Source organism: Cerasibacillus terrae (assembly GCF_008039555.1).
In the GTDB taxonomy this organism is placed as follows: Bacteria; Bacillota; Bacilli; order Bacillales; family Amphibacillaceae; genus Cerasibacillus; species Cerasibacillus terrae.
Genome location: NZ_VDUW01000015.1, coordinates 1 through 55,150 on the forward strand (window position 1 = coordinate 1; position 55,150 = coordinate 55,150).

The 55,150-nt window shown below is 34.6% G+C and carries 55 protein-coding genes, 1 rRNA gene, 3 riboswitches and 1 other annotated feature; of the genes, 33 read left to right on the plus strand and 23 right to left on the minus strand.

Features of this window, described 5'->3' with window-relative positions; translation table 11 throughout:
- Positions 1–111: 111 nt before the first annotated feature.
- The 3 genes from FHP05_RS14260 to FHP05_RS14270 all read right to left on the minus strand — a co-directional run bounded on the left by FHP05_RS14260 (position 112) and on the right by FHP05_RS14270 (position 2,697).
- Positions 112–408 (minus strand): hypothetical protein, encoded by a 297-nt coding sequence (locus FHP05_RS14260; protein ID WP_147670491.1) that lies wholly within the window; start codon positions 406–408, stop codon positions 112–114.
- An 88-nt stretch (positions 409–496) separates the two neighbouring features.
- On the minus strand, positions 497–1,156 hold the full coding sequence (locus FHP05_RS14265) for a hypothetical protein (RefSeq protein WP_147670493.1): 660 nt from the start codon (positions 1,154–1,156) through the stop codon (positions 497–499).
- Positions 1,157–1,179: 23 nt separating this feature from the next.
- On the minus strand, positions 1,180–2,697 hold the full coding sequence (locus FHP05_RS14270) for a glycine betaine uptake BCCT transporter (RefSeq protein WP_147670495.1): 1,518 nt from the start codon (positions 2,695–2,697) through the stop codon (positions 1,180–1,182).
- A gap of 330 nt (positions 2,698–3,027) precedes the next feature.
- Here FHP05_RS14270 and FHP05_RS14275 point away from each other — a divergent pair, with 330 nt between their 5' ends.
- The 7 genes from FHP05_RS14275 (at position 3,028) to FHP05_RS14305 (ending at position 10,399) form a co-directional block, all read left to right on the plus strand.
- On the plus strand, positions 3,028–3,843 hold the full coding sequence (locus tag FHP05_RS14275; RefSeq protein WP_147670497.1) for a sulfite exporter TauE/SafE family protein: 816 nt from the start codon (positions 3,028–3,030) through the stop codon (positions 3,841–3,843).
- 12 nt (positions 3,844–3,855) lie between these two features.
- Complete coding sequence (locus FHP05_RS14280; protein WP_147670499.1) at positions 3,856–5,253, plus strand: bifunctional metallophosphatase/5'-nucleotidase; 1,398 nt, start codon at positions 3,856–3,858, stop codon at positions 5,251–5,253.
- A gap of 56 nt (positions 5,254–5,309) precedes the next feature.
- Positions 5,310–5,612 carry a YunC family protein gene (locus FHP05_RS14285; protein ID WP_147670501.1) on the plus strand — a complete coding sequence of 101 codons (303 nt, stop codon included), beginning with the start codon at positions 5,310–5,312 and terminating at the stop codon, positions 5,610–5,612.
- A 54-nt stretch (positions 5,613–5,666) separates the two neighbouring features.
- Positions 5,667–6,446: a sporulation protein YunB gene (gene yunB, locus FHP05_RS14290; RefSeq protein WP_147670502.1), complete on the plus strand. Its 780-nt coding sequence runs from the start codon at positions 5,667–5,669 to the stop codon at positions 6,444–6,446.
- Positions 6,447–6,495: 49 nt separating this feature from the next.
- Positions 6,496–6,672, plus strand: a riboswitch (Lysine riboswitch).
- A gap of 130 nt (positions 6,673–6,802) precedes the next feature.
- Complete coding sequence (locus FHP05_RS14295; RefSeq protein WP_147670504.1) at positions 6,803–8,356, plus strand: Na+/H+ antiporter NhaC family protein; 1,554 nt, start codon at positions 6,803–6,805, stop codon at positions 8,354–8,356.
- A 397-nt stretch (positions 8,357–8,753) separates the two neighbouring features.
- Positions 8,754–10,283, plus strand: a complete 1,530-nt coding sequence (locus tag FHP05_RS14300) for a sodium-dependent transporter (protein WP_147670506.1) — start codon at positions 8,754–8,756, stop codon at positions 10,281–10,283.
- On the plus strand, positions 10,283–10,399 hold the full coding sequence (locus FHP05_RS14305) for a MetS family NSS transporter small subunit (RefSeq protein WP_147670508.1): 117 nt from the start codon (positions 10,283–10,285) through the stop codon (positions 10,397–10,399). Before FHP05_RS14300 ends, FHP05_RS14305 begins: the two co-directional genes overlap by 1 nt.
- Positions 10,400–10,441: 42 nt before the next feature.
- On the opposite strand, the gene FHP05_RS14310 is transcribed toward FHP05_RS14305, so the two are convergent.
- Together FHP05_RS14310 and FHP05_RS14315 are read right to left on the minus strand one after the other, a co-directional pair.
- Positions 10,442–11,425: a M23 family metallopeptidase gene (locus tag FHP05_RS14310; RefSeq protein WP_147670509.1), complete on the minus strand. Its 984-nt coding sequence runs from the start codon at positions 11,423–11,425 to the stop codon at positions 10,442–10,444.
- Positions 11,426–11,560: 135 nt separating this feature from the next.
- The gene (locus FHP05_RS14315; RefSeq protein ID WP_147670511.1) at positions 11,561–12,103 is read right to left on the minus strand and encodes a YhcN/YlaJ family sporulation lipoprotein; all 543 of its coding nucleotides are present in this window, start codon (positions 12,101–12,103) and stop codon (positions 11,561–11,563) included.
- Positions 12,104–12,307: 204 nt separating this feature from the next.
- On the opposite strand from FHP05_RS14315, the gene FHP05_RS14320 reads away from it, so the two are divergent.
- Positions 12,308–12,592: a YutD family protein gene (locus FHP05_RS14320; RefSeq protein ID WP_147670513.1), complete on the plus strand. Its 285-nt coding sequence runs from the start codon at positions 12,308–12,310 to the stop codon at positions 12,590–12,592.
- Positions 12,593–12,597: 5 nt separating this feature from the next.
- On the opposite strand, the gene FHP05_RS14325 is transcribed toward FHP05_RS14320, so the two are convergent.
- A complete protein-coding gene (locus FHP05_RS14325; protein WP_147670515.1) occupies positions 12,598–12,873 on the minus strand; it encodes a hypothetical protein in 276 nt (91 codons plus the stop codon).
- 153 nt (positions 12,874–13,026) lie between these two features.
- Here FHP05_RS14325 and FHP05_RS14330 point away from each other — a divergent pair, with 153 nt between their 5' ends.
- From FHP05_RS14330 to FHP05_RS14340, 3 genes are read left to right on the plus strand one after another with little or no spacing between them, the layout of a single operon-like run.
- On the plus strand, positions 13,027–13,467 hold the full coding sequence (locus FHP05_RS14330) for a DUF86 domain-containing protein (protein ID WP_147670516.1): 441 nt from the start codon (positions 13,027–13,029) through the stop codon (positions 13,465–13,467).
- Between the two features lie 12 nt (positions 13,468–13,479).
- Positions 13,480–14,121 (plus strand): helix-turn-helix transcriptional regulator, encoded by a 642-nt coding sequence (locus FHP05_RS14335; RefSeq protein ID WP_147670518.1) that lies wholly within the window; start codon positions 13,480–13,482, stop codon positions 14,119–14,121.
- Positions 14,122–14,168: 47 nt separating this feature from the next.
- Complete coding sequence (locus FHP05_RS14340) at positions 14,169–14,942, plus strand: TIGR01457 family HAD-type hydrolase (RefSeq protein WP_147670520.1); 774 nt, start codon at positions 14,169–14,171, stop codon at positions 14,940–14,942.
- Between the two features lie 167 nt (positions 14,943–15,109).
- On the opposite strand, the gene FHP05_RS14345 is transcribed toward FHP05_RS14340, so the two are convergent.
- On the minus strand, positions 15,110–15,610 hold the full coding sequence (locus FHP05_RS14345; RefSeq protein WP_147670522.1) for a phosphatidylglycerophosphatase A family protein: 501 nt from the start codon (positions 15,608–15,610) through the stop codon (positions 15,110–15,112).
- 82 nt (positions 15,611–15,692) lie between these two features.
- Between FHP05_RS14345 and FHP05_RS14350 the strand changes: the two genes are divergently transcribed.
- Positions 15,693–16,649 (plus strand): protein kinase family protein, encoded by a 957-nt coding sequence (locus tag FHP05_RS14350; protein WP_147670524.1) that lies wholly within the window; start codon positions 15,693–15,695, stop codon positions 16,647–16,649.
- Positions 16,650–16,668: 19 nt separating this feature from the next.
- Positions 16,669–17,634, plus strand: coding sequence for a 2-hydroxyacid dehydrogenase (locus FHP05_RS14355; RefSeq protein WP_147670526.1), 966 nt, complete (start codon positions 16,669–16,671; stop codon positions 17,632–17,634).
- A 200-nt stretch (positions 17,635–17,834) separates the two neighbouring features.
- Here FHP05_RS14355 and FHP05_RS14360 read toward each other — a convergent pair whose 3' ends face one another.
- A complete protein-coding gene (locus FHP05_RS14360; protein ID WP_230974014.1) occupies positions 17,835–18,065 on the minus strand; it encodes a NifU family protein in 231 nt (76 codons plus the stop codon).
- Positions 18,066–18,247: 182 nt separating this feature from the next.
- On the opposite strand from FHP05_RS14360, the gene FHP05_RS14365 reads away from it, so the two are divergent.
- On the plus strand, positions 18,248–18,580 hold the full coding sequence (locus tag FHP05_RS14365) for a YuzD family protein (protein WP_147670530.1): 333 nt from the start codon (positions 18,248–18,250) through the stop codon (positions 18,578–18,580).
- A 101-nt stretch (positions 18,581–18,681) separates the two neighbouring features.
- Complete coding sequence (locus tag FHP05_RS14370; protein ID WP_147670532.1) at positions 18,682–19,038, plus strand: HesB/IscA family protein; 357 nt, start codon at positions 18,682–18,684, stop codon at positions 19,036–19,038.
- 86 nt (positions 19,039–19,124) lie between these two features.
- Here the strand turns inward: FHP05_RS14370 and FHP05_RS14375 are convergent, their stop codons facing one another.
- Entirely contained in the window at positions 19,125–20,114 is a 990-nt protein-coding gene (locus FHP05_RS14375) for an NAD(P)/FAD-dependent oxidoreductase (protein WP_147670534.1), read from the minus strand.
- 411 nt (positions 20,115–20,525) lie between these two features.
- Here FHP05_RS14375 and FHP05_RS14380 point away from each other — a divergent pair, with 411 nt between their 5' ends.
- Entirely contained in the window at positions 20,526–20,837 is a 312-nt protein-coding gene (locus FHP05_RS14380) for a YuiB family protein (RefSeq protein ID WP_147670536.1), read from the plus strand.
- A 66-nt stretch (positions 20,838–20,903) separates the two neighbouring features.
- Positions 20,904–21,605 carry a 3D domain-containing protein gene (locus tag FHP05_RS14385; protein WP_147670545.1) on the plus strand — a complete coding sequence of 234 codons (702 nt, stop codon included), beginning with the start codon at positions 20,904–20,906 and terminating at the stop codon, positions 21,603–21,605.
- A 127-nt stretch (positions 21,606–21,732) separates the two neighbouring features.
- Here the strand turns inward: FHP05_RS14385 and deoD are convergent, their stop codons facing one another.
- A complete protein-coding gene (deoD, locus tag FHP05_RS14390; protein ID WP_147670547.1) occupies positions 21,733–22,440 on the minus strand; it encodes a purine-nucleoside phosphorylase in 708 nt (235 codons plus the stop codon).
- Between the two features lie 192 nt (positions 22,441–22,632).
- Between deoD and FHP05_RS14395 the strand changes: the two genes are divergently transcribed.
- Positions 22,633–22,896, plus strand: a complete 264-nt coding sequence (locus FHP05_RS14395) for a phosphocarrier protein HPr (RefSeq protein WP_147670549.1) — start codon at positions 22,633–22,635, stop codon at positions 22,894–22,896.
- Between the two features lie 126 nt (positions 22,897–23,022).
- Here FHP05_RS14395 and FHP05_RS14400 read toward each other — a convergent pair whose 3' ends face one another.
- The gene (locus tag FHP05_RS14400) at positions 23,023–23,412 is read right to left on the minus strand and encodes a kinase-associated lipoprotein B (RefSeq protein ID WP_147670550.1); all 390 of its coding nucleotides are present in this window, start codon (positions 23,410–23,412) and stop codon (positions 23,023–23,025) included.
- Positions 23,413–23,535: 123 nt separating this feature from the next.
- Here FHP05_RS14400 and FHP05_RS14405 point away from each other — a divergent pair, with 123 nt between their 5' ends.
- Together FHP05_RS14405 and FHP05_RS14410 are read left to right on the plus strand one after the other, a co-directional pair.
- The gene (locus FHP05_RS14405) at positions 23,536–23,730 is read left to right on the plus strand and encodes a hypothetical protein (protein WP_147670552.1); all 195 of its coding nucleotides are present in this window, start codon (positions 23,536–23,538) and stop codon (positions 23,728–23,730) included.
- 88 nt (positions 23,731–23,818) lie between these two features.
- Positions 23,819–24,406: a superoxide dismutase family protein gene (locus tag FHP05_RS14410; RefSeq protein ID WP_147670554.1), complete on the plus strand. Its 588-nt coding sequence runs from the start codon at positions 23,819–23,821 to the stop codon at positions 24,404–24,406.
- Between the two features lie 65 nt (positions 24,407–24,471).
- Here the strand turns inward: FHP05_RS14410 and FHP05_RS14415 are convergent, their stop codons facing one another.
- The 4 genes from FHP05_RS14415 to FHP05_RS14430 form a co-directional block, all read right to left on the minus strand.
- Positions 24,472–25,638, minus strand: coding sequence for a MalY/PatB family protein (locus FHP05_RS14415; protein ID WP_147670556.1), 1,167 nt, complete (start codon positions 25,636–25,638; stop codon positions 24,472–24,474).
- Between the two features lie 180 nt (positions 25,639–25,818).
- Positions 25,819–27,165 carry a glucose-6-phosphate isomerase gene (locus FHP05_RS14420; RefSeq protein ID WP_147670558.1) on the minus strand — a complete coding sequence of 449 codons (1,347 nt, stop codon included), beginning with the start codon at positions 27,163–27,165 and terminating at the stop codon, positions 25,819–25,821.
- Between the two features lie 249 nt (positions 27,166–27,414).
- On the minus strand, positions 27,415–27,801 hold the full coding sequence (yugI, locus tag FHP05_RS14425) for a S1 domain-containing post-transcriptional regulator GSP13 (RefSeq protein ID WP_147670560.1): 387 nt from the start codon (positions 27,799–27,801) through the stop codon (positions 27,415–27,417).
- Between the two features lie 157 nt (positions 27,802–27,958).
- Positions 27,959–28,507: a thioredoxin family protein gene (locus FHP05_RS14430; RefSeq protein WP_147670562.1), complete on the minus strand. Its 549-nt coding sequence runs from the start codon at positions 28,505–28,507 to the stop codon at positions 27,959–27,961.
- 194 nt (positions 28,508–28,701) lie between these two features.
- Between FHP05_RS14430 and FHP05_RS14435 the strand changes: the two genes are divergently transcribed.
- The 3 genes from FHP05_RS14435 to FHP05_RS14445 all read left to right on the plus strand — a co-directional run bounded on the left by FHP05_RS14435 (position 28,702) and on the right by FHP05_RS14445 (position 34,799).
- A complete protein-coding gene (locus FHP05_RS14435) occupies positions 28,702–29,751 on the plus strand; it encodes a M20/M25/M40 family metallo-hydrolase (RefSeq protein ID WP_147670564.1) in 1,050 nt (349 codons plus the stop codon).
- Between the two features lie 508 nt (positions 29,752–30,259).
- Positions 30,260–33,784 carry a S8 family peptidase gene (locus FHP05_RS14440; RefSeq protein WP_147670566.1) on the plus strand — a complete coding sequence of 1,175 codons (3,525 nt, stop codon included), beginning with the start codon at positions 30,260–30,262 and terminating at the stop codon, positions 33,782–33,784.
- A 116-nt stretch (positions 33,785–33,900) separates the two neighbouring features.
- Positions 33,901–34,049, plus strand: a riboswitch (FMN riboswitch).
- A 156-nt stretch (positions 34,050–34,205) separates the two neighbouring features.
- Positions 34,206–34,799, plus strand: coding sequence for an ECF transporter S component (locus FHP05_RS14445; RefSeq protein WP_147670568.1), 594 nt, complete (start codon positions 34,206–34,208; stop codon positions 34,797–34,799).
- 260 nt (positions 34,800–35,059) lie between these two features.
- On the opposite strand, the gene FHP05_RS14450 is transcribed toward FHP05_RS14445, so the two are convergent.
- Entirely contained in the window at positions 35,060–35,992 is a 933-nt protein-coding gene (locus FHP05_RS14450) for a 1,4-dihydroxy-2-naphthoate polyprenyltransferase (protein WP_147670570.1), read from the minus strand.
- Positions 35,993–36,198: 206 nt separating this feature from the next.
- Between FHP05_RS14450 and FHP05_RS14455 the strand changes: the two genes are divergently transcribed.
- The 7 genes from FHP05_RS14455 to ytkD all read left to right on the plus strand — a co-directional run bounded on the left by FHP05_RS14455 (position 36,199) and on the right by ytkD (position 43,485).
- Complete coding sequence (locus tag FHP05_RS14455; protein WP_147670572.1) at positions 36,199–37,587, plus strand: isochorismate synthase; 1,389 nt, start codon at positions 36,199–36,201, stop codon at positions 37,585–37,587.
- A complete protein-coding gene (gene menD / locus FHP05_RS14460; protein ID WP_147670574.1) occupies positions 37,587–39,338 on the plus strand; it encodes a 2-succinyl-5-enolpyruvyl-6-hydroxy-3-cyclohexene-1-carboxylic-acid synthase in 1,752 nt (583 codons plus the stop codon). Before FHP05_RS14455 ends, menD begins: the two co-directional genes overlap by 1 nt.
- 2 nt (positions 39,339–39,340) lie before the next feature.
- Positions 39,341–40,147 (plus strand): 2-succinyl-6-hydroxy-2,4-cyclohexadiene-1-carboxylate synthase, encoded by an 807-nt coding sequence (menH, locus tag FHP05_RS14465; protein ID WP_147670576.1) that lies wholly within the window; start codon positions 39,341–39,343, stop codon positions 40,145–40,147.
- A gap of 26 nt (positions 40,148–40,173) precedes the next feature.
- Positions 40,174–40,992, plus strand: coding sequence for a 1,4-dihydroxy-2-naphthoyl-CoA synthase (menB, locus tag FHP05_RS14470; protein WP_147670578.1), 819 nt, complete (start codon positions 40,174–40,176; stop codon positions 40,990–40,992).
- A 62-nt stretch (positions 40,993–41,054) separates the two neighbouring features.
- Entirely contained in the window at positions 41,055–42,503 is a 1,449-nt protein-coding gene (locus FHP05_RS14475; RefSeq protein ID WP_147670580.1) for an o-succinylbenzoate--CoA ligase, read from the plus strand.
- Positions 42,504–42,561: 58 nt separating this feature from the next.
- A complete protein-coding gene (locus tag FHP05_RS14480) occupies positions 42,562–42,882 on the plus strand; it encodes a hydrolase (RefSeq protein WP_147670582.1) in 321 nt (106 codons plus the stop codon).
- Positions 42,883–43,023: 141 nt separating this feature from the next.
- Positions 43,024–43,485 (plus strand): RNA deprotection pyrophosphohydrolase, encoded by a 462-nt coding sequence (ytkD, locus tag FHP05_RS14485; RefSeq protein ID WP_147670584.1) that lies wholly within the window; start codon positions 43,024–43,026, stop codon positions 43,483–43,485.
- 108 nt (positions 43,486–43,593) lie between these two features.
- Here ytkD and FHP05_RS14490 read toward each other — a convergent pair whose 3' ends face one another.
- The 4 genes from FHP05_RS14490 to pckA all read right to left on the minus strand — a co-directional run bounded on the left by FHP05_RS14490 (position 43,594) and on the right by pckA (position 47,996).
- The gene (locus tag FHP05_RS14490; RefSeq protein ID WP_147670585.1) at positions 43,594–44,403 is read right to left on the minus strand and encodes an ABC transporter permease; all 810 of its coding nucleotides are present in this window, start codon (positions 44,401–44,403) and stop codon (positions 43,594–43,596) included.
- A gap of 38 nt (positions 44,404–44,441) precedes the next feature.
- Positions 44,442–45,212 (minus strand): ABC transporter ATP-binding protein, encoded by a 771-nt coding sequence (locus FHP05_RS14495; RefSeq protein WP_147670587.1) that lies wholly within the window; start codon positions 45,210–45,212, stop codon positions 44,442–44,444.
- 12 nt (positions 45,213–45,224) lie between these two features.
- Positions 45,225–46,220 carry an ABC transporter substrate-binding protein gene (locus FHP05_RS14500; protein WP_147670589.1) on the minus strand — a complete coding sequence of 332 codons (996 nt, stop codon included), beginning with the start codon at positions 46,218–46,220 and terminating at the stop codon, positions 45,225–45,227.
- A gap of 189 nt (positions 46,221–46,409) precedes the next feature.
- Positions 46,410–47,996, minus strand: coding sequence for a phosphoenolpyruvate carboxykinase (ATP) (gene pckA / locus FHP05_RS14505; RefSeq protein WP_147670591.1), 1,587 nt, complete (start codon positions 47,994–47,996; stop codon positions 46,410–46,412).
- Between the two features lie 196 nt (positions 47,997–48,192).
- A riboswitch (SAM riboswitch) is annotated at positions 48,193–48,299 on the plus strand.
- Positions 48,300–48,412: 113 nt separating this feature from the next.
- Here pckA and metK point away from each other — a divergent pair.
- Complete coding sequence (gene metK, locus FHP05_RS14510) at positions 48,413–49,609, plus strand: methionine adenosyltransferase (protein WP_147670592.1); 1,197 nt, start codon at positions 48,413–48,415, stop codon at positions 49,607–49,609.
- A gap of 91 nt (positions 49,610–49,700) precedes the next feature.
- Here metK and FHP05_RS14515 read toward each other — a convergent pair whose 3' ends face one another.
- Both FHP05_RS14515 and FHP05_RS14520 read right to left on the minus strand, forming a co-directional pair.
- Entirely contained in the window at positions 49,701–50,213 is a 513-nt protein-coding gene (locus FHP05_RS14515; protein WP_147670594.1) for a gamma carbonic anhydrase, read from the minus strand.
- A 2-nt stretch (positions 50,214–50,215) separates the two neighbouring features.
- Positions 50,216–50,797: a class I SAM-dependent methyltransferase gene (locus FHP05_RS14520; RefSeq protein ID WP_147670596.1), complete on the minus strand. Its 582-nt coding sequence runs from the start codon at positions 50,795–50,797 to the stop codon at positions 50,216–50,218.
- 219 nt (positions 50,798–51,016) lie between these two features.
- Positions 51,017–51,231: a binding site (T-box leader), on the plus strand.
- A 43-nt stretch (positions 51,232–51,274) separates the two neighbouring features.
- Here FHP05_RS14520 and leuS point away from each other — a divergent pair.
- Positions 51,275–53,686, plus strand: coding sequence for a leucine--tRNA ligase (gene leuS, locus FHP05_RS14525; RefSeq protein WP_147670598.1), 2,412 nt, complete (start codon positions 51,275–51,277; stop codon positions 53,684–53,686).
- Positions 53,687–53,788: 102 nt separating this feature from the next.
- Here leuS and FHP05_RS14530 read toward each other — a convergent pair whose 3' ends face one another.
- Positions 53,789–54,544 (minus strand): hypothetical protein, encoded by a 756-nt coding sequence (locus tag FHP05_RS14530; RefSeq protein ID WP_147670600.1) that lies wholly within the window; start codon positions 54,542–54,544, stop codon positions 53,789–53,791.
- 487 nt (positions 54,545–55,031) lie between these two features.
- On the opposite strand from FHP05_RS14530, the gene FHP05_RS14535 reads away from it, so the two are divergent.
- Positions 55,032–55,150 (plus strand): 16S ribosomal RNA (locus FHP05_RS14535); the annotation flags it as partial.

Here is a 55,150-nt window from a genome sequence, read left to right on the forward strand (position 1 = left end):
TTAAACTGTAAATGGGTCATTATTAATTCCTCCTACTATGTTTATCGTCGTTGAAAACATTGTACCATAGGAATTAATTTGGCCCTTTTTTGTTTATCCCTTTTTACACAATTATATGGACTTAATCATATAATGCTCTGAATCCCGATATCTGCGCCTGAATCCCGATATAATGCCGCGAATCCCGATATCTGTGCCTGAATCCCGATATATTGCTCTGAATCCCGATATCTGCGCCTGAATCCCGATATAACGCTCCGAATCCCGATATCCGCGCCTGAATCCCGATATAATGCTCCGAAACCCGATATCCACGCTTGAATCCCGATATAATGCTCTGAATCCCGATATCTGCGCCTGAATCCCGATATAATGCTCCGAAACCCGATATATGGAGAGAACCGCCATTCTTTTTGCTGTGTAGAAGAATATATTCAGGCTATTAAATTCCGAAAAAAAGTCTTATCACAGATCTGTGATAAGACTTCGTTTTAGTTTAGTGATGTGGATGAAACACATGTGTCCATTTATCAGAATCAATGAGTTCATCTACAGACATTTCTATATTTCCACCAAGATAAATAGTATTTCCCTTTTTGGCAATAACCATGGCTTGCATTGCCGGGTTACTGTCATTTTTTTGGTATATATCGCCGACTTTTGGAATATGAACTTCAGGAGTAAAAGCTTCTAATTCTGCTTCATCTAAATTTGATTTCTCTGAATCAGGGATTTGTTCATCAATTATTGTAGCATTTTTAGTGAGGCCTGGTTCCATTACCCAGTACTCGCTATGTTTAATGCCATTTGATTTATTACTGACAATGCCCTTTTCTTCAATAATGGAAACCATTTCTATGGCATGTAAATAATGTCGATCAAGGGAGTCTGGTGTTGGTTTAATAACTAATATATAATCCCCGACTTTTGCTCGTACATCTTTGTTTAATGTATAGCGGGTATGATTACAAACAAAGCTATCCAGATGTTTTGGCTTATATAAATCAATTTCTTTTGCTGTTGCGAGTTCTTGTTCTAAATCTTCCATCCGAATAAGATGAACAGATTGTTTGAAAAAAGGTTTGACAGAATAAACTTTGTGTAATTTGTTTTGATAGTATACAAACTGTCCTTTTCTAACATTGATAAGCTTCATCGATTTACTCCTCCTTTATTTTATTAAAATACTTTCTTTTTTCGTGTAGTTTTGATTTCCTCATTTTTTAATCCTTTATGCAATGATATCATGATCAATATTAAGATAAACGTAAATGGAAATGCTGATACGATAGAGGCAGTTTGTAAAGCAGCCAATCCACCTGACCAAAGTAAAACTGCAGCTGCTGCGGCTTGTACCAATCCCCAAATAATTTTTACACGTAATGGAGGATTTAACATTCCGTTTGTCGTTTGCATTCCGATGACAAATGTTGCAGAATCCGCTGATGTAATGAAAAATGAACCAATTAATACAATAGAAATGATTGTAGCGATTGTACTTAATGGTAGATGTTCTAATGTTGCAAATAAGGCAATTTCGGTGTTCTCACCAAAATTCATTGCTTCCCAGATACCACCTTCGCCGAACATCTCAATATGTATTCCGGTTCCACCGAATATAGAAAACCAAAGTGCGCCGAATAATGTTGGAACAGCTAATACACCGAATACAAATTCTCGAATGGTTCTTCCTTTTGAAACACGTGCAATAAAGGTACCAACAAAAGGTGACCATGCAATCCACCATGCCCAGTAAAAGATCGTCCACCCTTGAATCCAATCACCATTTTCGTTATTAAATGGTGAGAGGCGAAAACTCATCCTTGGTAAATATTCAATATAATTACCTAAAGATGTTGTAAATAGGTTTAATAAAAACGTGGTTGGTCCCATAAACAAGAAGAAAACCATTAGTAAAATAGCTAAAATAATATTTATATTACTTAACCATTTAATACCTCTTCCAATCCCGGATATAACAGATATCATAAATAAAATAGTGACAGCTATAATGATAATAAGTTGTGTTAGAAATCCATTCGAAATATTTTCATTTAAGAAATGGAGACCACCATTGATTTGAATAGCTCCAAGACCTAAGGATGTGGCAACACCAAATACCGTTGCAAAAACAGCGATGGTATCAATGGTTCTACCGATTGGACCATTAATATGGTCTCCAAGTAATGGGTAAAAGATAGCACTAATAGTTCCCGGTGCATCTTTTCTGAATTTGAAAAAAGCCAAAGCTAAGGCAATTACTGCATAAATTCCCCATGGGTGCAGCCCCCAATGGAAAAAGGAGTATCGCAGTGCTGTTTCTGCTGCTTCTGGGCTATTTCCTTCACTAAAAGGTGGAATATTAAAATGCGAAATGGGTTCCGCAATACTCCAAAAAACAAGACCAATCCCCATTCCAGCACTAAATAGCATGGAGAACCAACTAAATGTACTATATTCTGGTTCATCATCGTCTTTTCCTAATTTAACATTTCCATATTTAGAAAATGCAAGGAAAATAGCAAATAATAGTAGCGCACTTGCAGTAATAAGGTAGAACCATCCAAATTTCACTTGAAGAAAGTTTTGGAGTGTTGATGATACTTTTTCAAGATTTTCCGGAGCAAATGCTCCCCAAAGTATAAATAAAATTGAAAGTGTAATGGATATGTAAAAAACAGGACTAATTTTTTTCATCATATCACCCTCCAGTCAAATATAATATAGAAGTTATCTCACGTTATAATAACATAGTATATGTCCACGACTATTGTATTATAGACATGTCCCTTCGATTTTTCAAGAATATAAAAGGGGTATAACGATTATTTAAAAAGAGTTATAATTCATATAAATATTTTTAGATGCTATCATTAGCATGTACTTAAATTATCCGTAAATACATTTTTATTAACAATGTGTTTTATTTAAGTAGGATAAATGAAAATGTACCTCCATTCTGATAGGAATCATATTCCAATCATGCTACTATAAGATTAGGAAATATTGAAAAAAAGGGGTATCTGTTTGATTTATTTTATTAGCTTATGTATCGGAATTTTAACTGCATTTACGGGGAGTTTAGTTGGTTTAGGTGGTGGGATGATTTTAATCCCGATTTTGCTCGTGCTAAATAAATTTGTTCCAGCCTTTTCATGGGCAACACCACAAACCGTTGTTGGAATTTCTCTAGTTGTAATTGTTTTTACAGCTCTTTCATCAACCATTTCTTATATAAAACAAGGCCAGGTTGATAAGAAATCAGGTTTTCAATTTTTGATTGGTAGTATTCCCGGTGGGATTGTAGGTTCGTGGCTTAATCAATATGTACCATCTGAACATTTCACACTATATTTTGGAGCCTTAATGATTTTTATGTCGCTTTTGCTTTTTATTAAACGTGAAGAAAAAGAAAAACCTGCTTTACAAAAAGGGTCATATCGCTCGATTACATTTAAAGGTCAAACATATGAGTATGCAGTAAATATATGGTTGGCAATTATAATCGCATTTATCGTTGGAATGCTATCTGGTTTATTTGGCATTGGTGGTGGAGCAGTCATGGTTCCGGCAATGATTTTAATATTTGGTTTCCCACCACAAGTTGCGACAGCGACATCAATGTTTATGATTTTCTTTGTTAGTTTATTTAGTGCAGGTACACATGCATTGTTAGGTCATTTAGAATGGCAATATGTACTAATATTTATTCCAGCGGCATGGATAGGTGGAAAATTAGGAGCATTTACAAATCAAAAATTAACTGGTGAAACAGTCTCACGTATTTTAAGATTTATTTTAATTATCGTTGGTGTGAGATTAATAATAGAAGGAATGGGTTAAGGATGGTGAAACATGGTAGAACATATTCATTTTTATTATACGAATGATTTTCATAGTTATTTTTCACAGTGGTCACGTGTAGCTAGTTTTATGAAGGGAAAGAAAATAAAGCATCGGCTTAAGGAAGAATCATGTTGGTTAATCGATATAGGTGATCATTTAGACCGAGTACATCCAATAACAGAAGCATCTATGGGAAAAGCGAATGTACAGGTGTTAAATGATGTTGGTTATGATATGGTAACATTTGGAAATAATGAGGGAATCACTTTATCTCATGATGATTTTTATCATTTATATGATGATGCCGATTTTGAAGTTGTCTGTGCTAATTTGCAAAATAGAGCAGGTGACAATCCAAATTGGTTAAATGATTATGTTCAAATCCAGTCGATTGGTGGAGTAAGAATTGGTGTTATCGGATTAACTGTGGCATTTAATGATTTTTATCATTTATTACATTGGCATGTTTCTTCACCTTATGAAGTTTTAGAAAAACACCTTGAAATATTAAGTGAAAAGGTTGATGTCATTGTTTTATTATCCCATTTGGGTATTAATTGGGATCGGAAAATTGCAAGTCGTTTTCCGAAAATAGATGTTATTATTGGTGGTCATACCCATCATTTATTTAAAGAAGGGGAATATGTTGGGAACACATTACTAACTGCTGCTGGGAAAAATTGCTTTTATGTTGGGGAAGTTCACTTCGAATGGGATCATAAACAACAGAAACTAGTGAAAAAGGAAGCAGTTGCAACAGATATTACAGAATACCCAAAAGATTTAATAACAGAACAGTCCTTATTTACATTACAAAAGCAATCTGAGGACATTTTAAATAAAGAAGTCGTATATTTAGATGAATCTATACTTGTCAGATGGTTTAAGCATACGAAAATCATGCAACAATTAACAGATTCTGCTTTAAATTGGACAAAAGCAGAGGGTGCTATGTTAAATGCTGGTTTACTGTTAGATGATTTTCCAGCTGGAGCGGTAACATATGCAGATGTTCATCGAATTTGTCCACATCCAATCAACTTATGTGTTGTATCCATTACTGGTAGGAATTTAATGAATGTCATACAAACAACATTAAAAAGGGAATTTACAGAGTTGAAATTAAAGGGATTTGGTTTTCGTGGGGAAATTTTAGGGAAAATGATTTTTTCGAATATTACATTTGAAAAAACAAGGAATACAGATGGTGGTTTTATCATCAGCGATGTATGGATTCATGGAAAGCCTTTAGAACAAAATAAAACATACCAAATTGCAACAGCAGATTCATTTACATTTGGACGTTTAATCCCTGAAATCGCCCAATCCGAAACAAAGGTCTATTATTTACCTGAGTTTTTAAGAGATGTTTTGTCTAAAACACTAATGGACAATTATGGTATATGAACTCTTTTCCCTCCTTTCACATATAGTGTGTATTATAGTGAAGGAGGATGTTTCGTATGATTATAGTGAACCCTCTAGAAGTAGAAGGTTTAATGTTTACGGCGGTTCGTGTGGAATTACCTAAAACCAACTTATTAATGATTGCTAACGAAGTCGGTTATATTATGTGTGCAGCATTAGATGTAGATGTTTTAAATACGAAATTGAAAAACAGGAATGTCATTGCAGGCAGGGCTAGTGGTGTTCGGACAATTGATGATTTGCTACATGCCCCATTAGAAAAAATTACAGATGCCTCCAAAAAGTATGGATGGGAAGTTGGAATGATTGGAAAAGATGCATTACTTAAAATTTCATAGTCAAAGTCTAAACTCTCTTAAACAAGCATAAACTTGTTCCAAGGGGGTTTTTTGATGCGACGTCGATTTCGATTTAAAAAAATAAGAACACCACCTCCCATTAGTCGGCTCATTCTTGTTTCATTTACACTTGTACTAATAAGTACTGTATTTAGTATTTGGTATATTAATGAAAAAATAAAACCAACATTAATGCAGATTGCAGAAAGAAAAACAGATGAATTTGCAACAAGGGCAATTAATTCTGCAGTTAAATTCGCTGAGAATTATACATTTGATCAAATTGCACAAACAATAACAGATGATAACGGAAATGTTACGGTTGTTGGTTGGGATTCTTCTGTTGTCAATAAAATTAATCGAGCTGCAACAGATCGAGTGGAAGAGTTTTTTCGTAGCATGAATCGAGGGGAGCCACCAAATTATGAAGACCCCCTTAGCGAACCTGAAGTATATGGAGATACAGTGGATGAACTCGTTGAAAAGGACCCGACTGTAGTGGAGATTCCAATTGGGCAGGCAACAGGTAATACGATTTTAGCTAATTTAGGACCAAAAATACCGGTTAATTTAGAATTAATTGGAAGTGTCCGTACAGATATCCAAGAAGAAAGAGAAGAGTTTGGTATCAATAATGTATTTATCACGCTTTATATTTTAGTAGAAGCAGATGTACAAATTATCGTGCCATTTACAACAGATGTGACAACTGTTAAAACGAAAATTATGATTGACAAACATTTAGTTATGGGGAAAGTTCCTGATTTTTATGGGACTGGACAACAAAATCCATCTATTGCTATTCCAAAAAGAGACTTGCAGAATGATGAATAATATGTTTATACTAGATATAATAAAAATTTAATCACTTACCTTAGCGGATCGGTGAGGTAGAGGCGCAAATAAAAAGAGTAGTCTATCGGAGGATGACAACGATGATGATAAATGAAAGGATTATTTGCCGAAGCAATACAAGTGTCAGTCTTGTAGAAGCTGGGGTGTCTTTGAAGAAGAGGCACACTGTCATGCATCACATTATGTATGGAGGACTACTGATCGAGATGGAGGATAACGAATATTCAGGATAATGAATAGTTATTTTCTATCATTGTCTTTTTGTTTTTATCCAACCTCCATACATAATAGCATACAAAATTTGTATGCTTATTATATAATGGGGGTTGTTTATATTGGAAGGGACTATTTTTTCCATCATACCAGCACTCGTCATGCTGGTCTTAGTTTTATTAACAAGAAAAATTCTTTTATCACTTGGAACAGGAATCATAATTGGTGCACTTTTTATTCATAATTTCCATGTCCTTCCTGCAATTCAGGAAATTTTTCACGTATTTATTATTATTTTTTATGCAGATGGAAGTATTCAAATAGGAAATATTTTGTTACTACTATTTTTAGTATTACTCGGTATTATGACTGCTTTTCTACAGGCTTCTGGAGGAAGTAGAGCTTTTGGTGAGTGGATGATGAAGCGGGTGAAGACACGAACAGGTGCACAGTTGATGACCGTCGTGTTAGGTTTTATTATCTTTATCGATGATTACTTTAATAGTTTAGCAGTTGGTCAAATTGCAAGACCATTAACAGATCGGCATAAAGTTTCCCGCGCGAAGCTTGCCTATTTAATTGACTCCACCTCATCACCTGTTACTGTACTTTCACCAATCTCAAGTTGGGGAGCTTATATTATCGGTATCTTAGCTGGTTTGTTTGCAACAAATCAAGTGACAGATATCAAACCCTTGGAAGCTTTTATTAAAATGATACCGTATAATTTATATGCAATTCTCGCATTAATACTGGTTTTTATTGTTATTTATATGAAGTTTTCGATTGGACCAATGTATAAACATGAACGAAAAGCATTAGAAAAAGATGAATTACTAAGTAGTCATCGAATGCCACCAGGAGATTTGTCAAAGACATTCACAGCGCATGCCGGTGGGAAATCGTATCAATTATTTATCCCAATTCTTGTCTTGCTTGTGATTACAATTATTAGTATGTATGCTACAGGATTACAAGCGAGTTCGAATAATGCATCTATTTTTGAAGTTTTTGCAAATACAGATGTAAATTTATCTCTATTTCTTGGTGGAATTTCTTCTGTTTTCGTTGCTCTAGTCTTTTATGTAAGATTACCTCGTCCTAGAGCAAGTTTAAGTAAAATTGTAAAAGAAGGCACACAAACAATGATTCCTGCTATTGTCATTTTACTTCTTGCATGGATGATTGGTTCGATTATAGGTACATTAGAAACAGGGGAATACTTAGCAAAACTAGTTATGCAAGCTAATATTAATCCTGCATTTTTACCATTTATCTTTTTCTTAATTGCAAGTATCATGTCTTTATCAACAGGAACCTCATGGGGAACGTTTGGAATTATGTTACCAATTGCTGTAGATGTACTTATCATTACAGATATTTCGTTACTTTTACCTACATTAGGTGCTGTTCTTGCAGGTGCAGTATTTGGCGACCATTGTACCCCAATATCAGATACAACGATATTATCTTCAACAGGTGCAGGTGTTCATCATATTGATCACGTCGTTACTCAATTACCATATGCATTTATTGCTGCAACTGCGGCTGGAACAGGATATTTATTTATTGGTCTTACAGGATGGACATTAATTGGTCTTCTTGTTTCGGTTGTTACCTTATTTCTAATTGTTTTCACACATCAATTATTATTTAAAAAGGAAGCTATATCTTAAAGATAAAAATTCTTTCGTACTTCTTGTGCGAAAGAATTTTTTTATCGCAGACTAACTGGCTGTAAGACCTCCACATCAAGAATTCGAGCTACTGACAGAATTATAAGTGGAGGATCAACAACCAGTAAAGACCCGATTCGTTCAACTAACAATCAGTGGGAGTTGAAGAAAACTCTCGCTGATTGAAGTTTCACTTTGTCATCATATACTATATGATATTAATTATTTTTTTGTTTAAAATAATTAATCATTGTCAAATATTCAAAACTATTTGACAATAGGAAGTACTAGCATTATAATAAAATAACATATTTAAGGAAAAGGTCTCAATATTTCCATGTAAGAGATATGATTTACACTAAATTATTTGAATATTACAACGAAGGGGGAGGTTCATATGGAAAATCGGTCACAATGGGGAACAAGGGCTGGCTTTATTTTGGCGGCAGTTGGTTCAGCAGTAGGGCTAGGAAATATTTGGCGTTTTCCTTCTGTCGCATATGAAAATGGAGGTGGTGCATTTTTCATTCCATATTTAATTGCACTTCTAACTGCAGGTATTCCTATTTTGATTATGGAGTTTACAATGGGACATAAATACCGTGGTTCAGCTCCACTTACATTTCGAAGGGTTAACAAAAAAGCTGAATTTATTGGTTGGTGGGGTGTCCTAGTTGCATTTGTTATATCTACTTATTATTCCGTAATTGTTGCTTGGGCTATGTCATATTCTGTTTTTTCATTCAAATTAAATTGGGGATCAGATACAGGTGCATTCTTCGGAGATTATACACAATCTGTAGTTGAACCAGGTCAGTTTGGAAGTTTTGTACCAGGTGTTCTTATTCCTTTAGTTATCGTTTGGATTATAATTCTAGGAATTTTGTTTAAAGGTGTTAAAAAAGGAATCGAAATTGCTAATCGTATTATGATTCCACTACTATTAGTTGTCTTTTTATTAATTGTTATCCGTGCAGTTACATTACCAGGTGCCTTAGATGGATTGGAAGCATTTTTTAAACCGGAATTTAGTAAGATTATGAAAGGGGAAGTCTGGGTAGCAGCATATGGACAAATATTCTTCAGTATGTCAATTGCGTTTGCAATTATGATTACGTACTCTAGTTACTTACCTAAAAAGTCAGATATTACAAATAATGCCTTTATAACTGGATTTGGTAATTCTAGTTTTGAATTATTAGCTGGTATTGGGGTATTCTCTGTATTAGGATTTATGGCGAGTCAGCAAGGTGTTTCTGTAGGTGAAGTTGTTGATGGAGGAGTAGGTTTAGCCTTTGTTGTATTCCCTGCAATTATCAATGAATTTCCGGCATTAAATGAATTGTTTGGGTTTTTATTTTTCTTCTCACTTGTGCTTGCAGGACTGACATCTCTCATGTCAATCTCGGAAACATATATTTCAGGATTAATCGATAAATTTAATATATCCCGTGGAAAAGCTGTTGCTTTTGGTGGTGGATTGGCTGCTGTTATTTCCATCATCTATTCTACACAAGGTGGCTTATTCTTCTTAGATGCTGCTGATTATTTTATTAATCACTTCGGTGTCGCGATGTTAGGATTAGTAGAAGTTGTATTGATTGCTTGGATTCTTCGTAAGGTTGGTGAATTAAAAGAGCATGCCAATGGAGTATCAGATATTAGGGTAGGTGCATGGTGGACCATTAGTTTAGGGGTTATTACACCAATCATTTTAGGGTATATGATGTTCGATCTGTTAAAACAAAACTTAACCAGAGCATTTGATACGCCAACAGGAAATTACGAGGGATACTCTGATTTGTTTATCCTATATGGTGGTTGGGCGGTTGCAGGTGCAGCATTAGTAATCGGGATTTTAATAAGTGTTATGAAATGGAAAAAAAGCACAAATACAAATGAAGAACAGATGAAGGAGGCTAAATAATGAGTGTAAGTTCAATTTTTGTTATGATTACTGGAACACTTATTATATGGGGAGGCTTAGCAGCAAGCATTATTCATGCTGTACGTAAGTCAAAAGAATCCAAACTTGGTTCATAAATAAAGATGGCTGTCTAAAAAATCTCTTTAGACAGCCTGTTATTATTTATCTTTCGCCATTCGTTCCCATTTTCTTAAATACGGATATGGATCAAACGACCATTCCTTTTCACCATTATCTTTATACATTCCGTAATGGAGGTGTGGCGGAAATTTACCGGATGTGCCAGGCGGTCCATAACCACTAGAACCTACACTACCGAGCACATCACCAGGTTTAACAATCATCCCAACCTTTACTTCGTCATCATACCCATTCAAGTGAGCATAATAATGATAAATATTATAAATATCTCGTACTCCAATTCGCCATCCACCATATAAATTCCAGCCGAGCATCTCTACCACTCCATATGTGGTGGACTTAACAGGTGTCCCATAATTTGCAAAGATATCTGTCCCCTCATGAATACGTAAGCCACCAAAGCCACGTGGGTCTCCAAATGTACTACGATAACTAAAATTATGTTGAAGAGATACTGGGAAATCACGATCTGTTAAATAAATATGTTTGAACTTTTTAAAAACTTTAGCCGTGTTTTTAATCGTATGCACGGTTAGTTCACGTTGATAATAATTCCACAATCCAATTTTAATATCATCTTCTGTTGGCCCAGATTCTAAAAGGATTTGTGCCATGGTGTACAAAATATCCTCAGGGTTTTCCGGGTCTGCTTTTCCGTCTCCATTTCCATCTTTCCCTTTTCCATCAAATAAGGTAATGATTTGTTCATCCTTGATAAGGGGATAATTTCCAATCCCATACCAAACTTCAGGCTGTATGCGTATAGAGACAAGTTGATCATCGGGTAAGTTTTTATGAATCTGTCTTTCATATTGATCAATTGCAGCAATATAGTACCATGGCAGTTGTGTAAGTGTCTCTGTTTTCTTATATAGGGACATCCGCTGTTCATACAAATCATCCATTTCTTTTTCTTTTGCATATCCTGTTTCGTTTGGTTGTACAAAGAAAAAAATGGTACATGAGAAAATGAGACAGAAAAGATATTTTTTTATAGACATGTATAGTTATGAACGCCCCTTTCTTAAATATTAATGGTATAGCTGTTTTTCGTCATTACTTGCTATCTGAGCATAGATTGGATAGGCTACTTTGCTCCCTGATAACAATAATTTTCTGTATAAAACAACTATGATTTAATCACCTTGTGGAGATTTTTCCATTTCTTTAATAATAGAATCAATGGTGTTTTGATAATCATTTGTGTCTGTTGTTTGATTGTGTAAACTGTGTAAATCGTCGATTAAATTATGATTATCTGACACATAAATATCAAAGTATCTTGGTAATAAAGACATTGCTGTTTTTCTCGCAAATTCTGCTGTTTCCTCATCACTATTTTCGTTATCTTCATCTTTCTCATAGGCGATTAAAACTTCATTTCCTGTCACAAGTGTAGCAACTTCTTGAAATGAATCATTCTTTAATAAAACCCTTGTAACCATATCAGCTAATGCATGGCGGTCTACAGTAATTTGTGCATTTTCATCTTCATTTACCTGTTCTTTCTTATAATTCACATAGCCTAATCGTTTATCAAAATCAGGGTCAACAGATTGGTTCGCTCCAGGATTCAATTGGTTATTTAAGTGCTCTCTTTCGCTTACTAAATCATTGTCCTCTGCACAGCCAGTAATAACAACAAGACAAATGAACAATGTAAGAAGTAACCCTCTCATGATGTATCTCCTCCATCATAAAAATTATTGTGACTTAGGTACAGGTGACATGAAAAGCCATCTTTACTAAGTCTTCTTTACGATTAGTTTGGGATATAATCATAAAATCATACCAAAAATAATTTGTTAGTAACCGTTCTTTAAAAAATATGATAAACTAAACGAAGAGTAAGACGGCGAAAGCAAAGTGGAAAGGAGAATTTAATGATTATATTGGATGGCTATGCCTATGAATTAATAAAAAATAAGCAGGATGGTTTTGTAGAGAGTGCTTTAAAAGATAGGTACTCTGATATTCTAAAGAAATATGATTATATTGTTGGAGACTGGGGATATGATCAACTGCGTTTAAAAGGTTTTTATGAGGATAAAAGCAAAAAAGCATCATATGATACAAAAATCAGTGCTTTAGATGATTATTTATATGAGTATTGTAATTTTGGTTGTGCTTATTTTGTGCTTAAAAAAGTAGGAAAAGCAGTAAAGTAGTTACTTTACTGCTTTTCATCTGTTTCTTCATTTCTGCTATTTAATGGATGTGCCCCATCTGCTTGTCTTGGTAAACCCTCATGTCTGTCCTTATCAGGATAAACAAAGGCACTTGAGCGATATTGCCCCTCTTCCCATGGTGTGGACTTTCCGGTGACAGCTTCTTCTTTATTAAAAGGGGAGCCATACGTACCTTCTGGAAATTCCTCTGGGATTAATTCGTTACGCATTTTGCGAACATTAGGAAAATCACTGTACTTCTCTTCATCCTCTTTTCCCATATTGATCACCTCCTTGATTTATAATGTACATAAACAACATATATATACTTGTCCATTATTGGCGTATCTAAAATACATTCCATAATTAATGTAACGAAAATCATTTAATGCTATGATAGAGAGGAGAGAATTACAGACAGGGAGGATATAGATATGTATTTTGTAGAACGTAGTAAGATTGAAAAAACATTAATATATATTGAAGAACATTTGGAGGAATTAGGGAAATATGCGTATGAATCCCGTGTCGAAGAACTTGCATTAGAAAGAATTGGTCATGTACTAATTGAAGCTATTATAGATACTGGAAATTTAATGATTGATGGATTTATTATGAGAGATCCGGGTAGTTATGAGGATATTATTGATATATTAGTTGATGAAAAGGTAATTCCAGAGCAGGAAATAAATGCATATAAAGAGGTTATTCAATTGCGAAAAATGCTTGTTCAAGACTATTTACAATTGGATATAGTTGATTTAAAGGATAAACTTTTAAAAAACAAGAAAGTACTTGATCAGTTCAGCACCCATATTCGTAGCTACTTAGAAAATGAATTAGGTGTGGCAAATGCATTTTCTAGAGAATCGTGAAGGTGATATCTATTGAAAAAGATAACTTCTGTTAAACAAAAATTGTTAAATATATTGAAGAAAGAACCTGAAGCAACAATGGATGACATAATGGTTCATTTCACTATTTCGGATATTGCTGTACGAAAACATATTCGGCAATTGGAAACAGAAGGATTTATACAGAAGAAGAAATGTAAACAAGACATTGGTAGACCTTTTTATACGTATCGACTCACAAGAAAAGGTCATGATTTATATCCAAATCAATATAAACAATTACCGACGGAACTACTCGATGATTTGCAAGAAATTGCTGGAAAAGAAACAGTAAACAAATTATTTGAAAAGCGGTTGGAAAGAGAAAAAGTTGTTTTTAAAGAAAAACTAAACCGTGAAGATTACGAAAAACAACTGAAAAAATTTGTTACTCTTCAAAATGAACGTGGATATATGATCGAACTTCAAAAGGCTGATGATGGAAATTATATTATGAAAAACTTTCATTGTCCTGTATACCATCTTGCCGAAAATTACCAACAAATTTGTTACTATGAAGAAAAGTTATATAAACAATTATTTCCAGAAAAAAAATTCCATGCATCTCGTCAAATAACAAAAGGTGATAATGTTTGTGAGTGGAAAATAACAGCACGAAAAAAAGATGAGGGATAGTTTACCCTCATTTTTTTCAGGCAAATTGTAGGAATGGGGGAATATAAATGAAAACATATGGAGGCTATATCATCGATTTAGATGGTACAATGTATAGAGGAAACCAAGTGATTGATGATGCACCACAATTTATTCAAGGGTTAGTTGAGAAAAATCGCTCCTACGTATTTTTAACGAATAATTCAACAAGAACACAAGAACAGGTTGCTTCTAAATTAAATGCAATGGGTATTCAAGCATCACCAGAACAAATTTGTACAACAAGTATGGCAACAGCTAAGTATATTAAAAAACAGAAAAAGGATGCACGTTGTTATGTAATTGGAGAAAGTGGATTATCTGCTGCTATTCAAGAGGAAGGATTACAACTAGTTCATAATGAGAACTGTGACTATGTGATTGTTGGCTTAGATAGAGAAATTACATATGAAAAGCTTGCAATTGGTTGTTTAGCAATTCAGCAAGGTGCAGTGTTTATTTCAACAAATAGTGATGTAGCTATACCAAGTGAAAATGGCTTACTCCCTGGAAATGGCTCTTTAACCTCTGTATTAACGGTTGCTACAGGAAAACAGCCCACTTTTATTGGAAAGCCAGAAAAAATCATTGTGGAAGAAGCATTGCGATTACTTGGAATAAAACCGGAAGATACCCTAATCGTTGGTGACAATTATGAAACAGATATAAAAGCAGGCATTGCTGCGAATATAGACACATTAATGGTATTTACAGGGGTTACTCCATATGAAAAGTATGAAAAACTGTCAAAAAAGCCGACATATCATGTGAAGAAACTTCAAGAATGGATGAAAAATATATAAGAAGAATCCTAATATAAACGCTCAAATCCCGATATCGCGCCAGAAATCCCGATATATACGCTCAAATCCCGATATCACATCAGAAATCCCGATATATATGCTAAAATCCAATAGTTAACAACAGATAGAGAAGCAGGCCAATATAATAAATGGTCTGCTTCTTATGATTAATTTTCTTCTTCCCATGAGTGTGCAAGACGACTTGAAGCTGCTGCTGCAATGGCACCAACGATATCATCTAAAAATGTATGACATTCCCCTGTTGAGCGATCATTTAAATGTTCGAGAATTCCCGGCTTCTGTTTATCAATATACCCATAATTCGTAAATCCAATGGAACCATAGACATTTACGATAGATAAAGCAATGATTTCATCGACTCCATATAGTCCTTCATCTGTATCAATTAATTTTTGTAATGGTTGTTCTAGCTTTTTTTGTTCTGCCAATTTATCTAATTGAATTCCAGTCAAGATTGCATTTTGTACTTCGCGTTTAGAGAGTACTCTATCTACATTTTCTAGGCAGAGTTCCATTGTTAAATCCTTATGATAGCTGGATTGCAAATAATAAACCAGTTCTGCAATATGATCTAAAGTAATTCCCCGTTCTTTTAATAGTTCTCTTGCTTTTAATTCTACTTCACTTTGTTTTTTTGGTTTGTTCATTTTATTTCACCTATCCTTTCAGATAAATATAATAATTTAATTCATGGTATCCACATACATTTACAAATAGGGGAGGGATTATATGGAAATCTTATTGCATGCAGAATATGGCATAAATGTTCATCATGTAGTCGAAATAGATGGTAAACAAGGTTATGATGATGGTGAACATATTTACTTTATTATTCCAGTTCAGGATAAAAAAGTAAAGGATGAACAAATAACACTCAGTGTTTTTTTATATAATCAAGGCTACTATCACTGTACATGTCCTATTTTAAATAAAAGTGGCCATTTATTTACAGAATATCAACAGACACCATATATGGTTATAAAGATAAATCAATTCCAAAGAGAAAATACGGTTGGAAGTGGCCAAGTGTTAGCCCAATTTCATCAAATTGGTGCCCAATATTCTTTTGAACCACAAGTTATCTCAAGTTATGGAAAATGGGGAAATCATTGGATTGATAAATTAACTGCTTTTGAAAGGAAATTATTAAATGATGCCCAGGAACATCCTAATCCATATAATCAACTAATTATGGATTGTTTACCGTATTTTATTGGAATTAGTGAGAATGCCATTCAATATTTTCAAGAAAGTCTTTATGAAAAGCGGTATGATTTTGTTGATCAAGGATCGATAACCTTTCACAGATATCATGATAATTTAAAACAACAAGTTGTTTGGTTATCGGATTTAATGTATGATCACCCGGTCCGTGATATTGCAGAATATATACGTGTAAAATTGTTAGAAGCACCGAATCTGGATTCTATTTTATTATTTTTACAGGACTATGAATCTGTAAGGCCTCTCTCTGTTTTTAGTTGGCGTTTATTGTATGCAAGATTACTTTATCCTATTCATTTCTACGACTTCTTCGCTAAAAAATTAGGTGTAACAAATTCAAACGAACGACATAAACAGTTAGAGAATTTATTAGAAAGCCAAGAAAAATATGAACGAAGATTAAAACAATTATTTCATATGAAAACTGAAGATTACAATATTCCTATGGTACACTGGTTATAAAGAGAGGTGGCTGTATCATATGAAAAAACCAATAATTTATATCACAAGGAAATTACCAGAGTCATTATTACAATCCTATAAAGAGTATTTCGAATTTCATATGTGGAAAGAGGAAGAAAGCTCTGTACCAAGAGAAATTTTATTAAAAGAGAGTAAAATGGCGGATGGTCTTCTTTGTATGGTATCTGATGCAATTGATGCGCATTATTTAACACAGAACTCCCAATTGAAAATTGTTGCAAATAATGCAGTTGGTTATGATAATATTGATTTACAAACAGCGAAGAAAAATGAAATCACAGTAACAAATACTCCTGATGTTCTAACTGAAACAACAGCAGATTTGACCTTTGCCTTATTAATGGCAACAAGTCGAAGGTTAATCGAAGCGAATCAAGTTATACGAGATAATCAATGGAAAAACTGGTCACCATATTTTTTAGCTGGGACAGATATATATAATAAAACAATTGGAATCGTTGGGATGGGGAGAATTGGTACGGCAGTTGCTAGAAGGGCAAAAGGATTTGGAATGCGCATTCTTTATCATAATCGGAGAAAAAATCCTGAAATAGAAAAAGAATTACAAGCTACATATGTTGATTTCCGCACATTATTAACTGAATCTGATTTTGTTGTTTCCCTTGTACCATTGACAAAAGAAACGAAACATCTATTTAATAAAAATGCATTTCATCAAATGAAGCAAGAAGCAATCTTTATTAATGTATCACGTGGGGCTGTTGTGCAAGAAGATGATTTATTTGAGGCACTTAACAAAGGAGTGATTCGTGCAGCTGGTTTAGACGTATTTGAAACAGAACCAATTACAGCTGATCATCCTTATGTTTCATTAGATAATGTTATTTGCTTACCACATATCGGCTCAGCGAGTGAAGAGACACGCACCAAAATGATTCAATTATGTTTGGACAACATATATCAATATTTTTATGGTGATGGACCTATAACACCTGTTTTTTGACAAAATAAAAAAGCAGACAAGGAAAAGATGTCTGCTCAAAAGCAATTTACCGGCAGGCTAACTGGCTGTATGACTTCCACTTCAAGAATTCAAGGAGACCAAGAAAGGATGCGGGAATCAACGGCCAGTAAAAGCCTGGTTCGTTTAGTACAATTAGTGAGGATGAAGAAAGCCTCCACTGATTGATGTTTCACTTTATATTAAAATACTTGTTCGATTTCAGTTACACCAGGCACTTCTGCCATTAAAGCACGTTCAATACCAGCTTTTAAGGTAATTGTAGAGCTTGGACAGTTACCACATGCACCCATTAATCGAAGTTGTACAATACCATTCTCATCTACATCAACTAGTTCAACATCTCCACCATCGCGGAGTAAGAATGGGCGTAGTTTATTTAATACTTCTTGTACTTGTTCCTGCATAACCATCTTCCCCTTTCTTATACCTTATTATAGAACGTATTACAAAAAATATCTATTCAAATATCTTATGGAAGTAATCATATTATGCGTAGTTACTTTTATTTTAACTTTTAATTGGGATTTTGTAAAATGAAAGTAACTGGACTGTTAAGAAATGGCTTATAAAGATTGGAAGGGGGCTTTTACTAATGAATACTGAATCTGTTAAAATAACAGTTTATGGAGCTAAGCAAGTTTGTGCAAGTTGTGTCGGTGCGCCTGGTTCAAAAGACACGTATGAATGGTTGCAAGCAGCAATTGGAAGGAAATATTTAGAGGATCAAATTTCTTATGAATACATTGATATTGAAACACCACCAGATGTAGAAAAACATCAACAATTTGTGGAAAAGATTATAGAGGAAGATCTCTTTTATCCGATTGTGATGGTAAATGATGAATTAGTAGCTGAAGGAATTCCGCGATTGAAAACGATTTATAACGCTTTAGATCAATATAATATCGCTTTAAAATCTTCTTAAGTGAAATTGGAATAGTTGTATTACAACCGGATTAACCGTATACTAAACTATACAAATTCTTATTAAAAGGATTTTATTTTAGTTACGAGGAGGATATGCTGATGGTCATTACACTAACAGATCAAGCGAGTAAGCAAATTAAAGAAATGATGAAAGAAGAAGAAACACCTGTACGTTTTCGTTTTGGAATAACAGGTGGTGGATGTAGTGGATTATCATATTCACTCGGCTTTGATGATAAAGTAAATAAAGAACTAGACCATGTTGATGAAATAAATGGCATTCCAGTCGTTATTTTCAAACAAGATATCCCAATTATTGAAGGGACAACAATTGATTATAAACAAAATATGATGGGTGGCGGATTTTCAATCGATAATCCAAATGCTATTGTTTCTTGTGGATGTGGCTCATCTTTTAGAGCAGATAAACGTGAAGGTACACCTGAATCCTGCTAATAGATGAATGAAAAAATTCAATCCTAAATTATAAAAGGCCATGTTGGTTATGAATTTATTCCATTTCCAACATGGTCTTTATTTTTTTAAAACATGCTTGTTGAGTGACGTGGCTGAACGCGTGCTTTTGGATTTATATATTGCATCGCGTTATTGATTGCTGTTGGCCCTTCACCGAATCCCGTAGCAATTAATTTTACTTTTCCAGGGAAAGTTGTAATGTCACCCGCTGCATAGATTCCTGGAATACTTGTTTCCATTTTTGTATTTACAACAATACTATTACGTTCAATTTCTAAATTCCAGTCTTTAATTGGACCTAGATTGGAAACAAATCCGTAATTACAAATCAAATCATCTAAGGGAACCGCTATCTCTCGGTCACCTTTCACTTCCTCCAAAACAAGTTCTTCAATTCTATCTGATGCAATGATATCTTTGGCAGCGAATGGAGTTAAAATATCAACAGAAGATTTTTTCAGTTGTTCTACACTGTGTTCATGCGCTCTAAACTGATCGCGCCGATGGACAAGTGTTACTTGTTTTGCAATTGGTTCAAGCATGAGTGCCCAATCAACAGCTGAATCTCCACCACCAAGAAGGACAACATTTTTATCTTTAAATTGGTTCATGTCTTTTACATAATAATGTAAATTGATTCCTTCAAATTGATCACATGATGCAATTTTTAAGCGTCGTGGTTGAAAAGCTCCATTTCCTGCTGTAATGATGATTGTTTTCGTGAAATGCTCTTCACCTGTATGTGAAGTAAGTTTAAAAGTATCATCTTCCAAACGTTCAACATTTTCTACAGCTTGTCCTAGGACAATTGTTGTTTCAAATAATTTCAGTTGTTCTTCCAATTGATCAACTAGATCCTGAGCGCGAATTTTAGGGAAAGCTGGAACATCATATATTTCCTTCTCAGGATATAGTGCTGATAGTTGGCCACCAGTATGTGGTAGACTTTCAATTATTTTTACACTTGCTTGGCGCATTCCACCATAAAAAGCTGTAAATAATCCAGCAGGGCCTGCCCCAATAATGGTTATATCATAAACTTTATGTACTGACAAAGTTCTTCCTCCTGTTCTTTCTACAAAAAAGATAGTATGAATGTGCCCTCATTGCTTTGCTTTAAAACATGTATTTTAAGATAAAATTGAAGCGACAAGCTTTAAATGAAATCATCTTTATTTCCACTACGTTGCGAATCCTCCACCCTTTTTAGGCGAAAGATAGGTGTCGTAACGCTTCGAAATAAGTGCAATTAAGGGTCAGCCTGGAGCCTTAAATCAAGTCTTCTTTATCGTATCATAAATGAAAAAAAGTTTGTACAATGAAGCATTGGAATAAAAGAATGTACAACCACGAACTTAGTCTGTTTCTATTGAGAAATAGAACATGCATTGTCTTTGCTTTTTTATTTATTTCGTATAGAATTAAATTTATGGTAGAGAAACTAGTTAATGAAGGGGAATAAGCTGTTGATACAATTGATTGTTTCGATTATACTTTATTTCGTGATTTTTTTTGGTATTGCTTTTATATTAAATATGTTATTACGCAGAACATGGCTAATGAGTATTCTCTATCCTTTTGTTATGGTAATAACGGTAGACGGGATTAGTGTTATCAAATATTTTACAGCACCAGGTGAATCATTTTCACAAACATATGATATATTAATTCACTTAACACCCGTTGATTGGATGATTTTTGTTTCAGGATTTATTGGTACCATCGTCTCAGGAATTGTAATTAAGTTTTTAAGAAAAAGTGGCTATCAAATGTTTTAAAAAATAGTTTTGATGCATAAAAAATTGCTTTATTGGACATGCTGACATCCAGAAAGGGTGTTTACATTGAAAATAGGCAATTTTTTTAAACGGTTTATTTTATGTATTCTTTTTATAGGTGCAATTTTAACAACATGGAGTAGTATATCGAACGTCTCATTGTATGATATGAAACCGTGGTTTGTCATGAAAGTGCATGGAGAGGGAAAGAAAGGATCTACTTTTCAATCTCCATCTCATTCAACAAGACAAATAGGATTAGAGAAAAAAGAGTTACACGTATTTCAAAAACAAACCAAATATATATCAAATGAAGAAATTGAAAGACCAAAAACATTGGAAGAAGAATTACAATTAGAACAATATCCGACAGCAACAGTGGTTGCCACAGGCTATACAGCAGGTTATGAATCAACAGGTAAAACACCGAATCATCCAGGGTATGGAATTACCTATTCCGGTGTAAAAGTAAAGCGAGATTTATATTCTACTATTGCTGCTGATTTATCCATATATCCAATAGGAACTATCCTATTTATTCCCGACTATGGTTATGGGGTGGTAGCTGATAAAGGTGGCGCTATTAAGGGAAATAAAATTGATTTATATTATAATACAGTAGAAGATGTATACAAAAATTGGGGTAAGAAGGAACTTGAAGTATACATTATCGAAGAAGGAACCGGTGAATTAACAGAAGAGCATTTACAAGTATTAAATGAAAATGAAGCACTTCAAGTATTTAGAGACCAAATTATTAAAAATTAAGGTTGTTTTCTAAAAAAATTCATTACTGGAGATTTATTTGAAAAATAACGATTCCCTATAAATGATAAACTATTCGAAAAAAATAAAAAAGAGAGCATATCACAAGTTGATATGTTCTCTTTCGCTTTTATTTAATAATTGCATCTAAAGCGATTTCCATCATTTCATTAAATGTCGTTTGACGTTCTTCGGCACTTGTTTCTTCGCCAGTTATAATATGATCGGAAACGGTTAAGACAGATAGAGCTTGTCGATTAAATTTCGCTGCTAATGTATATAATGCCGATGTTTCCATTTCAACAGCCAATACTTTATATCTCGCTAATAATTCATTTGTTTCACGAGCGTTTTCCCGATAAAAGGAATCACTTGTAAAGACATTTCCAACTTGTACATTCATTCCTTTTTGTACACCAACATCATAAGCGTTTTTTAATAAATGGAAATCTGCAAGAGGCGCATAATCAATGCCTTTGAAAATGAGTTGGTTTGCTTGTGAATCTGTTGTTGCTCCTTCTGCAAGGATAACATCACGAACGTTAATATCCTTTTGAATAGCACCACACGTTCCAACACGAACTAGCTTTTGTACATCATAACTTTGGATTAGTTCATTCACATAGATAGAAATGGATGGAACCCCCATTCCTGTTCCTTGAACAGATACACGTTCACCCTTATATGTTCCTGTATATCCATACATTCCACGAACTTCATTATAAATGCTAGCATCTTCTAAGAAATTTTCTGCAATATATTTTGCGCGAAGTGGATCCCCTGGTAGTAAAATTTTATCTGCAATTTCACCTTTTTTAGCACCTATATGTACACTCATTTATTTCTCCTCCTTAGGATTAATCTTGTATTTTAAACGTTACCATATCACACACTGAAAAACAAAATATATTCTCCTTCTAAAATATTTAAAATAAACAAGGGTTTAGTATATAATAAGGCTAGGCAAGTTATGCTATGAATAGTCTATTTTTATTTAAAATATAGAATGAACGGAAAGGGCGTCAATGAAATGAAAGAACAAATTTTTACAATTACTTCTGAAACAGGTGTACATGCACGACCAGCTACTTTATTAGTAAATAAAGCAGGTCAATATCAATCTGATCTTGAAATTGTTTACAATGAAAAAAAGGTGAATTTAAAATCAATTATGGGTGTTATGTCTCTAGGGATTCCGCAAGGCTCTAAGATTAAAGTAATTGCAGATGGAAAAGATGAAGAAGCTGCAATTCAAGGGATAGAAGATGTAATTAAAGAGCATTTAGGAGAGTAACGCTTTGTTTAAATAATAAAAAGTTAGTGAAATATGGAGTTTAAAATGCACCCCAAAATTAGGACTAAAAAATTCTAACTTTTGGGGTGTATTATAATCTAGCATCTCTTTATATTTGGCTTATGATTAATAATGTTTTTCATAATACGCTTTTTCTAGGTTTTCAATATTCTTTAGTGCTTTACGGTTAAAAGGAGTATCTTCTTCCTTTAATTTATTCCTTGCTTCTGTTACAGCCTTTTTTAAGGATAGCCCATACTCTGGAACAGGTTCATCAAAGGGATGTACAGCAGGTTTTTTAATATTTGCTTTTTCTCGAAATGCTAATGCTTTTCGTTCATGAAAAAACACATCCTCTACTTGGAACGGGTTATGAATATCTCCTTGTAATGGGTGCTTATATACAGCTAAAATCTCGATCAAAAAATGCTTGCCACGGTCTTCAAGTACTTTTCCAATATATGTACCAGAATTATAATGTGCACGAACGGTGTCACCAATATGAATATCTTTCATCCTTTTCTCCTCCTTTACTTCATTGTGCCAAAAAACGCGGTAATTATCGAATGAAAAGCAGCTCATGTTTGGTTTTACGGTGAATATTGGTTATAATAAATGAAGTAAGGAAGTGATGTACACATGATGGAATTTCTTTATTTTCCAAATGATAAGGCAGAATACATCCCTGCTATTATTATATTTGCAGTTTTTTTTATTGCAGCTGTTGTGACGACCGTCTTTTTTATAAAAAAATCTAAAAAAGAAGAAAAAACACTTCAAGAAAAATATGAACATGTTACATTTGATGATCAAAATCATACGAATCAAAAATGACTTCTGTTAAGGAGTCATTTTTTGTTTATATACAGATGTTTGGTAGATACTAAGAAAAAGAACAATACCTAAAAGGAGAAACAAAAAAATGAAATTCAAATGGTTTATATGGATGATTTTCCTCCTTCTTATCTTTGCATCTTGTGAACAAGGAACACCTTCATCGCTCGAGGTGAACATGTATAATGCATCAGGTGATATGGTTGGAAAAGCGACATTAACAGATGGTAAAAATGAGGTAACCATTAAACTGAAAGTAGAAGGTTTTTCCCCGGGGTTTCATGGAATTCACATTCATGAATATGCTAAATGCGATGCACCTGATTTTAAAACAGCAGGAAATCATTTTAATCCGGAGGGAAAAAAGCATGGTTTAATGCATCCAGAAGGAACACATATAGGAGATTTACCGAATGTAGAAGCTGATAGCTCAGGTATAATTGATACAGAAATTACGGTAAGTGATGCAACATTAAAAGAAGGGAAAAAATCACTTTTAACAGGAGAAGGAACGGCATTAATCATTACAGAGGATCAGGATGATGGAATGACACAGCCAAGTGGAGAATCTGGTAAGCGATTGGTCTGTGGAAAGATAACAAAACAAAAAGATGATGCATCAAATGAAGAACCGACAGATCCAACTGAAATCCAAAGTGAAACAGAAGAAGAATAAGTATCTGTATGGCTTTACAGCATCACCCGTCGTAAAATACGGGTGATGTGTCGCCAAACAGTCATTTAGGAAATTGCTTTTATTGCTGTAGTGATCCGTTCTACTCCTTCTTGTAACGTTTCTTTTGAGCATGCAATATTGATGCGCATAAATTGCTCCCCCACTTCACCATATCCTAAGCCACTATTTAAACCAACTTTTGCTTTTTTAATCATGAATTGCTGTAACTCTTCCCCAGACATTCCGAGTGAACTGCAATCAACCCATAATAAATATGTTCCCTCTGGACGAATAACTTTTAAGTCTGTTTCTTTTTCTAATGTGTCCATTACGTACTTTCTATTTTCATCTAATTGGAGTAGTAATTCTTCAAGCCATTCTTCTCCATGATTATACGCAGCTTGGAGTGCAAGATTCCCCATTGTATTAAGCATAGAAAATCCTTGTTTAGTAAAATATGCATCAAGTTTTTCTTTTAATGATGGATTTTCAGTGACACAATAGGAAACATTTAATCCAGCTAGATTAAATGTTTTTGTTGGTGACATACATGTAATCGTTTGCTGTGAAACTTCACTTGAAAGGGAAGCAATTGGGATATGTTGATATCCTGGATAGGTTAGATCTGCATGTATTTCATCAGAAATAATCAGTACATTATATTTTAAACAAAGCCTAGAAATTTCTGATAGCTCTTCTTTTTTCCATACACGTCCGACTGGATTATGTGGGGAACATAAGATCATTGCTTTTACATTCTGCTTTAGTTTATTTTCTAAATCAACAAAATCAATACTATAGGATTCATTTTTAAGTTTGAGTGGGTTTTTAACAACCTGTCGATCATGATTTTCAATCACATGATAAAAAGGTGTGTATACTGGTGTTTGAATTAATATTTTGTCTCCCTTGTTTGTAAATGCTTGCACAGCCATATGTAAACTTGTTACTACACCTGGACTAAAAGAAAGCCACTCTGTTTGAATTTGCCATTTGTGTCTTTGTTTAAGCCAATAAATAATGGCATCTGTTACGTGATTATCAATTATAGTATAGCCGAAAACACCATGTTGAATGCGTTCATTTAATGCATCTAAAACAGGTTGTGGTGCCGAAAAATCCATATCAGCAACCCACATTGGAATGAGGTCATCAGCTTCGAATATTTCTTGCATTGCGTCCCATTTGACAGATTGTGTGTTTTTTCGTTGTTGAATTGCCTTTAATAACATAGAATCCCCCTTCAAATCAATAATACCTTTATTATAACGTACATTTATATAATTTAATATATTCATTTTGCTCAAAAAAAGAAGCAAAGCATTTACGCTTTGCTTACAGGGGGAATACGAGAAAGTCTTACAATACATACTATTCCCCGATTTTTGGAGAAATAAACATCTATTCGTATTTTATAGTCTTTTTTCTAATGCATCTTTTTCTTGTTCAAATCCAGGTTTACCTAGTAGAGCGAACATATTCTTCTTATATGCTTCTACGCCAGGCTGATCAAAGGGATTGACACCAAGTAAATAGCCACTCATTGCGCAAGCTTTTTCAAAGAAATATACAAGATATCCAAAAGTATAGGCGTCAAGTCTTGGGATTTCTACAACTAAATTTGGAACCCCACCATCTGTGTGAGCAAGTATAGTCCCTTCATATGCTTTCGTATTAATTTCATGGATTGTTTTTCCGCTAAGATAGTTTAAACCATCTATATTTTGTTCATCTTCTTCTACCGTTATATCATGTTTTGGATGTTGAACATGTAGAACGGTTTCAAATAAATCACGTCTTCCTTCTTGGATATATTGTCCTAAGGAATGTAAGTCTGTTGTGAAGTTTGCAGATGTTGGAAAAATCCCACTTTGATCTTTTCCTTCACTTTCACCAAATAATTGTTTCCACCATTCAGAAAAATATTGTAAATGGGGCTCATAATTAACGAGCATTTCAATTGTTTTTCCCTTAGTATATAATATATTTCTTACGGCTGCATATTGATATGCTGGATTCTTTTGTAAGGAAGGCTCATCATATGCATTCATCGCTGCTTTAGCACCATCCATCATGTCGTCAATGGAAATACCACTAACTGCGATGGGTAATAGGCCAACAGCCGTAAGAACAGAATACCGTCCTCCAACATCATCTGGAATGATAAATGATTCATAACCTTCTTGATTTACAACTGTTTTTAAGGCGCCTTTTTCTTTGTCTGTTGTAGCATAGATTCGCTTTTTAGCTTCTTCTTTTCCGTACTTTTCTTCTAAGTAGTTTTTAAAAATACGAAAGGCAATTGCTGGTTCTGTTGTTGTTCCACTTTTTGAAATAATATTAATTGATACATTTTTATCTTTTATTACATCAAATAATTCTTCTATGTAAGTAGAACTTAAGTGATGGCCAACAAAGATAACTTGTGGCGCTTGACGTTCTTCTTTCGATAAAAAATTTTGAAATGAGTGATTTAGCATCTCAATTGCTGCACGAGCACCAAGATAAGAACCACCAATACCTATGACAAGTAGAATATCTGAATCACTCCGAATCTTATCTGCGCAAGATTTAATTCGAGAAAACTCTCTTTTATCGTAGTTTTTTGGTAGATCTATCCAACCAAGGTATTGATTTCCTTGGGCTATTTTATCATGTAACAATTGGTGAGCTGTTTTGACAAAAGGTTCTAAATAGTTTATTTCCTGAGGGTGGAAAAAAGGATTTGCTTTATCATATGAAAACGTAATATGTGTCATCATAATCCTCCTACAAATTCAATTATGCTGTAAATCATATTTAACTGTAACGAAACAGATAGAGAAAAGCAAGAATAGAGAGTATAGATTTATGTAAAAAAAACTTCCTTTTTCTACATGATTTTGCCATAGAAAAAAGAAGTTTATCGCCCGATTCGTTCTAGAGCCTTTAAGTCATACCCTTTTGGTACTAACAACAGTGGGAATGAAGAAAATAACCCTACTGATTGAAGTTTCATTTTATTGGATTTATTTCTTAAATGTTTGTTCTCTTTCTTTAGATTGGGAAATCCAATCTTGTAGCTTATCTTTTAATGTATTAAATCCTGCATCTGTATTATCTTGTTGAAATGATTTTGCTGGTTGTTCTTTTTTTGGTTGCTTCTTTGGTGGTTCTACTGTTGCACGAATGGAAAGTGAATATTTCCCTTTGTCTTCATCAATATTTAATATTTTCACAGTAACTTCATCGCCAACTGCTAAATGTTCATGAATATCTTTTACATACCCATGTGTGATTTCTGAGATGTGGACAAGTCCTTGTACTTCTTCTGTAAGTGAAACAAATGCACCATATGGTTGAAGTCCTGTAACTTTCCCTTGTAGAACTTGACCAACTTCAAGATGTTCGTTCATAATAACAGCTCCTAATTTTTATTCTTCACATTGCACATTTTTAAATTCTATCATAAAGAAATGCTCCTGGCAAAAATAGAGAAGACGATATAATGAAGAGAAGGATGTAATAATAGAAAAAACCCACCAATTCGTCTGGTAGGTGATTATATAAAGCTTAGCTCATTAAGGTGGTAATTATACTATTAAATACTGCATCCCAATGTGTTTTATCTTTTTGATAGGATGTTGTTAATGTATGAATTTTTTCGTGAAATAATTTATCATATTCTGGTGTATCTTTTGCTGGGAGACTGGCCATTGTTGTATCGACAAATTGTTGTACCTTTGGTGCTCTTGGTCCCCATTTTGCTACTTCATTTCCATGTTTATCTATAAAAATAAAAATCGGAATGGAACGTGATTTTCCATTTGTTAAATATTGATCCATTAGTTCCAAATTATCATCCCGTTTTAAAATTCGAACATCTATCATTGCCTTTTCAGCTATTCGTAATAAAATAGGGAGATTAAGCATGGCATCTCCACACCAGTCTTCTGTTAGTACGATAGCTCGCAACTCTTTTTGTTGAAGTTGGTCTAGTTCGGGTTGTTCTTGTAATTGAAATTCTTCATAAATTGCTAAAAGATTTTCTTGATATTTTTCCATGTTATTTACGTAATTCTTTGGTAAGATACCTTTATTAAACCAATGATTTAAATCCATTATACAATTCACCTCATTTAAATCGTATCATTAGTTTATATTTTATACTATTTATCATCGGTTAACTAGCTGTAAGACCCCACTGATTGAAGTTTCACTTTATGGAATTGTTTACAAGTAATCAGATGTTTTTGCTTTTATAAAGGGAAAGATTAACGATATGATGTTATTAGTGAAAGGAAAGGAGTAATAGAATGAATCAAAAATTTTTAATACAATTATTAAAAACTGCTTCCCCATCTGGAGAAGAGGTTGAAATTCAGAAAAAATGGATAACATATGTAAAGGAATTTGCAGATGAAATTAGAACAGATCCAATTGGAAATGCGATTGCAGTATTAAATCCAGATGCGGAGTTTAAAGTGTTATTAGCTGGTCACAGTGATGAAATTGCAATCATGATTAATCGAATGGATGATGATGGATTTTTATTTTTTGAAAAAGTTGGTGGACTAAATCCGAAGTCAGCTGTTGGGATGCGTGTAACTATTCTAGGAACGAAAAGAACTATTACTGGTGTGATTGGTGTAAATGCACAGCATCATGGTGGATTAAAAGGTGATTTTGATGTAGATGATCTATTTATAGATTGCGGGTTCCAATCCAAAGAAGAAGCAGAACAACATATTCAAATCGGGGATATGGGTGTTTATAAAACCGAACCAGAGATATTAATGGACCGTTATGTTGCTGGGCGTGGTTTAGATAATCGAACAGGTGCATTTATTGTTGCTGAGGTATTACGTCGATTAAAAGAGCGTGGCTGTAAAGTTGGTGTTTATGCTGCTTCAACAGTTAATGAAGAGACAAATATGGGTGGCGCGTATTTTGCTGCAGCGAGAGTAGAGCCTACGATGGCAATTGCATGTGATGTTACGTTTGCGACAGATTATCCAACAGTAAATAAAAAGAAACACGGTGATGTCAAATTAGAAGGTGGTCCTGTTCTAGCAAAAGGAGCTCCCATTCATTCAAAAATAAATCTATTATTAGAAAACACAGCGAAAGACTTAGAGATGGATTTACAATATGAACTTACACCACGAATGACTGGAACGGATGCAGATCGAATGCGACTTACTGGAAAAGGGGTTCCTGTAGCATTAGTATCTTTACCACTACGATATATGCACTCCCCTGTTGAAACGGTAAGTCTTCAAGATATGGAAGAGGAAATAGAACTATTGACAACAATGATTGCGAATTTAAATGGTACGGAAAATTTAAACGTTTTAGAGGTATAAATATAATAAAAAACATCTCTGTTGGTTTGTATACTAAGAGATGTTTCTTCTATTTAATCCTTAAGACCTATCTTCTCTACATTGAATAGGTCTTTTTTTCGTGGTTATCTTCGGGTATTTATACTAATATTTGGAACTCTATTTTTTAATATAAAATCACTAGTCTAAAAGATTCATTTTTTATGTAGCAAGTCTTTCTAGTTGCAATGATTTATTATAAGAAATGAATAGAACAATCCTTTCATTTATATATCTATCAATGGGTTTTGGATGTTTTATTGTTCAAACTATTTATGATTATAGTTAATATAGAACACTTTTTCTGTTACTTTTTACTTATTTTCATTGCCGAGTTATTTCTATTACAATAATCGACAGAATATTCAATAATAAACAGGTATAGTAAAGTTTACAACTAAGTTGATAGAATCCTAAAAATCATCGAGAAAGGAGATATTTATATATTGGTTTAGCACGAGAAATCAAAGATGAAAGAGGAGGAATTTATATGAAGAAAAATCGACAAAAACGGATGAGGTTATTTAGTATTATAGCATCTCTATTAATGATTTTATCTCTGTTTGCTCCAACTGTATCTGCACAATCTGTAGATAAAAATGGCAAAGAGGAAAGTAATACCAAAAGCAGTAGTAAAATCCATCATTCAGTCCATGACTCGAAGCAATTAGCTAAAGAAAAAGTAAGTAGTCAGTTAATGAATGAATTTAAAAAAGATGAATATGTTACATTTTTAGTTAAATTTACAGAAAAAGCAGAGGTAGAAAAAGCTGCGAAAAAAGCAAAGAAAAAAGCACAAAAAGCTAATATAAGTAGTAATCGTGCTAAATTTATGAAACAATCTGCTGTTATAACAGAGCTAAAAACAACAGCAACAGAATCACAACAACATGTGAAGGAATTTTTAGAAGCTGAGAAAAAGGAAGGAACAGTAAAAGACTATCATTCTTATTTTATTGTAAATGGAATGGCTGTGACAGCAAAGAAAGAAATTGCTGAGAAAATTGCAACCTTCACTGAAGTAGAAAAAATATTACCAAACGAAAAACGAGAACTTCATGCTGTAAAGAAGACAAAAGAAAAAACTCCAAAATCTAAGCTTCAAAATGTAGAATGGAATGTCGAACGTGTTAAAGCACCAGATACTTGGAGCATGGGAATTGATGGTACTGGAACAGTTGTAGCGAGCTTGGATACAGGTGCACAATGGGATCACCCAGCACTAAAAGAAAAATATCGAGGCTTTGATGCTGCAGCAGGTGAGGTAGATCATCAGTTTAGTTTTTATGATGCAACTGCGGCAGGTCAGAAAGAAGCTTATGATGATCAGGGACATGGTACACATGTAACTGGAACAATGGTAGGTAGTGAGCCAGATGGGAAAAACCAAATTGGTGTAGCTCCTGGAGCAGAATGGATTTCTGTTCGTGTCTTTGATTCCTCTGGTAGTACAACAGATGCTATTCTATTGGATGGAGCAGAATGGATTTTAGCACCAGGTGGTCGTGTAGATTTGGCCCCAGATGTTGTGAATAACTCCTGGGGCGGTGGACCTGGGTTGGATGAATGGTATAGAGATGCGGTTCGTGCCTGGAGAGCAAATGATATTTTCCCTGAGTTTTCAGCGGGAAATACGACTTTGTTTAATCCTGGTGGACCAGAATCCATTGCCGTTCCAGCAAACTATCCAGAATCATTTGCAACAGGTGCAACAGATATTGATGATATGATTGCAGAATTCTCTTTACGCGGACCTTCACCATACGGGGAAGTAAAACCAGATATATCAGCACCAGGTGTAAATATTCGTTCATCTGTACCTGGTAGTGGATATGAAGGTGGTTGGAATGGAACATCGATGTCAGGACCTGCTGTATCGGCAGTAGCTGCTTTATTACGTCAAGTGAATGCCAATATCTCTGTTGGTGATATGGAGGAAATTTTAATAAATACAGCAACACCAAGAACTGATTCAGAATACTCTGATGTACCAAATAATGGATATGGTCATGGTGTTGTCAATGCTTTTGAGGCTGTATCCTCTATTATGGACGGACTTGGAACAATTGAAGGAACCGTAATGGTAGAAGGAGAAGAGACAAAGGTACCGGAACAGTCGAATAAGGACAAAGAAAAGAAAAAGAAAAAGGCTAAAAAAGACGACAATAAAAAACGGAAAAATTCACTACCAACTTTTAAAAATAAAGAAAAAGGTGCTAAGCCAACTTTGCTACCACTCGGTGCTAAAGTAAGTGTGCTTGAAAGTGGTCGCACGGTAAATGCTGATCCGGATGATGGCACTTTTGCATTTACCCATGCAGCTGGTAAGTTCACTGTAATGGCAGATGCTTATGGATATCAATCAGAACAAGAGTCTGTTGAAGTGGTAGCAGATGAATCTACTAGTGTGAATTTTGTATTAGAAGAGTTGGCGAAATCCACATTAAGTGGCTCTGTTACAGATCAAGCAACAGGAAATCCGGTAAAAGACGCAACAATTTTACTTGTAGAGGATGCCAATATAGAGCCGATACAATCAAATGAAGATGGTACTTTCTCATTAACAGCATATAATGGCACGTACACATTAAAAATTGCTGCAACTGGATACCATACCCAAGAAGTAGAAGTATCCTTGAATAAGGATCAAAATTTAAATATTGAACTAGAACCATTCTATACCTATCCAGGTGGAGAAATTGGTTATGATGATGGAACTCCAGAAAATGCACGTGCTTTCTATGATGCAGGTAACAAATGGGCAGTGAAAATGTCATTACCTGAAGGGAAAGATACTGCCATTGTAACAGATGGGGTATTCCGATTCTGGGATACAGAGTGGCCATCGCCTGGTGGAACAGAATTTGCTGTTGAAGTTTGGGATGCTTCTGGTCAAGATGGACTTCCAGGTGAAAAACTAGCAGGTCCGATTGATGCGGAGGCATTACGTAATGGCGAATGGACAGTTGTCGATTTGTCTGAACATAATATTACCGTTGACGGCGATTTCTATATGGTTTATAAACAAACAAAGGACAATCCATATACTCCAGGATTAGCAACAGATGAGAGTAGTCCAAATGCGGAGCGAAGTTATCAATTTGCTGGTAGTTGGTCACAATCTCCAGCAGATGAAGGTAACTATATGATTCGTGCACGTGTATCCTATGAAATTGAGAACCCAGTTATTACAACACCAGAGGAATCCTTTATTACAAACGAAGCAGAACAAACGATTAAAGGAACTGCTTCTCCGACAACTACGATTCAATTATTAAATAATGGGGAAGAAGTAGACACTCAAGAAGTTGATGACAAAGGAAAATTCCAATTTGATGTTGAATTAACTGAAGGAGAAAATGAATTTAAAGCCGTTTCTTTGAAAAATGAAGGGAAAACAGGTGAATCAGAAGCAATTGTTGTAACACTGGATACGCAACAACCTGAGTTATCGATTGATAGTCCAAGAGACGGTGATAAAACAAACCGAGAAACGGTAACAGTAGAAGGTGTCGTTGCTGATGATTATCTTGATACGGTAGAAGTGAATGGACAGAAAGCAAATGTCAAAGATGGAAAGTACTCGAAACGTATTTTACTAGATAATGGTGAAAGTGTAATTGAAGTCGTGGCTACTGATTTAGCAGGAAATACAACAGAAAAATCAGTTACCATTGATGTGAATTTCAATGGTGTAGAATTAGAAGGATTGACACCAAATGAGGATGTCCATTTAGAGACTGGTGAAAGTGTGAAGGTTGAATTTACAAGTGAACCAGGATTAAAGACATCGTTTGCTATTCATATGCCATTAACCAATACAAAACATCAATTATCAAATACAACAGAATTACCTATAATGGAAGTATCTCCGGGTAAATATGTTGGATATTGGACAGTACCGAAAAAAGCCTATGCGGATGGTGCTGAGCTTGAGGTAACTGTAAAAGATGCCTATGGAAATGTAACAAAAGAAAAAGCAGCAGGAAAGTTATTTATCAATATTGAAGAATAAAGGTAAAAAAGGTACAGGACAAAAAGTCTTGTACCTTTTTTACAGGTATTGGGAGGATATTCTACTTGCGAAATCTACACATTTCAGTTATTATATAAATATAATTAAATATCGATTCGTATCTTCGGGGCAGGGTGTGATTCCCGACCGACGGTAATGGGTAATAAGAATTACTCAAAGTCCGTGACCTGTTAGGATATTCCTAACGGCTGATCTGGTGCAATTCCAGAACCGACAGTTAAAGTCTGGATGGGAGAAGATGACTAGCTACAACAGGTGCATTATGTACCTTGTTTTTCTGCGAATTTATTACCCTAAAGCCCCGGTTAGGCTTTAGGGTTTTTATATTTTATAACAAAAGCAGATAGGCTAATCCTTCATCACGAGATGTGAATCGATATAAGATGAAGGAGGAAGAAGAATGAAATCAAAAGCAAATATACAATCATCGAAATTATTAAAAATGATTATCTTATCAATTTTGGGAACCATCTCACTTTTATTACTTTTTCTTAATTTTCCACTACCAATTTTGCCAAGTTATTTAAAAATAGACTTTAGTGAGGTACCAGCTTTAATTGCAGCATTTATATTTTCACCAATTGCTGGTGTGATTGTAGAAGCAATAAAGAATATCTTATATCTTCTTGTCGGTGGTGGAGAACCAGTCGGAGTTAGTGCGAATTTTATAGCAGGTGTTTTATTTGTTGTTCCGGTTTCCGTGTTTTATCATAAATATAAACGAACAAAGAGCGTTATTTCAGGCCTTATCATTGGAACAATCGTTATGGCTGTTGCGATGAGTGTTTTAAATTATTTTGTTATCCTACCAGTTTACGCCATGTTTATGGGGATGGAAGAGATGCAGATAGCAAGTGTTAAAAAAGTGGCTGTCTTATATGGAATACTTCCTTTTAATCTATTAAAGGGAATCATTCTTGGACTTGTGTTTACACCATTATTCTTAAAGATGCGTCAATGGATTGAATCCAAACAGCACCAAATGATTTCATAAAACAGTTAACCTGTGATAAATAAAAAATCTGTCCATCCATTTGATGGGCAGATTTTTTTGTGGATTACCTGGCTGCAAGACCTCCACTTCAAGAATTCGAGATACTCAAGAATTATAAGTGGAGGATCAACAGCCAGTAAAGGCTCGATTCGTTCAACTTACATTTAGTGGGAGATGAAGAAAACCCCCACTTATTGAAGTTTTGCTTTCCGGAAGTGGCTGGTGAGCCAGTTATGTTGGTAAAACATATCTTTCACGCTCTATATTATTTTTTCCAATAGTAATGATAATCCAAGTAAGAACCCATAGATTGTATTTGTTTTTCCAGTAGCTACCATGGCAGGCATCATTTCAATAGGCTTTGTCTTTCCTTGGAATTTTTTAATAACTTCTATTGCTTTAAAAGTACTTAAAAAGGTAATGACAGACCAAATTGGAAGAATATCGTTAATGATATAGATAGCTGTTAGTGCATAGGCAATTAAAAACATTAGTCCTAAAAATTGAATGGCTTGTTTTCTACCTAGTAAGATAGCGAGGGTACGACGACCACTCTCCTTGTCATTATCTAAATCACGAATATTATTAGCTAAAAGAATTGCTCCGATAAAGATAGCAACTGGAATAGAAATAAAAATAATCTCTTTGGTAATGGTCAATGTTTGAATAAAATAGCTAATACCAATAATGACAGTTCCCATTAGTAATCCAGAAAATAATTCACCAAAGGGTGTATAGGCGATTGGTAACGGACCACCGGTATATAAATAACCAATAATCATACCGACAACACCGATAACTGCAACCCACCAACTAGAAGTAAAGGAAATATAAAAACCGAGTAAAATAGCAATTCCGAAAAACAAAATAGCTAAATTTAAAATAGTTTTTGGTGAAACGCCATCACGAACAATTGTTCCTCCAATACCAACTGAACCTTCATGGTCTAGTCCACGTACATAATCATAATACTCATTGAACATATTTGTAGCGGATTGAATCAAGATAGAAGCGACTAACATGGCTATAAACAGGCCGATATGGATGGGGCCTTCTAAAAGAGCAGCCATTGTCCCGATAAAAACTGGTACAAAAGAAGCGGTCAATGTATGCGGTCTAAGAAGACGCCACCAAACATGGAAGCCATCTTTTTCATTTAGTGCATTTTTTATGTTTTTATTTGTTGTTTGCATGCTTTTTCCTCCTGGGATAATGATATCCACATTAAGTTTATGTAAAGTAGGCTATCATGTCAATTAATCGAATAGTTTCTCTTGGTTAAAATAGATTTTAGATATTTATGTAAAATTGAAAAGCCATTCCTTGAGAATCAACAGCGAACAGCATAAAATAGAAGATGTATGTTTAAATGTTTAATTGTTTTTGGAGGATATAATAGATGACAGACACGCGAAACCTAAACTTAAAAGAAATCTTAACGAAGGCGAAAGAAGAAGGTAAGAAAGTAAATCGTCAATTAGTTAGTTATACAAGAAAGATAAATGATTTTAATCCGTTAGCAATTTTTGAAAATGGGAAAGAGCTTTCACAAAAAAAACGGATGTTTTGGAAACGATATGATGACCAATATATATTTGTTGGTATCGGTAATATAACCGAGATTGTTGTTGAAAATGAAGGAAAACAAGCTATTTATAACAAGTGGAGAAGAATAGTTAAAGAGGCGATAATCTATAACCCATATCAAGAAGCAGGAGTAGGATTGGTTGCCTTTGGAGGAATTGCTTTTGACCCTAAGAAAGCTCCGACACCATTATGGGCTAAATTTGCTGAAAATGAATTTCGGATTCCTCAATTTCTATTTATTAAAAAGAAGGATAGTTTTTACGTAACGATAAATATGTTGATAAACAAAGATGAAAATATAGAAGAATGTTTGAAAGAATATGAGAATATAGAGAAACAATTACTAGGGGAAAGAACGATACATCCTACAATGGGAAAAATTATAGATAAACAAGAGATAAATCCAGAGCAATGGAAACAGGCGATAGAGGATGCAAAAGTGAACATTCAACAAAAGCAAACTGAAAAAATTGTCCTGGCTCGTGAATTACGCCTGCATTTATCCCAATCGGTGGACATTACTAGTGTGCTACATACATTAATCGCAACACAACCAAATAGTTATGTATTTGCTTATGAACAGGGGACAGACTGTTTTGTTGGTGCAACACCAGAGCAGTTAATTAATGTAGAGGGAAATCAATTACAGTCGATGTGTGTTGCCGGAACAGCACCACGTGGAAGAACAGATGAAGAAGATGAAAGACTAAATAACGAATTATTTCATGATAAGAAAAATCGAGAAGAACATGACTATGTTGTGCAAATGATTCGACAATCAATTGAACCATTTTGTTACAAAATAGATATTCCAAATACACCGACCGTTTATCCATTAAAAAATTTACAACATTTATATACACCTGTTACAGCTATTTTAAAAAGTGGCCAACACTTATTCGATTTGATTGACACCTTACATCCTACACCTGCATTAGGAGGGACACCGAAAGATACAGCACTAGCATTTATACGGGAACATGAACACCTGGATCGAGGTTGGTATGGAGCACCAATTGGATGGATAGATTGTCATGACAATGGTGAGTTTGCTGTAGCGATTCGATCTGCACTTATTCAAGAGAAGGAAGCATCATTATTCGCTGGTTGTGGTATAGTCAAAGATTCCGATACGCAAACAGAGTATGAGGAAACAAAAATTAAGTTTTTACCAATGTTGTCTGTTTTAGGAGGATCATGATGGAACATACAGAAGTATTAACACGATATACAGCCAATTTTGTAGATGAATTGGCAAAAAGTGGTGTAACAGATGTCGTTATTTCACCTGGTTCAAGGTCTACTCCATTATCAATGACAATGGTACAACATCCACAAATAAAAGAATGGATACTAGTTGATGAACGTTCTGCTGCCTTCTTTGCTTTAGGATTGGCAAAGGAATCAGAAAAAACAGTTGCATTAGTATGTACATCCGGAACAGCAGCAGCGAATTACTTTCCGGCAATCGTAGAAGCCCATTATAGTCGTGTTCCACTATTGATTTTAACAGCGGACAGACCACATGAATTACGTGATATTGGTGCACCACAAGCAATTGATCAAATAAAAATGTTTGGTGGTTATGTAAAATGGTTTCATGAGATGGCTCTACCTGAAGCAAGTGATGCGATGTTTCATTATGTGAGAAGGAATGCCTCTCGAGCAGTACAAACAGCTAATCAAGGTGTATGTGGACCGGTTCATTTGAATTTCCCATTTCGTGAACCATTGGTACCCGATTTTAACTTAGAAAATATTTGGGGAGAAGAACTAGAAGAAAACCGTCCATTTACACCTTTTTATGATGGAATAAAACAACTCACATCTGAACAAATAGAGGAAATTAAAAACCTATTACAACATCATAAAAAGGGCTTATTTGTCGTAGGTCCACAAACAAATAAACAGCTTGCACAAGTAATTGTGACACTTGCTACCAAATGGCAAATACCTATTTTAGCTGACCCATTATCACAATTGCGAACGGGAGAACATAATAAAGGAAATATAGTTGAAACATATGATGCTTTTTTACGAGATAATGCGATTCGTAAATCTCTTACACCAGATTTTATCATCCGATTTGGTGCAATGCCAATATCAAAAGCTTTTTTGTTTTATATGAAGGAAAATGCGCATATCCCGCAATTTGTTGTTGAACCGTTTGTTGGAATTCGCGAACCGGTCGGTAACTCGACTAATATGGTGCACGTTGATCCTGTTTTATTTTGTAAACAAGTTGAAAAACATGTGCCACATCAATCGAGGTCTGAGTGGTTAGAAACATGGATAAAAATGAATGACATTGCCCGCTATCACCTGGTAAATGAGGAGGATATGAAACTTACGGAAGGAAATGCCACAAGAATTTTATTAGAACAAGTCCCAGAAGAATCCACTTTATTTATTGGAAATAGTATGGCAATACGAGATGTGGATACCTTTTTAATGGTAAGTGAAAAACGTTTTTCTCTTCTGGCTAACCGTGGAGCAAATGGAATTGACGGTGTTGTATCAAGTAGTGTTGGGGCGGGGGCTACAAGAAGAAGGGTTACATTATTAATTGGTGACTTATCCTTTTATCATGATATGAATGGCTTACTAGCAGCTAAGCAATATCATCTCGATGTAACGATTGTACTAATGAATAATAATGGTGGTGGGATTTTCTCCTATTTGCCACAAGCAGAAACAAAAAATAAAAAGCAATTTGAATTATTGTTCGGTACACCATTACATCTTGATTTTAAACATACAGCAGCACTATATGAAGCAAATTATTCTGTACCAAAGAGTATAGAGTCATTTAAAGCAGCATTACATCAAAGTTATCAGGAAAGAGGATTATCTATCATTGAGGTAAAATCAGACCGTACAGAAAATAAAGAATGGCACCGTAACAAATGGCAACAAATCCAATCTGAAATCTTACAGATGAGGTGCGAATAATAATGTATGTTACAATAGATGATGCAACTTATTGGTATGAAGTCTATGGGGATAGAGATAAGGAAACACTTGTGGTTTTACATGGCTTTACAAGTAGTACAAAAACATGGACAAGCTTTATATCCCAATGGAAATCAGATTACCAATTAGTTCTGATTGACTTACCGGGTCACGGGAAAACAATGACACCCCCAAGAACAATGGAAGCTTGTTGTCGTGATTTACATGAATTGTTAACCCTATTAAAAATACCATCTTATCACCTTTTAGGGTATTCGATGGGGGGAAGAACAGCTCTATCTTATGCGATGCTTTTTCCAAGTAAGGTGAAATCAATTATTTTAGAGAGTGCTTCACCTGGACTTATAACGGAAGAAGAGCGAATCAGTCGGATAAAACAGGATGAGCAATTGGCAACCCGAATTGAAAAAGAAGGTATCAAAGCATTTGTTTCCTTTTGGGAAAATATCCCACTATTTTCTACCCAAAAATTGTTACCGACTTCTGTTCAAAAGCAAATTCGTATGGAACGGCTATCTCAAAGCGAAGAAGGGCTTGCCCAATCGTTACGTTTCATGGGAACAGGAAGGCAGCCAAGCTGGTGGGAACAACTACACACCTGGACAAAACCAGTTTTATTATTGGTTGGTGAACAGGATGAAAAATTTATTCGAATAAATAAAAAAATGAAAAAACACTTCCCAAATGCATGTTTGACCGAAATAAAATATGCAGGACATACAATTCATGTGGAACAAGCTGAAAAATTTGGTAAAATAGTATTGGACCATCTTCACTCAATCCAATAGTACATATTTAAGGGAGGATATCTACCATGTCAGTAGAATGGAAAAAGGCAAGAGAATATGAAGAAATTATTTATGAAAAATATAATGGAATTGCAAAGGTAACGATTAACCGTCCAGAAAAAAGAAACGCATTTACACCACTTACAGTAAATGAGATGATTGATGCATTTGCAGATGCACGTGATGATTCTTCTGTAGGAGTAATTATTTTAACAGGACAAGGGGAAAAGGCATTTTGTTCAGGTGGAGACCAAACTGTCCGTGGGCACGGAGGATATGTTGGAAGTGACCAAGTACCACGTTTAAATGTACTTGACTTACAACGTTTAATCCGTACCATTCCTAAACCAGTCATTGCAATGGTATCTGGCTATGCAATTGGTGGTGGGCATGTTTTACATGTCGTATGTGATCTAACCATTGCAGCGGATAATGCAATCTTCGGTCAAACTGGACCAAAAGTAGGTAGCTTTGATGCAGGATATGGTGCAGGTTTACTAGCAGAGATGATTGGTCAAAAACGTGCTCGTGAAATTTGGTACCTATGCCGTCAATACAATGCAGAAGAAGCGTATGAAATGGGTATGGTCAATAAAGTTGTACCATATGAAGAACTAGAAAATGAAACCCTAAATTGGTGTGAAGAAATCCTTAAAAAATCACCAACAGCCCTACGTTTCTTAAAAGCTTCCTTTAATGCGGCAACAGATGGTCTAGCAGGATTACAACAAATGGGTGGAGATGCAACCCTTCTTTATTACACAACAGATGAAGCAAAAGAAGGAAGAGATGCATTTAAAGAAAAACGTGACCCAGACTTCAATCAGTTTCCACGTTTTCCATAATACAATGTAAAAAACCTTTGCTCTTGGGCAAAGGTTTTTTACACTAGAAGGGTGAATTATATATGTCAGAAGTAATTCCACATTGGTTAACCAAACAATCGTCTTTATCCCCAGATATTCCTGCAATCGAATTAGAGAATGGAGAAGTAATTACTTTTTTTGATTTGAAGCAACAAAGCCAATCCTTTGCAAAAAAGCTGGCAAATAAGGGTGTGAAAAAAGGAGATCATATCGGTATTTTATCAACCAATGATGTAAATATGATTATTTTAATCCATGCCCTAAGCTATTTAGGTGCAGTAGGAGTCCTTTTAAACATTCGCTTAACAGCGAGTGAACTACAGTTCCAAATGGATGATGCAGAGGTTTCTTTGCTTCTATATCATGAACAATTAAAGGAAAAGGGACTATCATTACAGATAAAAGAAAGATACAGTTTTAAGGAACTAACTGCTATAGAGGAGAAAGAAATCCCACTAAAACAGGAAATAAAGTTAGATGACCCATTTACGATTATTTACACCTCAGGAACAACCGGTTTTCCGAAAGGTGTTATTCATACATATGGGAACCATTGGTGGAGTGCAATTGGTTCCGCATTAAACTTAGGGTTATCAAAACAAGATAAATGGCTAGCGGTTTTACCGTTTTTCCATGTTGGTGGGTTGTCCATTTTTTTAAAAAGCGTAATCTATGGAATGCCTGTCTATCTTGTTGATAAGTTTGAACCGAATCAGGTGAACATGGCCATTCAACATAAGGGAGTAACCATTGTTTCTGTTGTTACCGTTATGCTGAAGCGATTAATTGAATCATTAGGAACTGAAAAATATCCAAAAGCTTTTAGGGGAATGCTTCTTGGGGGCGGTCCTGCTCCTGAAAGTCTTTTAGAAAAAGCGAAGCAAAAAGAAATCCCTGTCTTCCAATCCTATGGTATGACAGAGACATCCTCTCAAATCGTTACATTAAGTCCATATGATGCACTAAGAAAAATTGGTTCATCTGGTAAACCATTGGTCCCGGCTCAATTAAAAATATCACAACCGCAAGCAGATGGAGTTGGAGAAATCCATGTTAAAGGACCTATGGTTACAAAAGCATATTACCGAAATGAAGAGGCTAATACAAAAGCTTTTGATGATGGTTGGCTGCGAACAGGGGATTTAGGATTTATAGATGAAGAAGGTTTTTTATACGTAGTAGATAGGCGAAATGATTTAATCATATCTGGTGGAGAAAATATTTACCCAACAGAGATTGAAAACGTCCTTAGTGAATTACCTGAAATAAATGAAGTAGCGATTGTAGGAAAACCAGACTCCAATTGGGGAGAAGTTCCTGTTGCTTTTATTGTTAAAAGAGAGAATTACTTATCAGAAGATAGAGTGATTGAGTTTGCTAAACAAAGATTGGCAAAATACAAAGTGCCAAAACAAGTATATTTCATAAATGAGCTCCCTAGAAATGCTTCTAAAAAAATAGTTCGTTCAAAATTAAAACAAGAATTTTAAACCTGCGTATGTATGCTTCACATATAATTGTGACAAATTATGTGTAGGAGGTGTACGTATGACAAAACAAAAGTATTATGTCGATTTAGCATCACATGAAATTTCTGAAGAGAATTATCAAGGAACTGCCAACTTTTGTATTTATGCAGATGATGAAGAAATAGAACAGTTACGATCGATTCTAAATACCATGGATGAGGAGAATTTCACCACATTCTGGCGAGCTCATGTCCCTTTTGTAGAATACCATAACGATACGGCAAATTATAATTATGACCAAAATTTAATGGGAGCATTTCAAATGATGCATGATCTTGGTGATGATGAAACAAAAGAACATATTCAAACAATGGGTATCCTAAATAATCGTCCGTTGTAAGGGACAGAAAGGAATAAGAGAAATTGTCTTATTCCTTATTTTTTTGAATAAATATTTAAAGGTAATACTTTGTAAAAAATACCTTTATAAAATAGAATAGAAAGAAGTGATTATTATATTATCGAAAAGGTAGTTGAAATCATGTATATTTTTACGGATTATTATAGAAACAAAGTACAACTTTCATTTGAAAATCATCCATTTTCAAGATTACCAAAACATGTATGGGTTATTTGTAAATATAATCATCAATGGTTACTTACAGAACATAAAGAAAGAGGTCTTGAATTTCCTGGAGGTAAAGTAGAAGAAGGAGAAACGGCCGAACAAGCGGCTGTACGGGAGGTAAAAGAAGAAACAGGGGGCATTGTAGGATTCCTTGAATATATTGGGCAATATTATGTAAATGGCAAAAATGGAGATGTCATCAAAAATGTATATTTTGCAAATATAGAAAAATTAATAAAGCAAGATACTTATTTTGAAACAAATGGCCCAGTTCTATTGAACGAGATTCCAACAAATGTGAAACAATTAGGCCATTACAGTTTCATCATGAAAGATGATGTGCTGACATATTGTATGGAAAAAATAAATGAATAAAATAAGTGCTACACATTTACTGTGGGCACTTATTTTATATGGTTCTCGGTGTTTTATTCAAAAAGTAAAGTGATGCTCCTATTCCGATAAGATAACCCTGAAAGTGACTTACGCCTTATTTTTAATTAACATTGATTCAATTTTTTCTACAAATTTATACATGATGGCAGCAAAAATGGCAATCAATAAGAGACTCGCCATGACTAATGTGAAATCAAATACTTGAAAACCATAAACAATTAGAAAGCCTAACCCTTCTCTTGATGCAAGAAACTCACCCACAATTACACCTACCCAAGAAAGTCCAACGTTGACTTTTAGTGTTGATATCATGACAGGTAATGTAGCTGGAAAAATCGCCTCTTTGAAACTAACCCATTTTGTAGCACCAAAGCTTTGTAATACTTTCATATAGTTTTCATCAACTTCCGTAAATGCAGTATAAACGACAATGGTTGTAATAATTACTGATATAATGGCTCCCATAGCAATGATTGATAAGTATCCTGGGCCAAATGCAACGATAATAATCGGACCAAGGGCTACTTTTGGCATCGCATTTAATATGACAAGGTACGGATCTAGAATCTTGGACATACGAGGGGAGAGCCAAAGCATTGTTGCAATGAAAATACCTAAGATTGTACCTATAATGAAACCTAGTACAGTTTCAAATAGAGTGATTTTTGCATGTGTTAACATGGAGCCATCCCTAATTTTATCAACTAATAAGGAGTATATATGTGATGGAGAACTAAATAATAGTGGGTCAATCCAGTGTAATCTGCTTGCTATTTCCCATATACTAAAAAAGCCAATGAAAATAATGATTTGCCATAGAAATATATACTTACGCTCGCGTGATAGTTGTTTTCTATGCCTTTTAAACAATACAGCATCTGTTTGTGACTTTTTCATTTCATCTCACCCCCATAATGATTGAAGGTTTCCACTGATCATTCTGTTGCATCTTTATTTAGTTCTTTCCATATATTGTCAAATATAGCTTGATATTTCGGGTGTCTTCTAACAAAGAACGGAGTTTCATGACGTAATTCAATTGGAACCTCCACTATCTTAGAAATCAAACCAGGATTTGCATCCATTATGATAATTCGATCACTCATAGAAATTGCTTCTCCGATGTCATGTGTAACAAGAATGGCAGTTTTATGATAATTTTTTAATAATTGAGATACAAGATTTTCTAATTTCAATTTTGTCTGGTAATCAAGAGCAGAAAAAGGCTCATCTAGTAAGAGAATTTGTGGGTCTGTCATTAATGTTCGAACAAGTGCAACTCGCTGCCGCATTCCACCTGAAAGAGAAGAGGGGTATTCATTTTCTAATTTTGGTAAACCAACTTCTTCTAATATATTTAATGCTTTATTTAAGGTTTGTTTTGTATTCTTACCTTGCACTTTTGGACCGAGTAAGACATTGTCTATAATCGTCTTCCAAGGAAATAAATAATCTTGTTGGAGCATATAGCCAATTCTTAAATCAGTTTCAGTGATTGGTTGGTCTTCAAACAAGACTTTTCCTTCTGTTTGCTTTATAATACCAGCAATAATGGAAAGAATAGTTGATTTTCCACAACCACTGGGACCTAAAATGGAAACGAATTCTCCCTTGGCAATGGAAAATGATACATCAGCTAATGCTCTTGTATAGGAATCTTTTGTGAAATATAGATGGGAGACCTTTTTTAGTGATAAAAAACTCATCTCAGATACCTCCTACTCATCCATTACTTCTTCTGCGATTTCTGTATTCACTAAATCTTTATAAGGGGCCTCTTTTGGTAATTCACCAGCAGCATCCATAATATCTTTCAATGTTTCCCAAGCTTCTTTTTCAAGGATTGGTGTAGTTGCAAAGGAGTTTTGGCTTTTATATCGATCAATGGAGGATATAAGGATATCTAATTCAACATCCTCGAAATAGTCTTGAATTAATTCAGCAATTTCGTCTGATGAATGATTTTCTACCCATTGTTGTGCTTTGTAAATTGCTCTTGTGAATTTTTTTGCGGTTTCTGTATTTTCATTTAAGTAGCTTTGTTTAGCCATGAATACGGTATAAGGAACCTTTCCAGATTCTTCTCCAAAAGAAGCAATGACATGACCTTTACCTTCCTTTTCAAACACACTTGCAGTCGGTTCGAATAATTGAACATACTCTGAATCACCAGACACAAAGGCACTTGGAATATTTCCGAAATCAACATTTTGTAATAATGTTAAATCATTATGCGGGTCTATTTGATGCTGTTTTAACACATATTCTCCGACCATTTGCGGCATACCACCTTTACGCTGTCCTAAGAAAGATTCCCCCTTAACATCTTCCCATTTAAAATCAGACTTTGGTGATTTAGCAACTAGAAAAGTACCGTCGGTTTGTGTTAATTGTGCAAAATTTACTGCGTAGTCTTTCGGATTTTGGCCGTAAACATAAATAGACGTCTCGGAGCCAACCAGAGCAATATCAGCCCCACCGGACAACAAGGATGTCATTGTTTTATCGCCACCCCAAGTGGTTTGTAATTCAACATTTAATCCTTCATCTTTAAAAAAGTCTTTTTCCAAAGCAATATATTGCGGGGCATAGAAAAGGGATCTAGTAACTTCTGCTAAACGAACGGTTTGTTCTTCTTCCGTATTTTGACAAGCAGCTAAAAGAAAAATTAATAAAAAAGGGAGGAAACACAATAAATTTTTTATTTTTTTCATTTCTTTTAATCCTTTCTTATAAAATGACATGTGTTAAAACAGCCTATGCTTTTTATATAAATATGTGAATGCCTAGATGAAAAATAAAAAAAAGACTTCCTTTTAAAAGGAAGTCGATTGTTAATAAAAAGTTAATATATGTTGTTGCAGTACATTTTGGTTTCAGAGTATTATATTTAACCCTTATTTTTATTTAGCACGATACAGTGGGCCTGCATTTGTAATTTCATCACTTACATGTGAAAACTTTTTAAAGTTTTCATGGAATTTAACAGCTAATTCTTTTGCTGTTTTATCATAAGCATCTTTATTTTCCCAAGTGTTACGTGGAATGAGTACATCGTCAGGAACATCTGTAATATGTGTTGGGATTTCTAGACCGAATATTCCATCTTTAACAGTAGTCACATCATTTAACTCACCGCGTATTGCAGCTCTTACCATTGCTCTAGTATATGGAAGATTCATTCGTTCTCCAACACCATATTTTCCACCGGTCCATCCTGTATTTACAAGAAATACTTTTGCGTCATGCTTATCAATTTTTTCTCCGAGCATCTCTGCATATTGTGCAGGTGCTAATGGTAAGAATGGTTCACCAAAGCAAGCAGAGAATGTTGCTTGTGGTTCTGTAATGCCACGCTCTGTTCCAGCTAATTTACTTGTGTATCCACTTAGGAAATGATACATCGCTTGTTCTTTAGTTAGTCGGCTGATTGGAGGTAATACTCCAGACGCGTCCGCAGTTAGGAAAACGATTGTTTTTGGATGTCCTGCCATACTTGGCTCTTTAATATTCTCAATATGCTCAATTGGGTAGGCAACCCTTGTATTTTCTGTTAATGATGTATCATCAAAATCTGGTATACGTGAATCTTCGTCAAGGATTACGTTTTCTAAGACAGCACCGAAACGTATAGCATTGTATATTTCTGGTTCTTTTTCTTGTGATAAGTTAATGCATTTTGCATAGCATCCACCCTCAATATTGAAAACACCGTTTGGACTCCATCCGTGTTCATCATCACCGATTAGTTTACGATCACTGTCAGCAGAAAGTGTTGTTTTTCCTGTTCCAGATAATCCGAAGAATAATGCAACATCATCATTTTCACCAACATTTGCAGAACAATGCATGGATAGTACATCTTTTTGTGGTAATAGGAAGTTCATTGTGGAGAAAATAGATTTTTTAATTTCTCCAGCATATTCAGTACCACCAATAAGTACAATGCGGTGTTTAAAAGAGATAAGAACAAAAGCCTCTGAATTTATTCCATCTACCTTTGGATCAGCTTTATAGGATGGTGCAGAAATAACTGTAAATTCTGGTTCGTGTGTTTCTAATTCTTCCTCAGTAGGTCGAATAAACATTTGTTTTGCAAATAAATTTTGCCAAGCATATTCATTGTACACTTTAATTGGTAATTGATATGATTTATCTGCACCAGCATCACCGTTTAAGGAAAATATTTCATCTTTTTTCTCCAAGTAGTTAACTACTTTTTCTAGTAAGCTTAAAAAATATTTTTCTTCAATTGGTTTATTTATTTTTCCCCATTCAACTAAATTCTCGGATACTTCGTCTTTAACGATGAATCTATCTTTAGGGGAGCGTCCAGTATATTTTCCTGTTGTTGATTTGATCGCTCCCATAGAACTCAAAACTCCTTCTTTACGGGATAAAGCTCTTTCAACAAGCTGGGGGGTGGAGAGGTTATCCTGTAAATTTGGAAGTTCTGAAAGTTTACTAACTGATTGCTTTACAATGCTCACGTTAAATTACCTACCTTTTTGTTAATTTTATATGTTATTCTATAAATAGATAAGCTTGATTTTCATAATCTGCTATTAGTATAACACATTCAATTAAATAATCCATACTAATTAATAAAAGTTTATGTAAAAATTTCTAGAATGTTAAAAAGTTGACATAAAGGGTACCTTTCGCTAGTATAAACACGAACGGATACTCTTATTCAGAGTCGGTGGAGGGACAGGCCCTGTGAAACCCAGCAACCATCATAGAGTGAAAAGGTGCTAACCTGAGCAAGGATTATTTACCTTGAACAATAAGAGAGAAAGGCATATTTCATCCTTTCCTCATATATATAGGGAAAGGATTTTCTTATTTTTATACAAATATAAGCAAGAATTAGAGTTCCGTACCATATATAAAGGAGTTTATCCTCATGAATAAAAATCGGCGTTTATTTACTTCAGAATCAGTAACAGAAGGTCACCCTGATAAAATGAGTGATCAAATTTCAGATGCTATTTTGGATGAAATTTTAAAACGGGACCCTTATGCCAGAGTTGCTTGTGAAACAGTAGTAACGACGGGTATGGTGTTTGTGGCAGGTGAAATTACTACAAATACATATGTAGATATTCCTGCAATAGTTAGAAAAACAATTAAAGAAATTGGTTATACTCGTGCAAAATATGGATTTGATGCAGAAACATGTGCTGTTTTAACGGCAATTGATGAACAGTCCCCAGATATTGCAAGTGGAGTAGACAAGGCTTTAGAAACTCGGTTAGGGCAGGCTTCAGATGATGAAATCAAGGCAATTGGTGCTGGTGACCAAGGGTTAATGTTCGGATATGCATGTAATGAAACAGAGCAATTGATACCACTGCCAATTTCTTTAGCACATCAATTGGCAAAACGGTTATCAGATGTTCGTAAGCAACAAATCGTTGGTTATTTACGTCCTGATGGTAAAACACAAGTTACAATTGAATACGATGAAAATAATCAACCATTAAGAGTAGACACAATTGTTATTTCAACACAGCATCATGTAGATATTTCTCTAGACCAGATTGAACAAGACATGCATGAATATGTGATTCGTCCAATTGTACCTGAACATTTATTAGATGATAAAACGAAATATTATATCAATCCAACAGGCCGTTTCGTTATAGGTGGCCCTCAAGGTGATGCTGGTTTAACTGGAAGAAAAATTATTGTAGATACGTATGGTGGTTATGCTCGCCACGGCGGTGGGGCCTTTAGTGGTAAAGATGCAACAAAGGTTGACCGTTCCGCTTCATATGCTGCTAGATATGTTGCGAAAAATATTGTTGCTGCAGAGCTTGCTTCAACATGTGAAGTCCAAATTGCTTATGCTATTGGAGTAAGTGAACCAGTGTCTATCACTGTTCATACATTTGGAACAGGGAAGGTAAGTGAAGCACAGCTTGAACAAGCAATTCGGGAAGTATTCGACTTGCGTCCAGCCGGTATTATTAAAATGCTAGATCTACAGAGACCTATTTTTAAAGATACTGCTGCCTATGGGCATTTTGGAAGAACAGATATTTTATTCCCGTGGGAGAAAACAGATAAAACAGAGGAATTAAAACAATTAGTTTTATAATAAAAAAACAGGCGATAAAGGTTTATCATCGCCTGTTTTTATCTCTGTCCAGAACTTTTTATATCATTGTTTGAACAATTTTTTTAAAAAATTAACCAATATTATTTTTATAGTATTTTCCTTTTTCTATATAGGATTGTATAATTCGTTCCATTTCTTCATAATCTTTTTCTGTTAGTTTACGCACAACTTTAGCAGGCCTTCCGAATGCAAGCGTGTGTGGCGGTATTTTCTTTCCAGGTGGGACAAGACTACCCGCACCTAAATATGCATTTTCTCCAATTTCTGCCCCATCTAGAATAATCGAGCCCATTCCTATAAGAGCATTTTTACGAATGATTCCAGAATGAAGGGTTACTTGATGACCAATTGTTACATCATCTTCTACAATGACTGGTAAATTTGGGCTTTGATGAATGACAGTTGCATCTTGGACACTGACTCGCTTTCCAATTTTCGTTGGGGCAACATCCCCACGGATGACCGCTTGAAACCATACACTAGATTGTTCGTCGATTTCGACATTCCCAATAATGTCGGCACTTTTTGCAACATAAACGGTTTCATGGATATTTGGATTCATATTTTTATATGGATAAAGCATTTTTATTTCCTCCTTTGATTCCTTTTCTGGATGGCTATGATAAATGGTGGATTATTTTTTTGGTTAATAAATCCGTACTCTAGTACTTGATAATAAGATTGATTTAAATTGGTTACATAATCCAACACAAGGTCTTTTTCCCTTTTTCCACCAATATGCCCATGATACACAACAAGCACAATGATACCATCCTTTTTTATATAATCTAACAGTATATCGATGGCTCGAATGGTCGTATTTCCTTTTGTTATAATCGTTTTATCACTGTGTGGCAAATAACCAAGATTAAAAATAGCTCCTCCCAGTTTGCCTTTTATTGTTTCTGGCAAATACTTCTCCATATTGGCATGACTATCGAGGATGAGTGTTACATTTACTTGCTTATTTTCTTCTAAAAGTTGTTTTGTTTGTGTAATTGCTTGCTCTTGAATATCAAAAGCATAAACTTGTCCAGTTTTTCCGACTAATTTACTTAGAAATAATGTATCATTGCCATTCCCGCAAGTGGCATCAACAACCGTTTCTCCTTCTTTAATACAATCTTTTAATAATTGATGGGAAAAGTCTAAAATTTTCATAACCATATCTATGATACTCCTTACATAAAAAATAACAAAAACTACTTAATAAAAACAATGATAGCTTTACTATAACATGAAAATGAATCTTTTTTCTTAAATGTAGTATAGTGTGTTTGTGGAGCTATCTATCGCAGGTCAATTGTCTATAAACAATCTTTTCTTCTAAATATATAGGAATGCTTGACAATCGTAAGAAATTTCATTAAAATACGTTTTAATAGTAGAAAAGCGTCGAAAAGGAATAGTAATAATTTATTTAAGGTAAAGAGAGGCAATGGTTGGTGAAAATTGTCCCTTAAATTTTTATGAACTCACCTTGAAGCTGCAAAAGTGAAATTTTATTAGCTTTTGTCGTTTGCCACGTTACGGCAATGAGTGAATAATTTTTTTTGTTAATTCGGGTGGTACCGCGGGAATAATGGCTTCTCGTCCCTTTTATGGGATGGGGAGCTTTTTATATATAAAAAGGAGGGATTTTTCATGGGATATAACCATCGAAAAATTGAAAAGAAATGGCAAACATATTGGATAGAAAACAAAACATTTAAAACGGATATCACAACAGATAAAAAGAAAATGTACGCACTAGATATGTTCCCATATCCATCAGCAGCAGGTCTACATGTTGGGCATCCAGTGAGTTACACTGCCACAGATATCACGTCACGAATGAAACGGATGCAGGGCTATGAAGTGCTTCATCCAATGGGATGGGATGCTTTTGGATTACCAGCTGAGCAGTATGCAATTGATACGGGAAATAGCCCGGCTGAATTTACGAAGAAAAACGTAGCGACCTTTAGAAACCAACTACAAAATTTAGGGTTTTCCTATGATTGGGACCGAGAAATTAGCACCATCGATCCAGAGTATTATAAATGGACCCAATGGATTTTTACTAAAATGTATGAAAAAGGATTGGCATATATAGATGAAGTAAATGTAAACTGGTGTCCAGCTTTAGGAACGGTATTAGCAAATGAAGAGGTAATTGACGGCAAAAGTGAACGTGGTGGACACCCAGTCATTCGTAAACCGATGAAGCAATGGATTCTAAAAATAACTGCATATGCAGACCGATTGCTAGAAGACCTAGAAGAATTAGACTGGCCAGAGAACTTAAAGGAAATGCAAAGAAATTGGATTGGTCGCTCTGAAGGTGCTGAAGTGACCTTTGCTATTGATGGATTTGATGAATCCTTTGATGTATTTACAACACGTCCTGATACATTATTTGGAGCCACATACACTGTTTTAGCACCTGAACATCCATTTGTTAAAAAAATTACAACAGGCGATCAAAAAGCTGCTGTTGATGCATATTTGAAAAAAGTTGAGGCGAAATCAGATTTAGAAAGAACTGATTTAGCAAAGGAAAAAACGGGTGTGTTCACAGGTGCATATGCAATCAATCCAGTAAATGGGAAGAGAATTCCAATTTGGGTTGCCGATTATGTTCTAATGTCTTATGGTAGTGGAGCAATTATGGCTGTTCCAGCACATGATGAACGAGATTATGAATTTGCTACCACATTTGAATTACCAATTATCGAGGTTGTAAAAGGTGGAAATATTTCTGAAGAAGCATATGTGGGCGATGGAGAACTAATTAATTCTGATTTCTTAAATGGTTTAGATAAAGAAACAGCCATTACAAAGATGATTGCATGGTTGGAAGAAAATAAGAAAGGTCAGAAAAAAACTTCGTATCGTCTACGTGATTGGTTATTCTCCAGACAGCGCTATTGGGGAGAACCAATTCCAATCATCCACTGGGAAGATGGAACAATGACAGCAGTTCCTGAAGAAGAATTACCACTACAACTACCTAAGATGACAGAGATTAAACCATCTGGAACAGGTGAATCACCATTAGCAAATAGTGACTGGATTCATGTGGTAGATCCTGAAACAGGAATGAAAGGACGTAGAGAAACTAATACGATGCCGCAATGGGCAGGAAGTAGTTGGTATTTCCTACGTTTCATTGACCCGCATAATAAAGAAGAATTAGCGGATAAAGAACTATTAAAGAAATGGTTGCCAGTTGACTTATATATTGGTGGAGCAGAACATGCGGTTCTTCATCTGTTATATGCACGTTTTTGGCATAAGTTTTTATATGACCTTGGTGTTGTTCCTACAAAAGAACCATTTATGAAATTGTATAATCAAGGGATGATTCTTGGTGAAGGTCATGTGAAAATGAGTAAATCACTTGGAAACGTCATTAATCCAGATGATATTGTGGAGTCCCATGGTGCAGACACACTTCGTCTATATGAGATGTTCATGGGACCACTAGATGCAGATGTATCCTGGTCTGAAACAGGTTTAGATGGTGCAAAACGTTTTTTAGATAGAATTTGGCGTTTATTTGTTGATGAGAATGGCAAACTTTCAGATAAAATTGTTGAAGAGCAGACAGAAGCTCTCGAAAAAACATACCATCAAACCGTTAAGAAAGTAACAGAGGATTATGCTAATTTACATTTTAATACTGCAATATCACAAATGATGGTTTTCATTAATGAAGGATATAAGCAGGAGAGAATCTCTAAAGATTATGTGGAAGGGTTTATTAAACTAATTGCACCAATTACTCCACATATTGCTGAGGAAATTTGGGAGAAATTGGGTCATTCCGATACAATTTCTTATGAAACCTGGCCAACATATGATGAATCAAAATTAGTTGATAATGAGGTTGAAGTTGTTCTACAGGTTATGGGGAAAGTTCGCGCAAAAATAAGTGTTGCCAAAGATATTTCAAAAGAAGAATTAGAACGAATTGCCCTAAAAAATGAAACAATTCAATCATGGATTGAGGGAAAAACAATACGTAAAGTGATTGTTATCCCAGGAAAACTCGTAAATATTGTGGCAAATTAATTTAAAAAGAATAGATTGATCCATCAATAAAAGTACATCACTCTTATGAGAGATGTACTTTTGTGTTAGAAAAACCGATAGTTTCCTATATAATATAGGGATTTAATTTCCTGCCCATTTTGTTTGTAATATAATCCACTTTTCATCTTCGAAATACCATAATGTTTCAATCGTTCCTAATGAATCATCTTTATTTGTTCCATAAATCTCTTGACTACTTTTTAAACCATATCCTTGCGAATCACTTATTTGCATTGATTCATATTTTGTTAAGGGCTGAATCTTAATGACTGTATTTTTCTTTTTAAGTTCTCCATTTTTTTTATAAATTCCGGAATCGATATATTTTTCTGCGTTATTTTTAATATCAATGGTACGTGGGTCTTCTAAAGGAGTAAGATGAATGTTTATTTTAAAGTCATTTTTAAAATTTCCTGTTATATGTTGTTTAGGAAGCCCCATATTCTGGATGTTGCCATGTTTTATATAATGGATTTGTGTATGGTTTATGTTTTTTTTCTTTTTACTTTGATAAATAATATCTTTAATTCCATCATGGTTTATGTCTAAAAATTGTAAGTATGGTTTAAAGCCTCCACCATAGTTTATTCTCCATTCGTGATTCTTCGATTTGATTTCTATAAATAGATCTTTATAGTAATCCGAGTCATTTGTAAATGGAATGCCGAATAATTGAATTTTTTCTTTCATTCCGTCACCAGTGATATCTTTATTATAGGTATTGATTTTTTGTGGTGCTGGTTCTTTTATCATATTTTCAGCAAATGTTACGTAATTACAAGCTAAAATAAAGAAAAAGGAAATTGAGAGAATGATGATGTATTGTATTATTTTCATAGAAAACCTCTTTCAATCATTGATGTCATTATTTTTCTTCATTATTTTATAAATATACATGTATTGCTGTCCGTAATGACATAGTAATGTCGAGATTCTACAAAAAACAAGTTATTCCGAGATTATTTGACATGTCACCTTAGTACATGCTATAATATTTTTACTTTCCTTGGAGAAAGTGATGTATATTCTAAGTTTCAAAAAAACCTCAAAAAATATTGACTCTAAGGTGGTAAACATGTTACTATAGTAAAGTCGCTTTTAATAAGAGGTTAACAAGAGACACGAAATATTTAAAAAAGTATATTGACATTCGTTTTTGGAAATGTTATAATATAAAAGTTGCTTCAAAAGCAACGAGTTAAAAAATTGCTCTTTGAAAACTGAACAGAACGACCAGTATGTCAAGAAAAACGTACCTCGTTTTTCATTTAAATTGCTAAGATAAACTTATCTAATAAGTACTTACTTATTAGAACTCATAACTTTTTTGGAGAGTTTGATCTTGGCTCAGGACGAACGCTGGCGGCGTGCCTAATACATGCAAGTCGAGCGCGGGAAGCAGACTGATTCCTTCGGGATGATGTTTGTGAAACGAGCGGCGGA

Coding starts and splice junctions, on each gene's coding strand:
- FHP05_RS14365 (WP_147670530.1), top strand. CDS start 18,248: ATGAATACTGAATCTGTTAAAATAACAGTTTATGGAGCTAAGCAAGTT.
- FHP05_RS14395 (WP_147670549.1), top strand. CDS start 22,633: ATGAAAGAACAAATTTTTACAATTACTTCTGAAACAGGTGTACATGCA.
- FHP05_RS14480 (WP_147670582.1), top strand. CDS start 42,562: ATGACAAAACAAAAGTATTATGTCGATTTAGCATCACATGAAATTTCT.
- FHP05_RS14345 (WP_147670522.1), bottom strand. CDS start 15,610: ATGAACAAACCAAAAAAACAAAGTGAAGTAGAATTAAAAGCAAGAGAA.
- FHP05_RS14355 (WP_147670526.1), top strand. CDS start 16,669: ATGAAAAAACCAATAATTTATATCACAAGGAAATTACCAGAGTCATTA.
- FHP05_RS14325 (WP_147670515.1), bottom strand. CDS start 12,873: ATGGGAAAAGAGGATGAAGAGAAGTACAGTGATTTTCCTAATGTTCGC.
- FHP05_RS14420 (WP_147670558.1), bottom strand. CDS start 27,165: ATGACACATATTACGTTTTCATATGATAAAGCAAATCCTTTTTTCCAC.
- menB (WP_147670578.1), top strand. CDS start 40,174: ATGTCAGTAGAATGGAAAAAGGCAAGAGAATATGAAGAAATTATTTAT.
- FHP05_RS14415 (WP_147670556.1), bottom strand. CDS start 25,638: ATGTTATTAAAGGCAATTCAACAACGAAAAAACACACAATCTGTCAAA.
- FHP05_RS14430 (WP_147670562.1), bottom strand. CDS start 28,507: ATGGATTTAAATCATTGGTTTAATAAAGGTATCTTACCAAAGAATTAC.
- FHP05_RS14405 (WP_147670552.1), top strand. CDS start 23,536: ATGATGGAATTTCTTTATTTTCCAAATGATAAGGCAGAATACATCCCT.
- FHP05_RS14280 (WP_147670499.1), top strand. CDS start 3,856: ATGGTAGAACATATTCATTTTTATTATACGAATGATTTTCATAGTTAT.
- menD (WP_147670574.1), top strand. CDS start 37,587: ATGGAACATACAGAAGTATTAACACGATATACAGCCAATTTTGTAGAT.
- FHP05_RS14530 (WP_147670600.1), bottom strand. CDS start 54,544: ATGAAAATAATACAATACATCATCATTCTCTCAATTTCCTTTTTCTTT.
- menH (WP_147670576.1), top strand. CDS start 39,341: ATGTATGTTACAATAGATGATGCAACTTATTGGTATGAAGTCTATGGG.
- FHP05_RS14450 (WP_147670570.1), bottom strand. CDS start 35,992: ATGCAAACAACAAATAAAAACATAAAAAATGCACTAAATGAAAAAGAT.
- FHP05_RS14515 (WP_147670594.1), bottom strand. CDS start 50,213: ATGCTTTATCCATATAAAAATATGAATCCAAATATCCATGAAACCGTT.
- FHP05_RS14315 (WP_147670511.1), bottom strand. CDS start 12,103: ATGAGAGGGTTACTTCTTACATTGTTCATTTGTCTTGTTGTTATTACT.
- FHP05_RS14350 (WP_147670524.1), top strand. CDS start 15,693: ATGGAAATCTTATTGCATGCAGAATATGGCATAAATGTTCATCATGTA.
- FHP05_RS14370 (WP_147670532.1), top strand. CDS start 18,682: ATGGTCATTACACTAACAGATCAAGCGAGTAAGCAAATTAAAGAAATG.
- FHP05_RS14410 (WP_147670554.1), top strand. CDS start 23,819: ATGAAATTCAAATGGTTTATATGGATGATTTTCCTCCTTCTTATCTTT.
- FHP05_RS14320 (WP_147670513.1), top strand. CDS start 12,308: ATGATTATATTGGATGGCTATGCCTATGAATTAATAAAAAATAAGCAG.
- FHP05_RS14310 (WP_147670509.1), bottom strand. CDS start 11,425: ATGTCTATAAAAAAATATCTTTTCTGTCTCATTTTCTCATGTACCATT.
- metK (WP_147670592.1), top strand. CDS start 48,413: ATGAATAAAAATCGGCGTTTATTTACTTCAGAATCAGTAACAGAAGGT.
- FHP05_RS14520 (WP_147670596.1), bottom strand. CDS start 50,797: ATGGTTATGAAAATTTTAGACTTTTCCCATCAATTATTAAAAGATTGT.
- FHP05_RS14495 (WP_147670587.1), bottom strand. CDS start 45,212: ATGAGTTTTTTATCACTAAAAAAGGTCTCCCATCTATATTTCACAAAA.
- FHP05_RS14265 (WP_147670493.1), bottom strand. CDS start 1,156: ATGAAGCTTATCAATGTTAGAAAAGGACAGTTTGTATACTATCAAAAC.
- FHP05_RS14475 (WP_147670580.1), top strand. CDS start 41,055: ATGTCAGAAGTAATTCCACATTGGTTAACCAAACAATCGTCTTTATCC.
- FHP05_RS14445 (WP_147670568.1), top strand. CDS start 34,206: ATGAAATCAAAAGCAAATATACAATCATCGAAATTATTAAAAATGATT.
- FHP05_RS14270 (WP_147670495.1), bottom strand. CDS start 2,697: ATGAAAAAAATTAGTCCTGTTTTTTACATATCCATTACACTTTCAATT.
- FHP05_RS14285 (WP_147670501.1), top strand. CDS start 5,310: ATGATTATAGTGAACCCTCTAGAAGTAGAAGGTTTAATGTTTACGGCG.
- FHP05_RS14500 (WP_147670589.1), bottom strand. CDS start 46,220: ATGAAAAAAATAAAAAATTTATTGTGTTTCCTCCCTTTTTTATTAATT.
- FHP05_RS14400 (WP_147670550.1), bottom strand. CDS start 23,412: ATGAAAGATATTCATATTGGTGACACCGTTCGTGCACATTATAATTCT.
- FHP05_RS14490 (WP_147670585.1), bottom strand. CDS start 44,403: ATGAAAAAGTCACAAACAGATGCTGTATTGTTTAAAAGGCATAGAAAA.
- FHP05_RS14340 (WP_147670520.1), top strand. CDS start 14,169: ATGAAAACATATGGAGGCTATATCATCGATTTAGATGGTACAATGTAT.
- yugI (WP_147670560.1), bottom strand. CDS start 27,801: ATGAACGAACATCTTGAAGTTGGTCAAGTTCTACAAGGGAAAGTTACA.
- deoD (WP_147670547.1), bottom strand. CDS start 22,440: ATGAGTGTACATATAGGTGCTAAAAAAGGTGAAATTGCAGATAAAATT.
- FHP05_RS14360 (WP_230974014.1), bottom strand. CDS start 18,065: ATGGTTATGCAGGAACAAGTACAAGAAGTATTAAATAAACTACGCCCA.
- FHP05_RS14435 (WP_147670564.1), top strand. CDS start 28,702: ATGAATCAAAAATTTTTAATACAATTATTAAAAACTGCTTCCCCATCT.
- FHP05_RS14300 (WP_147670506.1), top strand. CDS start 8,754: ATGGAAAATCGGTCACAATGGGGAACAAGGGCTGGCTTTATTTTGGCG.
- FHP05_RS14330 (WP_147670516.1), top strand. CDS start 13,027: ATGTATTTTGTAGAACGTAGTAAGATTGAAAAAACATTAATATATATT.
- FHP05_RS14455 (WP_147670572.1), top strand. CDS start 36,199: ATGACAGACACGCGAAACCTAAACTTAAAAGAAATCTTAACGAAGGCG.
- FHP05_RS14440 (WP_147670566.1), top strand. CDS start 30,260: ATGAAGAAAAATCGACAAAAACGGATGAGGTTATTTAGTATTATAGCA.
- FHP05_RS14305 (WP_147670508.1), top strand. CDS start 10,283: ATGAGTGTAAGTTCAATTTTTGTTATGATTACTGGAACACTTATTATA.
- yunB (WP_147670502.1), top strand. CDS start 5,667: ATGCGACGTCGATTTCGATTTAAAAAAATAAGAACACCACCTCCCATT.
- leuS (WP_147670598.1), top strand. CDS start 51,275: ATGGGATATAACCATCGAAAAATTGAAAAGAAATGGCAAACATATTGG.
- FHP05_RS14260 (WP_147670491.1), bottom strand. CDS start 408: ATGGCGGTTCTCTCCATATATCGGGTTTCGGAGCATTATATCGGGATT.
- ytkD (WP_147670584.1), top strand. CDS start 43,024: ATGTATATTTTTACGGATTATTATAGAAACAAAGTACAACTTTCATTT.